The sequence below is a fragment of the Kribbella turkmenica genome (genome assembly GCF_004348725.1).
Lineage (GTDB): Bacteria > Actinomycetota > Actinomycetes > Propionibacteriales > Kribbellaceae > Kribbella > Kribbella turkmenica.
The window spans coordinates 1-56,934 of the sequence record NZ_SMKR01000019.1; the positions used below are offsets into that span (position 1 = coordinate 1).

The following is a 56,934-nucleotide window of genomic DNA, read 5'->3' on the forward strand; positions in this document are numbered from 1 at the left end:
GCGCCAGGCGCTGCATCCCGCGGATGCGGAGGCGGCACAGGAGGGCGGGGCGGACCGGCTGGAGCTGTGTGCGTCGATGGAGGCCGACGGACTGTCGCCGTCGGTGTCGACGGTCAGCGCGATCCGGCGCTCGACCGACCTGCCGCTGCGGGTGATGCTGCGGCTGTCCGACTCCTTCACCACCAACGGTGCCGAGCTCAACCGGCTGACCGCGATGGCGCAGTCCTACCTGTCCGCGGGCGCCGACGGGTTCGTGTTCGGGTTCCTGACGCCGGACAACGAGATCGACGTCGAGTCGACGGCTGCCCTGGCCAGCACGTTCGCCAGTACGCCGTGGACGTTCCACCGGGCGATCGACGCCGTCCTGGAGCAGCGGGCGGCGTGGCGGGCGTTGCGGACGCTGCCGGGGCTGGACTGCGTGCTGACGGCCGGGTCGGCGCTCGGCGTCGGGCACGGGCTGGACGACCTGTGCAGGCTGGCGAAGGAGGAGCCGGCGGTGGCGAAGGTGATGATGGCGGGCGGTTCGCTGCAGCCGGAGCACGTGCCGTGGCTGTACCAGGTCGGCGTACGGCGGTTCCACGTCGGCTCGTCGGTCCGCCAGGACGGCTCGTGGACGAAGGCGTACGTCAACTCGCGCTTCGTCCGGGCGTGGCGCAACCTGCTCGACGCCCAGGACGACCGGGGTTCCACCGCGTGATCCTCATCGACCCACCGGCCTGGCCCGCCTGGGACAGAGTCTGGTCCCACCTGGTCAGCGACGAGTCGTACGACGAGCTGCACGCCTTCGCCCGCGCGGCCGGCGTCCCCGCCCGCGGCTTCGACCGCGACCACTACGACGTGCCCAGCGACCGGTACGACGACCTGATCGCCGCCGGCGCCGTGCCGGTCTCCAGCCGCGAGCTCGTCCGCCGCCTGATCGCCGCCGGCCTCCGCCACCGCAAGGGCACCTGAGAACGGCCCCCAGTTGCCTGAGGCAACTGAGGGCCGTCGGTCAGTCGAGCAGCTCGGTGACCGTGCCGGCGGCGACGGTGTGGCCGCCCTCGCGGACGGCGAAGCCGAGGCCGGTGTTCATGGCGATCGGCTTCGACAGCTCCACCGTCAGGTCGACGGTGTCACCCGGCAGCACGAGCTCGACGTCGCCGAGGTCGATGCCGCCGTCGACGTCCGTCGTCCGGAAGTAGAACTGCGGGCGGTAGTCCGAACCGAAGGGGCTGTGCCGGCCGCCCTCGGCGGTGGACAGCGCGTGCAGTCGCGCCCGGAACCTCCGGTGCGGCCGCACACTGCCCGGCAACGCCAACACCTGGCCGCGGCGGACCTCGTCGCGCTTCACGCCACGCAGCAGCACCGCCGCGTTGTCGCCCGCCTCCGCGGACTCCAGCGACTTCCCGAACGTCTCCATCCCGATCGCCGTACTGGTGACCGTCGGACCGAGCCCGACCACCTCGACCGCGTCGCCGAGCTTCAGCGAACCGCGCTCGACCGCGCCGGTGACGACGGTGCCGCGGCCGCTGATGGTGAGCACGTTCTCGATCGGCATCAGGAACGGCTCACCCAGCTCGCGGTCCGGGGCCGGTACGTAGCTGTCGACCGCGTCCAGCAGCTCCCCGACCGCGGCGGTCCACCGTGGGTCGCCCTCGAGCGCCCGCAGTCCGGAGACGCGCACGACCGGTACGTCGTCGCCGGGGAAGCCGTACTCCGAGAGGAGTTCACGGACCTCCAGCTCGACCAGGTCGAGCAGCTCGGGGTCGTCGACGGCGTCAGCCTTGTTCAGCGCGACCACCAGGTACGGAACGCCGACCCGGCGCGCGAGCAGCACGTGCTCCCGCGTCTGCGGCATGGCGCCGTCCTGCGCGGAGACGACCAGGATCGCGGCGTCCACCTGGGCGGCGCCGGTGATCATGTTCTTCACGTAGTCGGCATGCCCGGGCATGTCGACGTGCGCGTAGTGCCGGGTCGCGGTCTCGTACTCGACGTGCGAGATGTTGATGGTGATCCCGCGCGCGACCTCCTCCGGCGCACGGTCGATGCCGTCGAACGCGACGAACCGGTTGGTGTCCGGGGCGCGCTCGGCGAGCACCTTGGTGATGGCGGCGGTCAGAGTGGTCTTGCCGTGGTCGACGTGACCCATCGTGCCGATGTTGAGGTGCGGCTTGGTCCGCACGAACTGGCTCTTGGCCATGAGGATTCCTTTGGGTGTCAGAAGATTCCGGTGAGCCAGGACCCTCCGGCAAGCCTCCGCGGCTGTCACCCGGACGGAGGGGGCCGGTGAGCGACCACCCTCCTCCGCGGGTCCTGCTCAGCAGGAGGAGGGTCGCCTTCGCTCGTCGGCAACGCAGTGCGCGCCGGTGAGCAGGGCTGAATCGGATGACGCGGCCCACGTGGGAGCGCCCGTCAGGCCGGTGCCTGACAGGCCGTGCTCGACAACCACGCGGAACATGTGCATCACGCTAGAGAGGAACGCTGCCATCAGCAACGGAATTCCCGCGCTGCGCGCGGGTCAGAGGAGAGGGGGACCGGGCTCAGTTCAGGGCGAAGAGGCGGGTGCCGTCGGAGAAGACGGGGCGGGCGCCGGCGACTGTGACGGCGGGTTTGTTGCAGGTGACCTCCTCCGACCGGGCGACCGACTCGGCGGTCGGGCCGGCCAGGATGGGACGCGGCCGGATGCCGGTGGTGCCGATCATCACCGGCGAGCAATTGCCGTTGGCCTGCGGCATCAGCGTGACGACCCGGCCGTCCGGCAGCAGGCCGAACCCGTCGCGGGGGTACGTCGGCTGCTGCAACTTCGGCGGCACTTCGAGCAGGTGGTGCCACTGCGGTGTCCCGTCCGCCGGGCTCACCGCGGAGACGTCGTACGTCTGCGGCTGGCCGGGGTCGGTGGCGTTCCGGCAGGTGACCAGCACCAGGGAGGCGTTCGTGGCGGCGAGTTGCGCGTCACAGGACGCGGACCCGAGTCGCGGCCGAGGTGTGCCCGGCACCGGCGTCGTCCAGATGATGCGGCCCTCGCCGGCGTCCACCGCCCACTGGTACAGCGTGCCGCCGGCGGCACCGGTCCAGATCAGGCCGGAGACCTCACGGGTTGCCGGTACGGCGACGAGGTCGCCGACCCACGCGGCCGGGTCCAGTTCGGCGCTCAGGTCGAACCGGTCGCCCAGGTCGACCTCCCACCGCTGGTCGCCGTTCTTGAGATCCAAGGCACGCGCGGCGGCGCCGTTGCCGCCACACGCATCGACGACGACAGCCTGCTCGCCCATCAGCTCGCCCTGTGTCACGTTGCACCGCAGCTGCGTACGCCAGTGCGTCGGACCGCTCACGCCGTGCGCCACGACGTAGTTGTCCTCCGCGACGAGCAGGTGGTTCGCGTCGACCGCGAGCGCCTTGCCGTCGGTGTGCACCTCGGTGAGCACCTGCCCGCTGACCGCGTCGAGTACGGCGTACGTCGGGAGGTCGATGCCGCTCGGTGCCCGGGTCCCGCCGTACGGGAGGTGGGCGGCCAGGGTGCGCCCGTCGCTGGAGACCAGGAGACCCTCGGACCCGCTGTCGGCCGCGTCGTCGACGTCGGCGCGGGAGTACCGCCACCGGATCTGGCCGGTGTTCGCGTCGGACATGACGACGCCGTCCGGCCGCAGTTCGGCGACGCCGCCCGCCGTACCGGCGATGGCGCCGCTGGCCGGCACCTCGCGGCTCCAGGCGAGTGCTCCGTCGAGCTGCACCGGCTGCTGCTCAGGTGTGGTCGTGGTCGTGGTGCTGACCGTGTTGGCGGTCTCGAGCCGGGCCTGGACGAACGGCTCGCCGGCGGACACGGTGATCCAGGCGAGCAGGGTCGCGCACACCACGGTCATGCTCAGGCTCAGCAGTCGCGGCGGAGCTTGTGCGTACGCCGGTGCCAGCCGCAGACGTCTGGCCAAAGCCAGGAACGCACCCGCGAGCACCAGTGCGACAGAGGCGAGCAGGAGGTACGGCCACCGCTCGGACATCGCGGCACCGGGCTGGGCGGCCGGCCAACGCCACCAGCACAGCCCGACCGCGACCAGTCCGATCACGGCGAACGCCAGAGCGGGTATGGCCACCAGACGCGGCCGGCCCCGGCGGAACCAGGCGCAGGCCAGCCCGGTGGACAGCGCCGTACCGGCGATCGGGGCCCAGACCGGGAAGCCGGTGACCTGGTCCGGGTCGGCCGGCCACTTCGGCGCGGCACCGAGGCCGCGGCCGAGCAGGACCGACGCGGCGACCACCGCGCCGAGGGCCGCGCCGAGGTACACGATCGGGATCAGCCCGCCGATCGGCCGGGCCGCCCTAGGGCCCCAGGACTCGATCTCCCGGGCGACATTGTCCCGGGCCGCCTGTTCCCACTGGTCGTGGCCGCGCGCGGTCGCGTACAACCGGGTCTCGGCCAGGCCCCGCAGGAACGACATCCGGCCGCGGGCGAACTCGCGGTCGCCGATGTGCGCGTACTCCTGCCGGATGCCCTCGGCGTACTCGTCGTACCGCTCGGCGGGCATTCCGAGGATGCGCAGGTCGGCGTCGCAGAGCACCGCGCCGTTCGCGTCGTCCGGCTCGCAGTCGTGCTTCGCGGTCAGCCGGACCAGCCGGCCCACCTCGGCGACCCGGTCCCCGTCCACGCCGTACGCCGCCAGCTCGAGCTCGGCGAGCTGTGCCGAGACCTCCTCGTTCTCGCCGGGGTCGGCCTGCGGGTCGTAGATCGCGTCGTGGAACCACGCGGCCAGCCGGACGGTGTCGGCGTCGTCGGCCGCGTCCGCCAGCTCGTCGATGGTCGTCAGCACCTCGGCGAGGTGTCGCTGGTCGTGATAGTGGCGGTGTTGCTCTGCGTAACGAGCCAGCAGATCCTCGCCGAGAGGCTGCGCGTGCGGCAGCAGGCGATTCCACTGGTCGCGCAGGTCCATGGCTGGGAGTCTCGCACCCGGCGGGAGTCTGGGCCGACCGATCCGGGGCCGACGGATAGTCTCGTGGCCAAAGCGATATCGGCTCGTCACCTGACCGGGGCGATCGGTGCGTCCGGCATCGAGTCCCTCTCGGCTGATTGCGGCCCAGATCACATCGATCGGGCAGCCGGCGATGATCTGGAGGATCCATGCGATTCGGCCTGGTAGGCACCGGCCCGTGGGCGAGGATGACGCACGGACCGGGGCTGCGCGCCGCGAAGGACGCGGAGCTCGCCGGGGTCTGGGGCCGGGACGCCGCCCGGACGGCGGCGCTCGCGGCCGACCTCGAGGTGCCCGCGTACGCCGACTACGCGGAGTTACTGGAGTCGGTGGACGCGGTCGCCTTCGCCGTACCGCCGAAGGTGCAGGCCTCGATGGCGCTCGAGGCGGCCGCGATCGGCAAGCACCTGCTGCTGGACAAGCCGGTCGCCGACTCGCTCGACGACGCCCGGGCGCTGGCCGACGAGGTCGCGAACGAGGGGATCGCGTCGGTGGTGTTCTTCACCCACCGGTTCGAGGCGCCGAGCCGGAAGTTCTTCCGCGACGTTCAGGCCGGGACGGGATGGAGGGGCGGTTGGTCGCGGATGCTGGCCGCGCTCGACGAGCCGGGCAATCCGTTCACCGACTCGCCCTGGCGGCGGGAGCGCGGTGCGCTCTGGGACGTCGGGCCGCACGCGCTGTCGAACCTGACCGCGATGCTCGGGCCGATCACGGACCTGACAGCCGTCGGCGGTGAGGGTGATCTGGTCCATCTGGTGGTCCGGCACGAGTCGGGCGCGACCAGTACGGCGAGCCTGTCGCTGTTCGTCCCGCCCGCAGGCAGCAGCTTCGAGACCGGCGTCTGGGGAGAATCCGGTACGGCGATCCTGCCGCAGGACGACCCGCCCCCGCCGGAGGAGTCGTTCGAGCTGGCCGTCCACGAGCTGGTCGCCGCCGCCGAGTCCGGTGAGTCGCACCCGGTCGATGTCGCCTTCGGGACCCGGGTGGTCGAGTTGCTCGCGTCCGCCGAGGAGCAGCTCAACGCAGCGCGATGACGGTGTCCGGGCCAGAGGTGAGGACGAGGTTGCCGATGGCTCGCGCGTCGCGGCTGCAGGAGATGCCGGTGGGCAGGCGGACCTGACGGAACCCGGTCCGGCTGATCACGTTGGCCCAGCACGCGTTGTCGCCGAGGCTGAGGGAGATCACCCGGCCGTCGGCGGTGACCGTGACCTTCATCCGCGGGCTGACCGGCGCGGCCGTCTGCCAGGCGGTCCGGCCGGTGGTCGCGTCGATCGCGGTGACCAGCGTCCGGCCGTTCTCGAACTTCCGGGCGGTTGGGCAGTCCACCACGATCAGGTAGCGGCCGGCGGCGTTCAGCAGGGTCCGGCAGGCCCAGTCCCGCGGCACCGGCCAGCGCCACCTGATCTCGCCGGTCCGCGGCTCGATGGCGGTCAGGGCTGCCGGTACGTCGCTGTCGCCACCGGACTCGGCCACGACAACCACACCGGCGACGACGACGGGCCGGCGGTAGTTGTCGCCGGTGTCCTTCGACCAGAGCTTCTTGCCGGACTCCAGGTCCAGGCCGGCCATCTCGTCGGAGTCCTCGCCGCAGCTGCGGCCGAGGAAGGTGACCACGGTATCGGTGGTCGCGACCGCACCGATGCCCGTGCAGCGGCCGGGCTCGAACGTCCACCGCTCGTCGCCGTCCGGGTCGACCCCGCGCAGCTTGTCGGATCCCCGGGCGACGCGTTCGCCGGTGAGCAGCGGGTCGGCCTGGTGCAGGACGTAGTCGCGGGTGCGGCCCGGCCAGGCCGCCTTTCGCTCGCCGGTGTCGGCGTCGAGCAGCAGGTAGCCGATGTCGTCGAACTCGGCGAGCACGTGGTCGCCGTTCCCGGTCGCGACGATGGTGGGCTTCTCGTCGGAGTCGGACCGGCTGTAGCGCCAGCGCAGGTCGCCGGTCGCCGCGTCGAGCATCTCGATCACACCGGTCTGACGTGGGATGGCGATGCCGTACCTGGTGCCGATCGCTTCCTCGGCGCCCGAGCCGCGAACCGACTTGCTGACCCACGCGACCGTGCCGTCCACGGTCGAGGGTGCTGCCTTGCCGGCTGGGCGACCCGAGTCCTCCACGCGCTCGTTGGTGCTCAGTACGTAGTTGCGTGCGAGCGGCTGAATGATCAGGAGGAGGGCGAGCGCCACGGCCGCGGGCACCACCAGCCAGGCGAGTTGCTGGCCGAGGTTCCTGGACGGCAGGTAGCGGGCGGCCCGGGTGCGCAGGAGCGACGCAACCAGAGCCGCTGCGCCGGCCAGGACGAAGAGGAGGAGCGCCGAGATGAGTAGTGGGACTCGGAGCCCTACGCCGACGGCCTGGTTGGTCCTGGGGAGTTGAGCCCAGGCGATGAGCAGTCCGGTCACCGCTGTCGCCAGTACGGTGCCTGCGATCAGCCGGGAACGCTGGCCGGCGCTGCGGGCACAGCGGAAGAGCACCGGCGCGCTGAAGAGCGCGGCGGCCGCCAGAACGACAGGAGGCCAGCCGACCTCGTCCTCCAAGGCAGGAACCTGCCAGGAGGCTCCGGACGCGGCGATCGCGACTATGGCGGCAGCGATCGCGTTGAAGGTGGCTGTCGCGGTCAGTGCGGCCTGCTGCCAACCACGCCACGGTGCCGGCAGCTCGCTGTCGAGCAGAGCGAGCTCCGACTCGAGGTTGATGCGTGCGACCGGGCTGAGGCGTTGCCGCGCGAGCTGGGTGCGGTACAAATGGCCGTCGAGCAGTTCGCGGACTTCGTCGTACCTGCGCTCGAGAGCGGTCCTGCGCTCGCCGGCGTCACGTCGTACCTCGGCCGTGTGGACGGCGTACCGGCTGGGGTCGGCGGCGAGGATGGCGTTGACCGCGTCGAGCAGCACGTCGCCGTTCGCATCGCGGCGGGGTGGTGCGTACGAGTCGGGCGGCGGTGCCGCCAGGTCGCCGGTGAGGCGAATCAGGCGGGCGACCTCGGCGATGCGGATCGGCGGCACGCCGTACTGCGGGAGCAGCTCCTCGGCGAGCCGGGCGGAGGACTCGGCGTCCCCGGCCGCGGTGCCGCCGGGCTCGTGGACGGCCCGGTGGAACCAGGCGGCGAGGCGTACGGAGGCCGGATCGGTGGCGAGCTGGATGAGCGAGTCGAGCGCGGTCAGCACGACGTCGAGGTAGTAGTCGCGGTACGCCCGGCGGTTGCGGTCGACGTACCGGGCGACCAGCTCGTCCGCGAGTCGCGCCGAGCCTGGCACCAGACCGTCCCACCGCGCCCGAAGCTCCACCACCGCCACAGTCTGCCAGCCCACCCCCACGACAACCGCTCGATCACCCCACCGCGACCTTGCAAGCCCCGCACAGTTCTCCGTGCGGGGTGGACTACTGGCGGGCGGTGAGAATGCCGGTCAGCAGGCCGGGATAGAGCGTGTCGAGGTCCTCGCGGCGCAGCGAACTGATCCGCCGGGTGCCTTCGGTGTGGGTGGTCAGAACGCCGGCCTCGCGGAGGATGCGGAGGTGGTGGGCGCGGGTCGACGGGGTGACCGGGAGCTCGATCTCGCCGCACGCGATGCCGTCGGGCGCGCCGGCCAGCGCCCGGATGATCTGCAGCCGGACCGGCTCGCCGAGAGCCTGCAGCACCGCTTCGACGCGGATCTCCTCGCGCGCCGGCTGCGGTAACGCCTTCCTGCTCATGTCCACATCATACGACGCCGGTCGAAGTTCGATGACCTTCGTAGTACGATCCCCATCGAAGTTCTTTCCCATGTCGTCACCACGTCTTCCGGAAGGTCCTTGATGTCCGCACGGATCTACCTGCTCGGCGCCGGCGCGTTCGCGGTCGGCACCAGCGCCTACGTCGTCTCCGGCGTACTCCCCGACGTCAGCTCGGAGTTGCACGTCTCACTGACGGCCGCCGGCCAGCTCGCCACCGCGTTCTCCCTGTCGTACGCGATCGGTGCACCGATCCTGTCCACGCTGACCGGCCGGTGGGAGCGCCGTACGCTTCTCATCGCCGCGCTCGTCCTGGCCGCGCTGGGCAACCTGATCGCCGCGCTGGCCACCAACTACCCGGTGCTGATCGTCGGCCGGGTCGTGGCCGCGCTCGGCGCCGCCGTGTACACCCCGGCCGCCACGCTGTTCGCCACCGGCCTGCTGCCACCGGAGGAGCGCGGCCGAGCGGTCGCGGTCGTGTTCGGCGGTCTGACCTTCGCACTGGTGCTCGGCGTGCCTGCGGGCACTTTGCTCGGCCCCACACTGGGCTACAAGGGCGTGTTCGCTCTGATCACAGCGGTCGCCGTGCTGGTCGCGATCGCCGAGCGCGCCGCGCTGCCGAAGGTGGACGCACCGCCGGTGGTCGGTCTGCGGCAGCGGTTCGCCGGTGTGACCGACCGCCGCGTGCAGACCGTGCTGGCGATGTCGGTCCTCGGAGTCCTCGCCGCGTTCAGCGTCTACATCTACATCGTCCCGCTGCTGAAGGAGACCGTGCACCTCGGCGGCACTGCGGTCAGCATCCTGCTGCTCGTCTACGGGCTCGGCGCGGTCGTCGGCAACCTGCTCGGTGGCCGGGCGACGGACCGCTTCGGCAGTCTCCGAACCCTGTACGGCGTACTGCTCGGAAGCATCGTGATGGTCGCGACCCTGGACCTGTCGGCGACGACCGTGGCCGGCGCCGGTGCCGCCCTCTTCCTGTGGGGCATGTTCACCTGGGCCTTCAACCCGCCCATCCAGAACCTGCTGCTCGAGCTCGGCGGCGGCCTGCTGATCTCGCTGAACGCGTCCGCGATCTACCTGGGCGCCGGGCTGTCCGCGGTGGTCGGCGGCCTGGTCATCCAGTGGGCCGGCATCACCGTCCTGCCGCTCGTCGCCGCCGCGCTCGATCTCGCGGTACTCGGACTGCTCGTCACCTTGCGGCGCGACCCGGCACTGCAGCGGGTCGAGCACCTCGACGAGGAGGAGCAGGTCCTCGCGGCGGCTGTGGAAAGGTGAGACGTGCGACCGTGGCCGCCTACTGACTCGGACCCTGCTTGAGGCAGGCTACGGCCATGCGTTTTCTGGCCGCGCTGCTGCTGCTCACGTCCACGTTGACCGGCTCCAGTGATCCCAACTCGGTCGTCGAGGGCTGGAAGACCTCACCGGTGTACGTCGACCCGACCCAGAGCTCGCTGGTCCCGGCCGAGGAGGCTGCGGAACTCGTCGAGCGCATCCAGGACCACCGGCCGGCCATCCGGATCGCCGTGGTCCCGACCGAGGCGCTCGACGACGGCCGGCGGGACAAGCAGATGTCCGCGAAGGCGTTCGTGGAGACGGCCGCCTACAAGCACAGGTCGGACGGGATCTACCTGGTCGTCTTCGGCGACCGGATGACGTGGGGCAGCGCGGTCGGCGTGAACGACTCGATCGGCCCGATCCTGAGCGACGAACTGGCCAAGCACAGCCGCTCCGACGCTGTCGGCACACTGAACGGCGTGCTCGACCAGCTCAACGTGCCCGAGGCGCCGAGCCGGCTTCCGGTCTGGCTGCTGGTCTTCCTGATCGTGGTTGCGGTGCTGCTGGCCGGCGGCGTGGGGTTCTGGTGGTGGCAGTCGCGCCGGCAGCAGGACGAGGTCTCCACGACGGAGGACGTGGTGCCGGAGCAGCCGGGCACGCTCGAGGAGCAGCGCGCACTGGCCCGCGAGGACGTCGCCCGGTTCGGTGCGGAGCTGGACGCCGCGGACCTGCCCCTGGAGCGTGTCGCGAAGGCGTCCGACGTGGCCGCGGACGTGCAGGCGGCCAAGGCCGCGTACGCCACCGCCGGCCGGGTGCTCGACGGTGGGGCCGGCCAGGAACAGTTGCAGGGCGTCCGGGCGACGGTCGGGTACGGACGCTGGCGGCTGGCCTGTGCGCGGGCGCGGATCGCGGGCGAACCCCTTCCGGCGTGGCGTGGACTCGGCGACACCGCAAGGGCGCGGCACCCGTCAGGCGGCTAGGACCTCCGGCAGGTCCTCGCTGTGCAGGACGGCCAGCGAGGTGACCGCACGGGTGAGGCAGACATACAGGCGGCGAAGGCCGGTGCGCTCGTCGGCCTCACCGGCGACGATGCCGGCCGGCTCGACCAGGACCACATGGTCGAACTCGAGCCCCTTCGCCAGTGACGCCGGTACGACGTCCAGGTGGGCGTCCACGTCGTCCTCGTCACCCAGCACCGAGAACGCGATGCCCTTGTCCTGCAGGGCCTTCCGGGTCGCGGCCACCAGCGCGTCCGGAGCGATCAGGCCGATCGAGCCGAGTCGCGCGGACACCTCCTCGACCGTGGACACGGCGGCGGTCAGGCTGTCCGGTACGCGGGTGATCGTGAGCTCACCGCGCGCACGCCGTACTGCTGTCGGGGGTGTGAGGTGCGGTGCGATCGAGGGGAGCAGGCGGGCGGCGTACTCGATCACCTGACCGGGAACGCGGAAGCCTGCGGTCAACTCCTCGGTGTGGGCGCCGGTCTTGCCCAGGTGCTCGAGCGCCTCGTCCCACGACGGCGTCGCCCAGGGTGTGGTGCCTTGTGCGATGTCGCCGAGGATTGTCATCGAGCCGGTCGAGCACCGGCGCCCGACGGCCCGCAGTTGCATCGCCGACAGGTCCTGCGCCTCGTCCAGGACGACGTGTCCGAGGGACGGCGTACGGTCCACCAGGTCGGCGACCTCGTCGATCAGGGTGGCATCAGCCGCGGACCACTTCGCGGCGCCGGCCGACCGGGGTGCCTTGTCCCAGAGCAGCAGCGCCTGCTCCTCGGGTGTGAGGATGCCGTCGGCGTGCTCGGCCAGCAGCTCCGGGTCGGTGAACAGCCGGAACACCAGCTTCGCCGGGTCCACCGCGGGCCAGAGTGCTTCGGCGTACTGCTTGACCGGACGGCTCCGCGCGACCGCGTCCTGCACCCGGTCGTCGGGTGAGTCGCCGGCCGCTTCCATCCGGAGCAGGACGGCGTGCGCCAGCCGCTGCGGCAGCATCGACCGGCCGGCGCCGTACCGGACGCCACGCGTGCGAAGCTCGTTGACCAGCTCCTCCGCCTGGTACGCCGGGACGCGCCAGCGGTGCGATCCGCGCGGGACGACGAGGGCCTCCTTCGGCAGCCGCACCTGGGACCACACGGCCCGGTGCAGCACCTCGGCCATCCGGGCGTCACCCTTCAGTACGTCGACCTCCGCGGCACCCGGCCCGGCGATGCGCACCCGCGCGACCAGGTCCTCGACCGTCGTCTGCTTCGCCTCGATCTCACCGAGCGCCGGCAGAACGTCACCGATGTAGCGCAGGAAGCTCGCGTTCGGCCCGACGACCAGCACCCCGGCCCGGCTGAGCTGGTCCCGGTAGGCGTAGAGCAGGTACGCCGCCCGGTGCAGCCCGACCGCGGTCTTCCCGGTCCCGGGCGCTCCCTGGACGCAGATGGTGTCCTCCACGCCGGCGCGGACGATCACGTCCTGCTCGGGCTGGATGGTCGCCACGATGTCGCGCATCGGGCCGGAGCGCGGGCGCTCGATCTCGCCCTCGAGAATCGAGCTGGTGAGGGTGTCGCCGTGCCGGTCGCCCGGCGAAGCCGGGGACGTCAGGTCCTCGTCCTCGAAGGCGGTCATCTCGCCGTGGGTGTAACCGAACCGCCGCCGGACGCCGACACCCATCGGCTCGGTCCGGCTGGCGCGGTAGAACGGCACCGAGATGTCCGCCCGCCAGTCCACCACCAGCGGCTCGCCCAGCTCGTCGTTCACGTGCCGGCGGCCGATGTGGAACGTCTCGGGGACCGGCGAGACGTAGTCCAGCCGGCCGAAGAACAGCGGCACCTCGGGGTCGTCCTCGAGCTCCTTCATCCGGCGCCAGATCGCGGCCTTCAGGAACTCCTGGTTCACCCGGTCCGCGCTGTGGATCTCGAGTGCGCCGGTCTTCTCCCGCATCACCGCGAGCGCCGCCCGCGAGGTCTTCAGGTAGTCCTTCTCGGCCTGGAGGATGTCGGTCGTATCAGGGGGCACAGCGAACCTCCGGCAAGGGGTGTGGGAAGCCCAGCCACGTTACTTGAGCACCCGGCGGGGGGAAACCGAATTACGCGCTCGGAGGTCCTCGTGCAGGCCGGGGCGGAGCAGCAGCGGCAGGCTGACCGCGACCAGAACCAGCGCGACGACGCCGTCCAGCCAGTAGTGGTTCGCCGTCATCAGGACCACCGCGAAGGTGATGGTCGGGTGCAGCAGCCACAGCCACCGCCACCTCGACCGGGTGATCAGGATCATCGACAGCGCGATCAAGGCGGCCCAGCCGACGTGCAGGCTGGGCATCGCGGCGAACTGGTTCGCCACCCCGCCGAACCGCTCCGGGCCGTACACCGACTGACCGAAGTGCAGGCCGGTGTCGACGAAGCCGGGCATCATCCGCGGCGGCGCGAGCGGGAACACGATGTGCCCGATCATCGCCAGCCCGGTCACCGCCACGATCGTCCAGCGGACGTGTGGGTAGGCCCGCGGCCGCCAGATGCTCAACCAGAGCAGGACCGCCGCGGTCAGCGGCGCGTGCACGCCCGCGTAGTAGAGATTCGCACCCTCGACCAGTTGCGGCACCTTCAGCGCGGCCTGCTGAATCGAGGCCTCGTCGGGCAGGTGCAGCCGGTTCTGGAAGGCGAGGATCTCGTGAGCGTGGTCGAACGCGGAGCCGGTGTGCTTCGCGGCGAACTGGCGGCCGGCGCTGTAGACCAGGAACAAGGTCGCCAGCAGGACCGCTTCCCGGACCACCCGCCAGACGACCGGCGCGGGCCTCCCGTCCCGTCGCCCCTCGCCTTCCCCACGGATCCCCACCCGCTCGAGCGCCTGCGTCCCCATAGCTTTCGACGGTACCTGGCGTTCGGTCGGGATTTGCCCAGGCGCAACCCTGGCGTTGCCCTGGGCAACCCCTGGGGACGCTCGGCGCGACCGTTCGTGACCTGCCCGTCACGCCGTTGCGATCATCCCTTGACGGCGCCGGTGAGCACGCCCTTGGCGAAGTGCCGCTGCAGGAACGGGTAGATGATCAGGATCGGCACGATCGAGACGACCAAAATCGCCATCTGGATGGACGACTGCGGCGGGAGCAGCTCGGTCCCGAGCTCGGCGCTGCCCAGCTGGGTGTCGTTGATGACGTACGTGCGCAGGACGAGTTGGAGCGGCCACAGCTTGCTGTCGTTCAGGTACAGCAGTGCGCTGAAGAACGCGTTCCAGTACGCCACCGCATAGAACAGCCCGATCACCGAGAGCACCGCCTTGGACAGCGGCAGTACGACGTAGCCGAAGATCTTCAGTTCGCCCGCACCGTCGATCCGGGCGCTCTCGGTGAGCTCGTTCGGCAGGTTCATGAAGAACGCCCGCAGCACGATCACGTTGAACGCACTGACCATCGTCGGCACGATCAGCGCCCAGATGCTGTCCAGCAGGCCGACGCCCTTGACCACCAGGTACGTCGGGATGATGCCGGGGGAGAAGAGCATGCTGAACAGGAGCACCAGCAGGATCGGCCGTCCGGCCGCGAACGACGGCCTCGACAACGCGTAGGCGAGCAGGCACGAGGCCGTCAGACTGAGCGCCGTACCGACGACCGTGACGAACACGCTGACGAACAGCGCCTGGGTGACCACGCCGCCGGCGAACAACGACTCGTACGCCGCGAGACTGATCGACTCGGGGAAGAGCACCAGCCCGCCGGCCTCGTTGATCTGCTTGTTCGGTGCCACGCTGGTCGAGATCACCCCGACGAACGGGATGATCACGGCCACGCAGAACACCAGCAGGACCAGGCCTTTGAACATCCGCATCGGCCAGGACGGCATCGGCACGCCGTTCACGATCTTCCGGGTCATCGCTGGTACACCCCCTGCTCGCCGAAGATGTGCGCCACCTTGTTCGCGGCCAGCACCAGGGCGACGCCGACGAGGCCCTTCACCAGGCCGACAGCGGCCGCCACGCCCCAGGCGCCGCCGATCACGCCGTTGTTGTAGACATACGTGTCCAGCACTTCGCTGACGTCCCGGCCAACCGCCTGTTGCTGCAGGATGATCTGCTCGAAGCCGACGGTCAGCGAGTCGCCCAGCCGCAGGATGAACAGCAGGATGATGATGCCGCGCAACCCCGGCAGGGTGACGTGCCACAGCTGCCGCGTCCGGCTCGCGCCGTCCACGCTGGACGCCTCGTAGAGCTGCGAGTCGATCTGCGACAGCGCGGCCAGGAACAGGATCGTCGCCCAGCCGGTGTCCTTCCAGATGATCTGCGACGTCAGCAGGACGTGGAACAGCTCGGAGTTGCCGATGATGTCGATCGTGGCCAGGTCGTGCGAGCGCAGGTAGTTGTTCAGCAGCCCGCTGCCGCCCAGCATCTGCTGGAACAGCGCGACCACGATCACCCACGACATGAAGTGCGGCAGGTAGAGGATGCTCTGCGCGATCCGTTTGATCCGCTCGGAGAACAGCGAGTTCAGCAGCAGGGCGAGCAGGATCGGTGCCGGGAACACGAAGACCGACTGCAGGCTGGTCAGGATCAGGGTGTTCTTCAGCGCCCGCAGGAACGCCGGGTCGCCGTTGAAGATCACCGCGAAGTTCGCCCAGCCGGACCAGTCGCTGCCGCTGATGCCGAGGAACGGCTGGTAGTCCTTGAACGCGATCACGTTCCCCAGCAACGGCACGTAGTGGAACGCGATGATCAGCGCGGTCCCGGGCAGCGCGAACAGCAGCAGCGCCTTGTCCCGGAGCAGTCGCTGCCCCAGGCTCAGCTGCTGCTGCGGTCGCGTCTTGGAACGCTGGAGCATGTACCTACTTCCCTGCCGCGTCGGAGAAGGCCTTCTCGAGCTCGGACCGCATCGCGTCGCCACCCGAGGACTTCCAGGTCTGCACCGCCGCCGTCCAGTCCGACACCGGCTTCTTGCCCTGCACGATCTGGTTCTCCAGGTCGAGCATCGTCTTGGCCAGCTGGGTCTGCTTCTTCGACTGCGTATCGGAGTAGAGGCCGTACGACGCGTCGTACACGAGCCGCTTGGCCACCTTCTGCTGAATGGCGTGCTGCTTCTGCGGTACGTCGGGCTTGCCGGCCCAGTACAGCGCCGTTGCCGGGTCGCAGATGTACTGCAGGCCGATGCCGGTCTCCAGCCCACCGGTCTTGCTCGGCACCGGGTCCGTGCCCTGCAACGTGTAGTGGCGGCCCGCGACGCCGTACTTGCGGAACAGATACTCCTCGGTGCCGAACGGCGCGGCCATCCAGTTGGCCACCTTGAGCAGCGTCTCCACGGAGTGCTTGCTGTCCTTGTTGAACGCGGTGACGTTGTTCAGTGCAGAACCCATCCACGGTTTGCCCTGGCCGCCGGTAAAGCCGGGGACGTCGAGCATGTTCACCGAGAACGCTTCCCCGGCGGTGTTGTCGGAGTAGTACTGGTTCCAGGCGATGAAGCTGTCGTAGTCGAACGACGCGATCCCGCCGTTGAACCACTGCTTGCGGGCGCTGGCCTTGTCGTTGAACGCGTCCGGGTTGATCACGCCGGCGGCGACCATCTTGCGGCCCGCCTCGAGGGCCTCGAGCTGCGCCTCGTGCTCGTACATCGAGGTGAACTTGCCGCCCTCCTCCTTCCAGACGTTCGGGATCTCCAGCATCTGGCGGATCGTCGACATCGGCACCCGGGTCCAGGCCCACCTGTTCTGCTTGGCGGCGGTCATCTCCTTGGCCAGGTCGAAGAACTCCTGGAAGCTCTTCGGCGCCGGGTCCTTGATGCCCTTCGCGGCCAGCAGGTCCGCACGGTACAGCGGCAGCGACGTCCGGGACATCCCGCGCGGCACCGGTACGCCGTAGATGGCGCCGTTGAACACGCAGCCCTTCCAGTACTCGGTCGGGATGTTCGCCAGGAACGGGTACTTCTTGGCGGCGTCACCGGACAGGTGCTCGGTCAGGTCCATGCACTTGGCCTTCACCAGGCCCGGGATCTGCACGGTGTCGGGCGGGATGTTGAGGATGTCGGGCAGGTCGCCGCCGGCGATCCGGGTGGCGAGCTTGTCCTTGTACTCGTCGTTCGACGCCATGCTGATCTGCAGCTCGGATCCGAGCCGCTCGTTCACGGCCTGCCAGAACTGGTTCTTGTCCATCGCCGGCGGGATCGCACCGGGGATGTTGGTCATGAACGAGATCGGCTTGCCGTCGCCAGGCACCTCGGTGATCGCCCGGGCCGGGTTCGCCGGGTACTTCAGGAAGCCGTCCAGGACGACGTCGGTCCCGGGCAGGTCCGGCTTGATGTCCCCGTACTTGGTGTACGTCGGCAGTTTCACGGCCAGGTTCGCGGCGGCCGAGTTCTTCTTGTCCGAAGCACACCCCGCCAGCAGTGGCGTACCGGTGACCGCGACAGCGGCGGCGGCCAGACCGCCGCCGAGGAATGTTCTTCTGCTGACTGGCATGTGGCCTCACTTCCATCGGAGGGCCACACCATGACATAGTACGTCCTATGTCTTCAAGAGTCGGTGCCGCGGAAATCACCGCCGACGTCGTCTTCGACCCCGACCGGAGCGGGTACCACACCTTCCGGATCCCGTCCGTCCTGGCGCGGGACGAAGTGGTGCTCGCCTTCTGCGAGGGCCGCCTGCACGGGTCCGGGGACGCCGGCGAGATCGAGGTCGTACTGCGCCGATCGCTCGACGGCGGGCGAACCTGGCTGCCGTTGCAGGTGGTCTCCGCGGTGCCCGGCAAGACCTGCGGGAACCCGGTGCCGGTGATCGACCCGGCCAGTGGCGACATCGTGCTGGTCACGGTCGAGAACGGCGCGCACGCGGTCGAGATGTCGCTGGCCCGCGGCACCGATCCGGTCGACGGCCGGCGGATCTTCGTCCAGCGCTCGGCCGACGACGGCGCGACCTGGAGCGACACGGTCGAGATCACCGCGCAGGTGAAGCCGTCCGACTGGGGGTGGTACGCGACCGGGCCGTGCCACGGGATCGCGCTGACGACGGGGCGGCTCGTCGTACCCGCCAACCACTCGTTCGTGCCATCGGAGCCGGTCGACGACCTGATCCGGCTGAACGGCGGCCACTGCATCTACAGCGACGACGGCGGGCACACGTGGTCGGTCGGCTTCGTCGATCGCAACGACGGCGCCGAGATCAACGCCAACGAGACGACCGTCGCCGAGTTGCCGGACGGGCGGCTGTACTTCAACGCCCGCAACCACCAGGGCACCGGGCCGGCCCGCGTGCACGCCTGGTCCTCGGACGGCGGTACGACGCTCGACGCGCCGTACGCCGGGATCCCGGAGGTCTCCGCACCGGGGATCCAGGGGAGTGTGCTCGCCCTGCCTGACGGCCGGTTGCTGTTGTCGACCCCGATCGATCCGACGAGTCGCCGGGAGCTGACCGTGTTCGTCAGCGAGGACTCGGGACAGTCCTGGCGACCCGCGCTCGTCGTGCACGAGAGCATGGCCGGCTATTCCGATCTGGTTCTGCTTCCCGACGGCCGCGTCGGGATCTTCTACGAGGCCGGCGAGACGTCCTCGTTCGCGACTCTTCGCTTCGCCACATTCGCCCTTTGAGGTTGGGAGACCCCTTGACCGACTCCGCCCAGTTGACCGGCGTCGTACCGCCGCTCGTCACCCCGCTCACCCCCGAGTACGACGTCGATACCGCCTCGCTCGCCCGGCTGATCGAGTATCAGCTGACCGGTGGGGTGGGCGGCGTGTTCGTGCTCGGCACCTCCGGTGAAGGCACCTTCCTGACCGACGAACAGCGGCAGGTCGTGCTGGAGACCACCATGGCGGAGGTGTCAGGCCAGGTGCCGGTGCTGGCCGGTGTCATCGACACGTCGACCGCCCGGGCCGGTGCGCACCTGTCGGCCGCGCTGAAGGCCGGGGTGGACGGTCTGGTCGCGACCGCGCCGTTCTACGCCGCCACCCATCCGGCCGAGATCGAGCGGCACTTCGTGCGGCTCGCCTCGCTGGCCGAGGACACGCCGCTGTACGCGTACGACATCCCGTCGCGGGCGGGAGTGAAACTGCCGGCCTGGCTGATGATCTCGCTGGGCGAGCGTGGGGTCATCGCGGGGGTGAAGGACTCCAGCGGACAGGAGACGAGCCTGCGCCGGCTCGTGCTGGATCGGCGCGACGCCGGACTGTCCGGGTTCGCGATCATGACCGGGTCGGAGGTGACCGTCGACTCCTCACTGGCCTTCGGAGTCGACGGCGTCGTACCCGGGTTGGGGAACGTGGATCCGGCCGGGTACGTGCGGTTGTACGGCGCGGCGGCGTCCGGTGATGCGGCTGCCGCCCGGGCGGAGCAGGACCGGTTGATCAGGCTGTTCGAGATCATCGACGTGCCGGACCGGAGCCGGATGGGGGCGAGTTCGGCCGCATTGGGTGCGTTCAAGGCCGGGCTGTACCTGCTCGGGGTGATCGCCTGTCCGGTGACGGCGTACCCGTCGATCCCGCTCGACGACGCCGAGATCGAGGCGATCCGCCCGCTACTGGACCGAGCCGGATTACACTGAACGGTCCTAGACGAGGAGGCCGGCGGTGACAACGGGTGGGCTCAGCCGGGCACGAGGTGCGGCGGGGAATCAGTCCTTCATCCGCGACCAGATGAAGTCGTACATCCTGGAGCGCGGGCTGAAGGCGGGTGACCCGCTGCCCAACGAGCAGGAGCTGATGGCGCAGCTCGGGGTCGGGCGGCACCCGCTGCGCGAGGCGATGAAAGCGCTGCAGGCCGTCGGCATCATCGAGATCCGGCACGGCTACGGTACCTACGTCGGCGAGGTCTCGCTGCAGTCGCTCGAGGACGGGCTCGCGTTCCGGATGTCTCAGTCGATGGCCGGCGACCTCCGGGACGTGCAGAACGTCCTGGAGGTCCGGCAGGCGATCGAGGTCGGTCTCGCGGCGGACGTGGTCGCGTTCTTCAGCTCGCACGGGTACGACACGCTCGAGCCGATCGTCGAGCGGATGGAGGCCAAGGCCGACGCCGGCGAGTACTTCCCCGTCGAGGACTGGGCCTTCCACCAGGCCCTCTACGAGCCGCTCGGCAACGCACTGGTGATCGACCTGCTCAGCGTTTTCTGGCGGACCTTCTCCCAGGTCGACGCACGCTTGCCGGGTGCGCGGTATTCACCCGCCGACGCCGCCGCCTGGCACCGTGATCTTCTGGTGGCACTGGAATCCGGTGACCCTGACTCCTTCGCCCGTTCCATGAAGAAGCACTTCCACGGCATCCACACCCGGTTGGGCGAATGACGCCGCCTGCACATCGACAGGACGTATACCTCCACTGAGACGGTGACGGACAGCGCCTGAGCGTGGGGCGCCTGGAAGGACCGGGACACCTCCTGTCGATCTGCACCCTGTGGATAAGGCAGGCCGCGAATCGACCGCGTCGGGCACCATCCTTGGATGGAATCGGTCGGTGAGGTCCTCGTGCGCATGGGTGGGTGGGCCTGCTACGCCGAGCTTGTCGCGGCGGCTTCCCGCCATGCCGTCGCGGCTGCGCTCGCACGGGGAGAGGTGCAGCGGATCGGGCGAGGCATCTACGCGGTGCCAGGACTCCCGGCCGACGCGGTGGCGACCCTGGCCTACGACGGTGTCCTCTCGCATCTGAGTGCTGCGGCGGCGTTGGATCTTCCGCTCCTGGTGGCAGCGGAGAAGCCGCATGTCACGGTCCCGCCCAAGCGCCGCCCACGTCCGGGGCCACCCGCCGTGCTGCACTGGGCCGCCACCGGTTCCGGGGAACGACGGAACCGGATCACATCCCCGCTGCGGACCGTCGTCGACTGTTCCCGCATCCTCCCGTTCGCCGAGGCCCTGGCCGTCGCGGACGCAGCCCTCGCCACCGGACGCTTCAGCCACGAGGAGCTCCTTGCCGCCACTGCCGCGATGCGCGGTCCCGGCTGCCCGAACGCTCGCGCAGTGGCGGCGGCCGCGACCCGCCACTCCGGCAGCTTCCTCGAGTCCATGCTCCGGGCTCTCCTCATCAGCGAGGGCATCGATGGCTTCGAGCCACAGGTCCTGGTGACCAACGGCTGGTTCCGCGCCCGGGTGGATCTGGGCCATCGGCGCGCCAGGCTGGCGCTGGAGGCCGACGGATTCGAGTTCCACGGATCCCGGCGGGACTTCGCCGCCGACTGTCACCGATATGACGAACTGGTGGCAGCAGGGTGGCTGGTGCTCCGGCTCACGTACGAGCAGGTGATCGGCGATCCGGCCTGGGTCGTCGCCATGGTCCGTGCGACTCTGGCTCAGCGACTCGCGGGGTGACGAAGTGCAGATCGACAGGACGTGTCCTCATCAGGAACAACGGAGCCTCGATAGTCGAGCGTGGCGATGACGCGCCGACCCCGATACCTCCTGTCGATCTGCAGGTCTGTCTAGGCAAACAGGTTCTCCGCGTCCACGATCGTGTACGCATAGCCCTGCTCGGCCAGGAAGCGCTGGCGGTGGGCGGCGAACTCGGCGTCGACGGTGTCCCGCGCGACGATCGAGTAGAACCTCGCCGTCCGGCCGTCGCCCTTCGGGCGCAGGACGCGGCCGAGACGCTGGGCTTCCTCCTGCCGGGAGCCGAAGGTGCCGGAGACCTGGATGGCGACCGACGCCTCGGGCAGGTCGATGGAGAAGTTGGCGACCTTGCTGACCACCAGGCGGGTGACCTCGCCGGCGCGGAACGCGTCGAACAGCCGCTGACGTTCGCGGACCGTCGTCTCACCCTTGATCACCGGGCACTCCAGCCGTTCGCCGAGCTCGTCCAGCTGGTCGATGTACTGACCGATCACCAGCAGCGGCTCACCCGCGTGGTGCTCGGCGATCCGCCGTACCAGCCGGGACTTCGCCGGGGTGGACGCGGCCAGCCGGTACCGGTCCTCGGGTTCCGCGGTCGCGTACACGAACCGCTCGGTCTGCTCCAGGTCCACCCGGACCTCGACACAGTCGGCCGGCGCGATCCAGCCTTGCGCCTCGATGTCCTTCCAGGGCGCGTCGTACCGCTTCGGCCCGATCAGCGAGAACACGTCGCCCTCGCGGCCGTCCTCGCGGACCAGGGTCGCGGTCAGGCCGATCCGCCGCCGGGTCTGCAGGTCGGCGGTCATCCGGAAGATCGGCGCCGGCAGCAGGTGCACCTCGTCGTACACGATCAGGCCCCAGTCGCGGGCATCGAACAGTTCCAGGTGCGAGTAGACGCCCTTGCGGCGCGTGGTCATCACCTGGTACGTCGCGATCGTCACCGGGCGGATCTCCTTGCGGGCACCGGAGTACTCGCCGATCTCGTCCTCGGTCAGGCTGGTCCGGCGGACCAGCTCGTCCTTCCACTGCCGCGCGGACACCGTGTTCGTGACCAGGATCAGTGTGGTCGCGGACGCCTGCGCCATCGCGGCCGCGCCGACGATCGTCTTTCCGGCGCCACACGGCAGCACGACCACACCGGAGCCGCCGTGCCAGAACGAGTCCACCGCCTGCTGCTGGTAGGGGCGCATGTCCCAGCCTTCGCGGACCAGGTCGATCTTGTGCGTCTCGCCGTCGACGTACCCGGCCAGGTCCTCGGCGGGCCAGCCGAGCTTCAGCAAGGTCTGCTTGAGGTGACCGCGCTCCGACGGGTGCACGAGGACGGTGTCGTCGTCGATGCGGGCACCGAGCATCGGCTTGACCTTGGCGCTGCGCAGCACCTCCTCGAGCACCGGCCGGTCGGTGGTGACGAGCACGAGACCGTGCTGCGGGTGCTTCTCCAGGCGGAGGCGGCCGTAGCGGTCCAGGGTCTCGGCGATGTCGACCAGGAGCGAGTGGGGGACCGGATACCGGCTGTAGCGCAGCAGTACGTCGATGACCTGCTCGGCGTCGTGTCCGGCGGCCCGGGCGTTCCACAGGCCCAGCGGCGTCAGCCGGTACGTGTGCACGTGCTCAGGAGCACGCTCCAGCTCAGCGAACGGTGCGATCGCCTTGCGGCAGTCGTTGGCGTCCGGATGTGCGGTCTCCAGCAGAAGCGTCTTGTCCGACTGCACGATCAATGGACCGTCTGTCACTGCGTCTCCCATTCACCGATGTCCGACCTTCCATTGTGCCTCAGCGGTCAACTGACGGGCCGGGCGGTGGAGATGCGGTGCAGGGCGTAGGTCCGGGGCTGGTCGGCGCCATCGTCGTAGGCCGTCAGCCAGCCGTCGGCCACCCGGACCGGCTCGACGATGCGTTCGGAGGCGGTGCCGTTGTGGTCGACGTACGAGATCCAGGCGCGGGTGTGCGCCTCGGCGGCGTTCGCCAGCACGCTCATGATCTCGGCCGGAGCGGTGGGCTCGACCAGATTCTCGTCGGCCGGTCGCTCGGCCGCGATCCGGTCGCCCGCCCGGACCTTCTCGATCACGGCCTTCACCTGCTCGTCGGTGAGGTCGAGCGGGCTGTCCACGAAGTCACGGCTGGTACGGCGTCGTGGCGTCTCACCTCGGCGCGTCGCCGCGGTCGTCACGTGCACGACGCCGTCGAACGTCTCCGCGAGCGGGGCCAGACCGGCCTCGCGCAGCCGGCTCAGCACCGTGTCCGGCGGCGACGGCGAGACCACGACCGTCGGAGCGAGCCGCCGGAACCGGATGCCCGGCAGATTCGAGCTGAGCAGGTGGGTGAGCACGTCCTCGTCGTCACAGCGCAGGTACGTCGACGCCGTACCGAGCCGCAGTACACCGTGCCGCCGGGCAACGTCGTCGATCAGGTACATCAGCGGCTGGGGAACCGGTGTCCGCGAGTGCTCGGCCAGCCACTTGTGCAACTGGTCCGCGGTCCGGCCGAGGTCGAAGGCTCGCCGTACCGAGCTCTCGCTGAACCTGTAGACGCCGGCGCCGCCGTGGGACTCCACATCGGCCATGGCGGTCAGTTCGTCCTGGACCGCACGGACCAGCGGGCCCGGCGCGATCGCGGTGAGGTCAGCCTGGAGAAGCACTTCGGACACCGGCTCGGGGACCAGGGCGCTGATCGCCGCGGCCAGGTCATCGGCTGTCGGCTCCGTCTCCATGAGCGGTCGAGCGTGCGCTGCCAGCGCGCCCAGCCCGGTCAGACCGAGTAGGGCTGCCTCGGTGATCGTCCACTCGACCAGCTCGTCGCGGAACTGCCCACCGCGTCGCGGCCGGTGCCAGGCGACCCAGGTGACCACGGACTCCGTGGCGGCTGCCGTCCCGGCTCCTGCCTCGGCCAGGGCTTGCAGCGTCAGCACTCGGACCTCTGGGGCCAGCAGCCGCTCCAGGTCCGGGGCGAGCGCGTTGACGAGTCGCTCGCGGGCTGTAGCCGTCGCGCCACCGCTGTCGCGCCGGCCGATCAGGCCGATCGCCCGCAGACCGGTGAACCAGGCCATCACGAGCTGCGCCCATCGGTGTGCGAGATCCTGCTCGAGCCAGTCGTCGTACGAGCTCGTGGGCAACCAGAACTCGCTCGTGCCGACCTCGACGGCCGCGACGAGTCCGGCGGCGTACGCGATCTCCAGGACCGCGGCGGCCGTCGGCTCTTCCACACCGATCTTCCCGGCCAGGCTGCGCAGGTCGCGCACACCGATGCCGCCAGTACGCAGTACCGGAGGCGGCTCGGTGCCCAGTTGCTCCAGCGCACGGTCGACCTGACGGACGAGGTCGAGCGCCGCGCCGGCCGCTGCCCGGTCGGCGATCGCCGCCGATACCTTCTTGCCGTCCAACGGCGGCGGAACCGGCCGGGTCGACGCGAGCACCCGGCCACCCCGCAGGTGCAGCCCGATCTGCCGCGGCAGCACGACGGTGTTCGCGTCCTTCGGTACGACGAGGCCGCGAGCGAGCAGCCGCTCGACCGGCGTCCGCGCGGTCGCTATCGTCACCGGTCGCTCCGCCTTCTCGACCGAACCGGTCGGCGGACCCCAGGTCAGCTTGTCGAGCACCGCACGCGCGTCCGGACCGGCCTCCTCGATCAGCTTGTCCAGGTCGCCGAAGTGCCTGGTGGTGACCGGACCGAGCCCGGCGGGTGTCGGGCCGAGCAGCTCGTGGACCGCGCGGATCGGCCGGAGATCGTCCTCGGTGCCCCAGACGAGAGCCAGTTCGAGCAGCTCGGCAACACGCGGCCGGACCACCTCGACCGACTGGTCGACGCCGGCCGCCAGCGCCGACAGCTCGACCGGCTCCGGCAGTGCCGACAGCGACTCCAGCAGGTCGACACCGAACTCGTCCAACCGGTTGATCGCCCGCGCGGCCGAAGCGTTGGTCGTCGCCCGGGCCGCCAACTGGCTGGTGTCCGCCGGAATCGGCACCGCCAGATCCGGCCGCCGCTGGAGCAGCCGACCGAGCGCGGCGTCGTCCCACGTACGCAGCGCCTCAGCGAGGGTCCGCGGGCGACTCGACTCGGTTGTGCTCATCCCTCCAACGGTACCTACTCCGCGGCGCCGGCAGTGGCGATGCGGCGGAAGCCGAGACGCTCGTAGACGGCGGCGACGGGTTTGGACTCGGCGGAGAGGAGGATGAGGTCGACCCCGTTGGCGAAGGCGTGCTCGGCCAGGACGCTGGTGACCGCGGCGGCCAGGCCGCGACGGCGCATCGACGGCAGAGTGCCGACGCCGACGATCTCGGTGGTCGCGCCGACGGGCTGGTGCGCACCGCTGGCGACCATGGCGTGGTCGGTGAACGCGCCGGCTGACACGGTGACGCCGCGGCGGGCACGATCCACGAGCCCGTCGACCAGGTCGTCGGAGATCTCGGCCGCCTTAGCGTCGCGGTCCTCCGGGCCCGCCTCGCCGACCGCCGTCCCCAGGTCGGCGAACGCGAGCGACGCGACCGCCCGGGCCTGGCGCAGTACGGCGCCGTCCGGCGGCAGGATCTCGCACCGGGCCGCGGCCGACGCCGGGCGGAAGTCGTCCCGCTCGAGGACCAGCAGCGGATGCTCGACCACCGACAGACGAGCCGCGGCCGCCGCGGGACCGAGCGACGGGCAGGTCTCGACCACCCACTCGAAGCTCAGTGGGATCTCCAGCTCCTGGCAGCGTGCCCGGACCGCCTCGATGTCGACCGGGTCGATCGTCGCCCCGGAGCCCGGCACCGGACGGGCGTAGTACGGCCAGACTGTCGTACTACGGAACAGGGTGAATGGACCGACCTGCTCGGCCACCGCCCCGGAGAGCGGAACCGCGTGGAGGTAGTCGTCGACTCTGGTGATCATCGCGGGCAGTGAATCACCCCTGGCGGAGGCGGCGCCATGGATTATGTCGAGGACCGCCGGCCGGCTCCGACGTTCCGATCGTCAGCAACGACGTGAAAGGAACACACATGCACAAGGTGACTTCGGAGGACGGTACGACGATCGCGTACGAACGCCTCGGCAGCGGACCACGGCTCATCCTGGTCGCGGGCGCGCTCTGCGACCGCGGTGCGCTGCGGCCGCTGGCCGACGAACTGGCCGCCGACTTCGACGTGGTCACGTACGACCGACGTGGCCGTGGCGACAGCGGCGACAGTACGACGTACTCCGTCCAGCGCGAGGTGGACGACATCGGCGCGCTGCTCACGGCCGTCGGCGGTACGGCGGCGGTGTACGGCCACTCGTCCGGCGCGGCCCTGGCCGCGGCCGCCGCCGGTACGGGTCTGCCGGTCACGCAGGTCGTGCTGCACGAACCGCCGTACGGACCGGACGACGCCGACACCGAGGACGAGGGCGCCGAGGTGATCAGGCTGATCGGTGCGGGTCGGCGGCGTGAGGCCGTCGAGTTGTTCCTGATGCTCGCAGGGATGCCGAAGGAGGCAGCACTGGAGACGGCGGCCGACCCCGCCGTCGTCCGGCTCGCGCACACCCTCGCCTACGACTTCGCCGTGATGGACCACGCGTCGCCGGGTGGCCGGGTCCCGGTCGACCTGCTCGCGCGGATCACCCAGCAGACCCTCGTCGTCGCCGGGACCGCCTCGCCGCCGTTCATGGTCGACTCGGCCCACCGGATCGCGAAGGAGCTGCCGGCCGCGGTCCTGGCGGAGCTGCCCGACCAGGATCACGTCGTCCCGCCGGGGATCCTCGCGCCGGTCCTGCGGGAGTTCCTGCTCAGTCGGCGATGATCTCGATCGACACCTTGTCCGGGTAGAAGGCGACGTGCTCCCGGATGTCGGCGACCGCGTCGTACGGCTGCTCGTACGTCCAGACCGCGTTCACTCCGGGCGGGCCGGCGGGCAGGACGCTGTAGTACGACGCGTCGCCCTTGTAGGGGCAGTAGGTGTGGTGGTCGGTGCGCTCGAGCAGCGTCAGGTCGACGTCGGCGCGCGGGATGTACTGGACCGCGGGGTAGCTCGCCTCCTGCAGCGACAGTGCGTCCCGGGTGTCCGCGATCACCTGGTCACCGGCCCTCACCACCACCCGGTCGGGATTCTTCGCCACCGTGATCGGGTGGTCCGGGCCAGGAATCTTCTGCTCCGCCATCAACGTCTCCCAAGGGCGTGGTTCACCGTCGACTTTTCAACAACCCGGGAGCGGACGGCGGCATTCCCGTCAGAGCGGTACGAGCTCCACCACCAGGCAGGGGCCGCCGTCGAAGGCGCCGCCGTCGATGCCGAGGGCGAGGTCGTCTGCGTACAGGTGCGGTCCGGTCAGGTTCTCCGGGAGGATGCCGAGTTGGTCGGCGACGATGCTGTGGCCGTGCACGATCCGGTGACCGCCGAGGTGCCGCAGCATGATCCGGGCGATCTCGGGGCCGCTCGGGCCGCGGAACGCGTACCGCGACGTCATCCGCCGCCAGACCTCCCACCAGACCACGATGTCGTCACTGTGCAGCTCGGCGTGCGCCGCGGCGTTGATCTGGTCGATCGAGTCCCCCCACTCGACGTACTCCGCGGTGTCGGAGTGCATCAGCAGGTGTCCCGCGTCCAGCCCGAGCACCGGCTGGTCGAGCAGCCACCGGACCTCCTCGTCGGTGAGCAACTCCTGGTCGCGGTCCTGGCCGCCGTTCAGCACCCAGGACCGCTCGAAGCTGCGGGTGGTGATGCCGTCGTGCGGGACGAAGGTGTCGCCGAACTTGTGCATCCCGAGCGCGAGGATCTCGTGGTTGCCGAGCAGCACCCGGATGTCCCCGTCCGGTGCCTGGCCGATCAGCTCGCGGACCATCCGCAGGGCACCGATCCCGTCCGGGCCGCGGTCGAAGAAGTCGCCGAGGAACCACAACCGGGTGTCCTGGCCGGCCCAGTTGCCGGCGGCATCGGCCAGCCCGGCCTGCTGTAGGGACGCCCGGAGCTTCTCCGGATGCCCGTGGACGTCGCTCACCGCGTAGACCGTGGTCACGTCATCCCCGCACGGTGAGGACGATCAGGACGACGGTGAGCACCGAGACCGCGGTCACTACCAGGCATGCGGCGAGGGTAGTCGCCCAGAGGTCGGTGAAGTCACCCATGACGCGCCGCGACCCGGTTGATCGGACCAGTCTGTGCGGCGCCGCCGGCGGTGCAACCCTTAGGCGCCGGTCGTCGAGGTGCCCAGCACCTTGCTCGCCTTCGCGTAGGCGTCCAGGACCGGCTCCTCGATGTCCGAGGTGTCGAAGTCCATCGTCAGCAGCACGTCACCCAGCGCGGCGAAGGCGAACGTCACCTCGAGTCCTGCCAGCGGCCCGCTCGCGGCGGAGAACCGGACCGCGACCGGCGTGGTGCCCGCCTCCGGCGCGCGGACCTCGGTGACCGCGACCGTCGAACTCCCGGCGCCCTCGATCGTCAGCTTCGCCTTGGGACAGGCCTTCACCGCCGCCTTGACCGCGGCGAGGTACGCCGTCGTCGCCCGCGCCGACGGCATCGCCTCGAGGGTCTCGCCGACGAACGGCCCGTCCTGGCCGCCGGAGAAGCCCCGGCTGACACCGAGCTTGGACCCCGGAGTCGAGTCGGCGTTGAAGTACCGGACGAGCTTGGCGCACTTGGCGTCCGGCGACGACAACGCCGTCCCGTCGTCGTCACCTTGGGCCTCGGAATCGATCGCGAACCCGGCCGGCAGGTCCTCCAGTGCCAGCAACGCCTTCGTCAGCGTCGCTTCGGTCCGCGGCACCGGCGCCGGTGCCGCCGGAGTCGTCGGGACGACGGACGGCGTACTGCTGCTCGCGGTCGGCGCTGGGGTCGGTGTGGCCGACGGCGTCGGCGCGGCGCCGCCGGACGAGTCGCCGCACGCGGTCAGGCAGATGGCCAGGCCGACGGACAGGACAGCAGCGGTCAGAGGTCGGTGCGGCATCAGAAACCCCCCAGAATCCGGACGATAAGGGAGAGTACCTCACTAGACCGCAATCACGCCCAGGAGAAATGGACCTCGAGGGAAACGTGAACATTCTGATCGCCAGGCGTGATCTCGAGCTGTGAGTCGAAGGCCCCCTTCGCCAGCGGGACCGCCTGCTCACGGATCGGGAAGTGGCCGTGCGACTCGGAGATCGAGGTGACCGAGCCGAGGGAGTAGCCGGCCAGACCGGCCAGTTCCTCCGCCTTCGCGCGGGCCTGGCGGAACGCGAGCTCGCGGGCCCGGCTGAGCAGTTCGGTCTTGTCCGCGATGTCGAACTCGAGCGCCTGCAGGTTGAGGCTGTTACCCCCGGCATCCACTGCCGCGTTCAGCAGGCGCCCGAACCCGGTCAGGTCCTTCGTGGTCGCGGTCAGCTGGTGGGAGCCGCGGTAGCCCGGCGACCGCCCGTGCTCGCGGTACTCCTGGTAGACGCTCACGGTGCTGGTCGCGATCGCCCCGGCGTCGATGCCCTGGCCGCGCAGCGCGGCGACCACGGCGTCGGTTCGTTCGCCCACCTGCGCGACCGCGGCCGCCACGTCCGGCGCGACATGCTCGACGCTGAACGACACCCGCAGTACGTCCGGCGGCGCACTCACCTGTCCCGACCCGACAACGCTCACCCCGGTGTCCATACCTGGAGTCTGACACTTCCTCCGGCCAACCGGGACCGATCAGCCGGCGTCGGGCGGTTCGTCAGCTGGCCGCCGCAGGCCGCACCGCAGAGGAGCTGCTGAACCACTCCACCGAACTCGGGCTGTCCACCCCTGCCGGCGAGACCCCGCCGGCACCGAGATCCAGACCTGCGAGGCTCGCTCGGCTAGCTGGCACGGCGAGGGTGAATTCGGGCTGGGATGTCGTGGTGGTGGCAGAGGGACAGGAGGACGGTGCCGTCGATGAGTTGGAGGGGTTTGCCGGTGGCGAACTGGTAGCTGGACGGGCCGAAGCCGCTGGTGGTGATGAGGATGCCTTTGGTGGCACCGGCGTCGACGACGGTGCCGAAGAGGTCGCGGACGGCGGACGGCGGGACGGTGCGGGTCCAGAGCTTGGCCTGGACGACGAACTTCCCGCCGGTGATCGGCCGCGGGTCGTACGCGACGCAGTCGATCCCGCCGTCGTGGCTGCGGCGGAAGACCCGGGTCTCCAGGCCCATCCGGGTGAGCAGGTTCTGCACCAGGTGCTCGAAGGACTCCGGGCTCAGGTCGAGCAGGTTCGGCCGGCGGTCGATCTCACTGAGTACGTCGACCGGCTCGATCGTCCGCGGATCCGTGAGGTCGAACTCCAGCACAGGCTCCACCGGCTGCAACTCGTCCGGGTGCCGGGACACCTCGGCGGAGAAGTAGTGCCGCACACACGCGACCGGGTCGAGCTGGTCGAGGACGAGCGTCTGGAACTGCTCGCGGGTCGCCCGCAACGTGATCAGGCACGGCCGTACGGTCCGCCCGGTCGGGAGATCCACCGCCTCGACCATCCCGTTGAACACCACCGTGTCCACCACGCCGTACCGGTCACTGCCGAACACCAGGTGCAACGCCCGCAACGCCAACTGGGCCACGAGTTGCTGGTACATCAGCCGCACCTCTTGCGACGGTCGCGGCACCGCGGTCACCACGTCCTGCGAACGGTCGTAGACGTACGACGCCTCCCGCGGTACGACGTCCACACCTGGCAGCTCCCATTCGACGGCCAGCAGGGTCGACTCCGGTACGTACCCGACCCGGCGCCGGCGCGGGAAGTCGAGCGGCTCGGCCACCCGGTCGAGCGACTTCTGGAAGTACTTGCTGACCGCGGCCCGGTCGCGTCCCTCGACGGCCCTTTGATACGCGTCGATCCGGGCGTGCTGTTGCGCGGTCGCCTCGTCGAGCCGGCGCTGCTGCTCGGCCTGGTCGCGGAGTGCCCGGGCGACGCGTTCGCGGCGGTTCTCCTCGAACGCCCGGTGCCGCTCGATCGCCTCCGCGAACCGGTCCTCGGCCGCGGCCAGCCGGCGGGCGTACCGCCGTTCGGCGCCCCACCAGCGGAAGCGACCCGGCGGGTGCGGCACGAACGCCGCCCAGACCGGGCCGGGATGCGGCTCGAGATCGGCCGGTGACACCGTCGGCGGCGCCCGCCGGCCGGCCCGTTTGAGGGTCTGCAGATCGGTGCCGCAGACCTCGACCGCGAGCGCGTCGGCGAGCACGTTGCCCAGGGCCCGGACACGCTCCACCACCGCAGCGGTTCGCTGGGCGGCCTCCGCGGAACGCCTCGGCGGCTGATCGCTGCGGGCCTGATCTTCGGGGGAACGGGCCATCGCCTCACACCTCTCCCGTTCACTGTAACCGACCCACCACGCTCAGCGACGAAAATGACGGAGAGTTGGTAAGGACATTGCTTGCCGTCCACCGCCTGTTTCCTGCCTCGCGTGCGGTTGCCGTGGGGCGGTGGCGAGGTGACGATGGCCGGTATGAGCCTGCCTTGCTACGCGTCCGGGATGTCCGAGGTTCCGTTGCTGGGCGAGACCATCGGGGCCAATCTCAGCCGCACGGTCGGCCGGTTCGGCGATCGGGACGCGCTCGTGGAGGTCCAGACCGGGCGGCGCTGGACGTACGACGAGTTCGGCGCGGACGTCGACGTGGTCGCGCGCGGCCTGCTGGCGCGCGGGATCGGGAAAGGCGACCGGGTCGGCATCTGGGCCCCCGACTGCGCCGAGTGGACGATCACGCAGTACGCGGCCGCGACGATCGGCGCGATCCTGGTGAATCAACCCCTACTCGGCCTGTGACCTCAGGTGGGCGGCGAAGGCCTGCAGGGACGGGGTGTCCTCGCCGCGGCGCCAGACCAGGCCGAGGGCTGAGTCGGGGAGGCCGGTGACGGGGATGGTGACGATGTCGGTGCGGCGGTGGTTCTCGGCGGTGGGACGGCAGACCAGCATGCCGCCGCGCCCGGCGACGATCAGGGACAGGCCTTCCTGCAGGGTGTGGACCTCGGGACCGCGGTGGATCAGTGCCCCGGCCGGGGTCTGCGTGGGCGCCTGCGCCTGGCGCCAGTAACTGGGCGCGGGCCCGGCGACCGCGATCAGGACCTCGCCGGCGAGATCCTCGGCGTCGATGGCGGCCCGTCCGGCGAGCCGGTGGCTGGTGCAAACCGTCAAGGTCTGCTGCTGACGCGAGAACACCGGCCCCAGGACGAGGTCGTCCTCGGCCACCGGCAGCAGGACGACGGCAGCGTCGACGTGACCGCGCCGCAGTGCGCCGAACGGGTCGTTCAGCGGCAACTCGGCGACGTCGATCAAGCAGTTCGGGTTGTGCGACTGGAAGACCGCCACCGCGTTCAGAACGTCGTCGTTCGCCGAGCCCTGGAAGCCGATCCGGAGCTTGCCCCGCACGCAGTTCGCGTAGTCGCGCGCGTTCTCCACCACACGTTCCAGTGCGGCGTACGCCGGGCGCAGCGACGTCAGGAACTCCTTGCCGAGCGGCGTGAGCGCGACCCGGCGGCTGGTCCGGTCGAACAACGGCCCGCCGATCCGCCGTTCCAGCGACTGCAGCAACTGGCTGACGCGACTCTGCGACAGGTAGAGGCGTTCCGCCGTACGGCCGAAGTGCAACTCGTCGGCGAGTACGAGGAAGCACTCCAGTTCGCGGATCTCGACACCCACCCAACGACCTCCCGATCGATTAGCTCAGCTAATACAAGCATGACCACATCGCCGTTGTTCCGCACCCCCACGCTGCCGAAGCCTTGACGTATGACGACGATCTGCGCCGACCAGGTGGCGCCCAGGACTCAGGGCTGGGCCGCCCCCGTGGCGATGGCGGCGACCGTGTTCACCGTGGTGACCGCCGAACTGATGCCGGTCGGCCTGCTGACGCCGATCGGTTCCGCGTTGCACGTCAGCGAGGGAACGGCAGGCCTTACCCTGACGGTGACCGGCGTGGTCTCGGCGCTCGCGGCTCCTGTCCTCCCGCTCGTACTCGGCAAGCTCGACCGCCGCACGGTCCTGGTCGGTCTGATGGCGCTCCTGGGTGCGGCCGGGCTGCTCGCGGCCGTCGCTCCCGGCTTCGGCGTGCTGGCCGTCGCCAGGATGCTGATGGGGATCTCACTCGGTGGCGTCTGGCTGCTCACCGTCGGCCTGGCGCCGCGGATCGTCCCGCCGCACGCCGTCGGTCCGGCGACCTCACTCATCTTCAGCGGGATCGGAATCGCTTCTGTGCTGGGGATTCCGGCCGGTGCCTACGCCGGCGAGCTGATCGGCTGGCGCTGGGCTTTCGCAGCCGTCGGCGTGCTCTCCCTGGCACTGGCCGTCGCCTTGGCCTTCCTGCTTCCGGCACTCCCCGCGGCGCAGGCCGTCCGGATCGGAGACGTTCTCGCCGTCCTGCGCATCAAGCAGGTCCGCGTCGGCCTGGTCCTGGTCGCCTTGGTTGTCACCGGCCACTTCTCGGCGTACACCTACGTCCGTCCGTTGCTGGAAAAGCTCGCCGGGATCAGCCCCGCGCTGATCGGCAGTCTGCTCCTCGCGTACGGCGTGGCCGGCGTCCTCGGCAACTTTCTCACCGGGTCGATGCGTCCGGCCCGCGCCATGACCTTGATCGCGGGCGGGATCGCGACCGCGAGCCTGGTGATGCCGTTCCTGGGCACGACGCTGACCGGAGCGCTCGTCCTGTTGCTGGTCTGGGGTCTCGCCTACGGCGGTACGAGCGTGAGCACGCAGGCCTGGGGACACGCAGCGGCACCCACAGCGCCGGAAGCATCGTCCGCTGTGCTCGTCGGCGTGTACAACGGCTCGATCGCACTGGGCGCCTTCACCGGCGGCCAGGTCGCCGACCACCTCGGTACGACGACGGTCACCTGGCTTCCGGCTGTGCTGGCGACGACCGCACTGGTCGTCGTACTAGCGAACCGCCGCCAGCGCGGCTGAATCCTCGTCGCCGAAGTCGTCCTCGAGCTTCTCCGGCGAGTAGTCGAGGTCGATCCCGGCCACGTCCGCGCCGACCGCCGACTCGATCGCGCCGAGGCGCCGGGTCGCCCGGTCACCGGCGTACGTCATCAGTACGGTCGGGTTGATCTCCGGCGGAAGTTCGGGGGAGTTGTCCATCGCCCACTGGATCTGGGTCAGCGCGTGCGGGAGGAGTTCCTCCATCGTGTCCGTGACGACCTTCCAGTTCGACGCGTCGGCGGCGACGTGGCGGCGGCAGGTGAAGGTGCCCCAGGCCATGTGCCGGCGTTCGTCGTCACCGATGCGGCGGATGAGCTCCTGCATACCGGGGAGGACGCCGCGCGACGTGCACAGCAGGTTCCAGGCGTGGTAGCCGGTCAGGGCCAGAGTCCCTTCCACCACGTGGTTGTAGGTGACACTCGCGCGGACCTGGTTGGCCGGCGACGGGTCGTCGGCGAGCGACCTGAGCGCGACCGGCAGGGCCTCGTAGAAGATCGCGCGGTAGCCCGGGTTGTCCTCGACGTAGCGGTGCAGGTCCTCGGTGACGCCGATCGCGTCCAGCCAGAGGCGGAAGACCGCGGTGTGCTTGGCCTCCTCGAAGCAGAACTGGGTCAGGTACATCTCGTCGCCGAACCGGCCCTCGGCCGCCATCGCCTGCAGGAACGGCTGCAGGTCCTCGGTCACGGCTTCCTCGCCGGCGATGAACTGGGAGCAGAGCATCAACGCGTTGTCCTTGTCGTTGTCGCTGAGCTCCTGCCAGTCCTTCGCGTCCTGGCTGAAGTCGATGTCGCGCGGATTCCAGAACTTCCGGTTGCCCTTGTCGAACAACCGCAGCGGCAACGACTCCCAGTTGAGGCCGCCGGACCGCAGCGAGCTGAAACCTTGCCTGTGCAGTTGGTTCATCGGTGCTGCCTCCTGGACTGGGACAGAAACGGGTTGAGGACGCGAGCCAGCTGCGCCGCCACCGTCGCCGGGGGAGGACCCGGGGTGACGATGTGGCTGAGGACGACGCGCAAGGCGACGTCGACGCAACTGGTCGCGTCCTCCGGTGGAACCTCCGGCCAGTGCTCCCTGACGTGCTCACCCAGCCGCAGGTGGGCCACCTCCAGCACCTGCTGCCCCCGCGTGGTCAGCAGCTGGCTGGCCTGGTCCGATCCCGGCTGGCCGAGCGCCGCCTTCACCAGCGGGTTGTCCCCGGCCAGTGCGAGCGCCCGCTCGACCGCGGCCCGCAGGCCGTCGATCGGGTCGGCGTGCTCGGCGAGCGCCGCGTTCACGTCCAGCAGGAACCGTTCGGTCTCGCGGTTCGCGACCGCCTGCAGCACCCCCCACTTGTCGCCGAACTCGTTGTAGACGGTCTGCCGGGAGACGCCGGTCCGGCGGGCCACGTCGTTCATCCGCAGGCCGTCGTACCCGCCCGCCACGATCGCGTCGTAGGCGTTGTCCAGCAGTTCGTCGCGCAGTCGGCGCTTGGTCCGGTCAGCGAACGAGTCCATGGTCGAGAGTTTTACATATTGCGTTTGATTGTCAAGTAGTCGGACAGAAACCACAAAAGTGTCAAGTGAACCGGGCGGTTTCGGGATACCAGCAGAACCGCCGAGCGGGAGCACGTAGGGTTGGGACGTGTCAACCGCCGAGATCCAGCCCGCTGCCGCCACCTTCGACGTGCCGGAACTCGTGGTCGGCTTCGACCTGGACATGACGCTCATCGACTCCCGGCCGGGGATCCAGGCCGTCTGGGACCTGCTCGCCGCCGAGACCGGCGTGCCGATCGACACCGACCTGGTCGTCAGCCGGCTCGGGCCGCCGCTGACCTGGGAGATGGCGAACTGGTTCCCGCCGGAGCAGGTCGACGCGATGGTCTTCCGCTACCGCGAGCACTACCCGTCGCACGCGATCACCGGAAGCCAGCCGCTGCCCGGTGTGGCCGAGTCGCTGGCCGCCGTCCGGGCGTTGCGCGGCCGGACGATGGTGGTGTCGGCGAAGTACACCCCTTCGGTGATGCTGCACCTGGAGCACCTCGGCCTGGACGTCGACGAGCCGGTCGGTGACCTGCACGGTGCCGAGAAGGGCATCGCCCTGCGCGAGCACCAGGCCACGATCTACGTCGGCGACCACACCGCCGACATCGACGGCGCCCGGGCCGCCGGGGCGGTCGCGGTGTCGGTCGCCACCGGTCCGTTCACCGCCGACGAACTGCGTGCGTACGGAGCCGACGTCGTACTGAACGACCTGACCGAGTTCCCGGCCTGGCTGGACGCCTACGTGCTCGAGCAGCGGCTGGAAGCGTTGGTGCGGCGGCTGTCGAGCTACCAGAACATGGTCGTCGCGTTCAGCGGCGGCGCCGACTCGGCGTTCCTGCTGGCGGCCGCGGCGCGGGCGATCGGCCCGGCCAACGTGATCGCGGCGACCGCCGTCTCGCCGAGCCTCCCGGTGGCCGAGCTGGAGCCGGCCGCGCGGTTCGCCGACGGCATCGGCGTACGGCACGTCACTCCGCACACACACGAGATGGACCGCGAGGGGTACCAGGCCAACGCCGGCGACCGGTGCTACTTCTGCAAGGCCGAGCTGGTCGAGACGCTGCAGCCGATCGCGGACGAGTTCGGGATCACCGCGATCGCGACCGGGACGAACGCCGACGACGCGGTCGCCGGCTTCCGGCCGGGGATCCGGGCCGCGTTCGAGCGCGGCGCGATCACGCCGCTGAAGGACGCCCGGCTGACCAAGGCCCAGATCCGCGAAGCCTCCCGGAGCTGGGGCCTCGAGACCTCGGACAAGCCGGCGGCCGCCTGCCTGTCCAGCCGGATCGCCTACGGCATCCGGATCACGCCGAACCTGCTCGCCCGCGTCGACCGGGCCGAACAGGCGGTTCGCGCACTGCTCACGCCGTACGGCGTCGAGAACGTCCGGGTCCGCGACGTCGGTGACACCGCGAGCATCGAGATCGACGCCCGGCTCGTGGGTCAGGTCGACCACCAGCCGCTCGTCGACGCGGTCCTGGCCGAGGGCTTCCCGGCCGCACAGGTCGATCCGCGCGGCTTCCGTTCCGGGTCGATGAACGAACGGTTGAAGGACCCGGAGAAGTACCGGTAGGGCTGCGCAGTCCTTGCCCGGTCAGATAGTTTTCCTGAGGCGCCGCGGCGCCGGTTCACGTACGCTGGGTAGCCGATCGAGCAGTCGGGCCGCCCGTGCTGTTCCGACGATTGACATCGCTGTTCCTGATTGACACAGAGGGGTTCCCGTGCCCGTTGGCAAGGTCAAGTGGTATGACTCCGAGAAGGGGTTCGGCTTCCTCAGCAAGGAGGAGGGCGGGGACGTCTACGTCCGCAACGACGCCCTGCCGGCGGGTGTGACCAACCTCAAGCCCGGCCAGAAGGTCGAGTTCGGTGTCGTCGAGGGACGCCGGGGCGAACAGGCCCTCCAGGTCCGGCTGATCGACCCGCCGCCGTCGGTGGCGAAGGCGATGCGGCCGAAGCCGGAGGAGATGCAGCTCGTCATCGAGGATCTGATCAAGCTTCTCGACAACCTCGGCGAGGGGTACCGCCGCGGCCGCCACCCCGACCACAAGGCCGCCCGCCAGGTCGCCACCGTGCTGCGCGGCGTCGCCGACAAGCTCGACATCTGACCCGTACGGCGCTCGCCCGGTACGGCGCTCGTCGTGCCGGGGGCGCGTCCTGGACTATTGGGGCGGGTGGCCGCCTCGGCGGCGGGGATTGAAGACGCCGCCGCGGTCGCGTTCGACGGTCGGATCCTCGGCCCACGGTGCGTGGTCCTCGACGGTGTCCTCGTCGTCCTCGTCCGGCTGCCCGCTCCACCATCGCCCGACCGCCTGCTCGGACCGTGGCTGCTGAGAGCTCGCGGGCCGGGGCGGGCGGTGGTCGTCCGAGGCCCACTCGACGGTCGGCTCGTCGTGCTGGCGCTGGGAGTTCTCCCGGTTGGCCCGCTGCTCGGCGACGCTCGTGGTCAGGATCGTCCGGCTCGTACTCGTGGGCGGCTCGGACTCCACGTCGCCCGCCCGGGTCTCCGGCCGACGATCTGCACTTCCGGCACCAGGACCAGATGTGCCCGATGCTCCCGGGCCGGCCTTGGCCAGACCGGATCCAACGGACCCGGATCCCCCCGTGCCGGTGGGCCGGACGCCGCCGACGCCGGCGATCGAGGACGGCTTCATCCGGACGACGAGGAAGACGACGACCAGGAGCACACCGGCGAGGAAGCCGAAGCCGAGCCGGGGGATGAGCGGCAGCACGATGCCGCAGCCGCCGCCGATCACCCAGGACAGCTGCAGCACCGTCTCCGAGCGGGCGAACACCGACGTCCGCACGGTCTCCGGGACGTCCCGCTGGATCATCGCGTCCAGCGACAGCTTCCCAAGCGAGCTGCACAACCCGGCGACCAGGCCGAGCGCGATCAGGATCGGGAACCCGTAGAACACCGCGACCAGGATCGCGACGGTCGCGTCCGCCAGCAGCACCACCAGCACGACGGCCTCGGGTTTTCGGGCCTTGAGCAACGATCCGATCAGGGTTCCGAGACTGTTGCCGAGCCCGGCCGCCGCGATCACCGCTCCGGCCGCCAGCGCGCCGTCGATCCCGCTGAGCGGCTTGTCCCGCAACAGGAACGCCAGGTACATGGTCAGGAACCCGGACACGAACCGCAGCCCGAGATTGCACCGGATCCCGCGCGCGACCGCCGCCGTGATCGCCCGCCGCCGGGCTTCGCGTCCCGCCGTACCGGTGATCTCCTCGCCGGCCGGCGAGTCGACTCTGCTCGGCAGCCGGATCGCCAGCACCAGACCGACGGTGTAGACGAGCGCGGCCCACCGCAGCGACCACTCCGGCCCGATCGCCGCGAAGGCACCGGCGATGCCCGCGCCGATGGTCGCACCCGCGACCCCGGCCAGTGAGATCCGCGAGTTCGCGGTGACGAGGGTGATCTCCTTCGGGAGCAGCCGCGGTACGGCGGACGCCCGGGTCACGCCGTACGCCTTGGACGCGACCAGGCAACCGAGCGCGGCCGGGTACAGCCACGGCGAAGTGCTGCCCGTCATCGACGCGGCGAGGCTCCAGACGAGGAACCCCCGCAGGCCGAGCGTCGCACCGATCGCCCAGCGGCGACCATGGCGGAACCGGTCCAGGATCGGGCCGATCAGCGGCGCCATCAACGCGAACGGCGCCATCGTCAGCAAGAGGAACAGCGCCACCCGGTCACGAGCCTGCTCACTGGGTACGGCGAAGAACACCGTGCCGGCCAGCGACACGGCGAACGCGGTGTCACCGGCCGCGTTGACCGCGCCGAGCTCGATCAGCCGGGAGAGCCCGGACTCACGGGCACCCTGGGCGCCGGTCAGTCCACTGATCCGCCGGCCGGTGGCCCGACCGACCTTTCCACCGACGAGGGCGGTCTTCCGCGACGCGGAGGCGAACCCGCTGACACCGACCCTGGACGCTTGCCCGACCTTCCTGCTCGCCGTGCCGAGCTTCTCCTTCGCACCGCTGATCCGCTCGTCGGCCCGCTTGCCGGCAGGCTTCCCCGTGGACCCGTCAGCCGGCTGTCCGCCGGACTTGGCACCAGGCGTCGCGCCGGCCGGGGGCGCGCCGGCAGAACCGGGCGATGCCTTCCGGTCCGAAGGGTCTGGGCTCTGCATGGAACCATCCTGCCTCCTGCGGGGGACAGACCGTAGTCACGGCGCGGTCGCCGGTGGACAACGGGCGCCGACGGCGCGTTCGGATCACGGCCGCGGGCGTGCGAGAATGGGCGATTGTGACTCCCGTCAGAGCTCCGGAACCGGTCCGCGCCAAGGCCGACGCCGTCTGCGTCGCGGCGATCGAACCCGCGCGCGAGGCCGCGATCGCCGAGGCCGGCGCCGCGCAGGTCGGGGAGCACCTCGGTCACCTGGTCGAGGGCGAGCGCCTGGTCACGCACTACTTCGCCTCGACCCACCCCGGGTACCGCGGCTGGCGGTGGGCGGTCACGCTCACCCGCGCCTCCCGTGCGAAGACGGTCACCGTCAACGAGGTCGTCATGCTTCCCGGCGACGAGGCGATCGTCGCGCCCGAGTGGGTCCCGTGGTCCGACCGCGTCCAGCCCGGCGACCTCCGCCCGGGCGACCTGTTCCCGACGCACCCGGACGACCCGCGCCTCGAGCCCGGCTTCACCGACACCGGCGCTCAGGACGACGTACTGAGCGTCGTCGAGGAGCTCGGCCTCGGCCGTGAGCGCGTCCTGTCGCAGTACGGCCGTGCGGACGCGGCAGACCGCTGGTACGCCGGAGACTTCGGCCCGTCGTCCGCGATCGCGCAGGCCGTCCCGTACAAGTGCAACGCGTGCGGCTACTGGATCCGTCTGGCCGACAGCCTCGGTCAGGCGTTCGGGGTGTGCACCAACGAGATGGCTCCCGGTGAGGGACGCGTCGTCTCCTACGACTACGGCTGCGGGGCCCACTCCGACGCCGTCATCGACCTGCCCGAGCAGCCGGCCACCGAGCACGCCTTCGACACCACCGGCTACGACAACCTGGAGCTGGCCGGCCAGGCGAAGGCCGACGCCCTCGAGGCGGACGCCGTCGAGTCCGAGGTCGGCGTCACCGACACCGCGGCCGGCAAGATCGCCCAGGCCCCGGACGAGCCCCAGCCCGCGGACACGGCGGAGTCCGGCCCGGCCACGGACGCCGACTGAGGCGAGAGCTCCCAGACTCGAGCACCTGCTGGCACCTCGTCGCGGCTGTAGGACGATCGGCAGACAGCGGAGGGAGTATTCCTTCGCGGCCGCGTCGCCATCACGGCGCTGGCTCCGGGGTCCGGCACGGATCGCCGCCGCCGGTCTGACCAACGTCGAGATCGGTACACAAATGTTCCTCAGCCGGCACACCGTCGAATGGCGCTGCCGCAAGCTCTCATCGAGCCGGGGCATGACTCCCCGGAGACGACTCCGCAAATGTCCTCACCGAAACGGAGATCCGTCATGCCTGGCGTTACTCGCCGACCTGGCCGTCGATCGACTCGCGGATGAGGTCGGCGTGGCCGTTGTGGCGTGCGTACTCCTCGATCATGTGGAACACGATCCACCGCACGCTGGCGGTGCGACCGTTGACCAATTGGCGTCCCGCCGGCTGGTCCAGGCCGCCGTCAGCCAGCGCCTCGGCGAGCAGTTCGCGTGATCGCGACACCGAGTCCTGCCAGAGCGCACGTAGTTCCTCGGGGGCGTCCTGGGCGGCCGAGTTCCACTCCCAGTCGGGATCGGCGTCCCAGTTCTCGTCGGCCCAGATCGCCTGCCGCTCGTTCCCCCGCAGGCGGTACGAGAACCAGTTGTCCTCGTAGTACGCCAGGTGCTTGAGCATCCCGCCCAACGTCATGGTCGAGGCCCCCACGCTCACACCGAGCCCGGCCGCATCCAGCCCCGAGCATCTCCACGCGAACGTCGCGCGCTGGTACTCCAAGAACCCGACCAGAGTCTCAACCTCCCCAGCCGACAAGGGAGTCTCCGGCCGACCATGCTCATCGAGCGCCATGCTCAGGAGTCTAAGACCGCCTACGGCCGCGCTCAGCCAGTCGGCGACGCAGCCCGAGCCGCTTCCTCGACCTTGGCACGATGTGCTGCCCAGTAGACCGAGTCGCCTCCGTGCAGCACGGCACCGTCCGCACCCGCACCGACAGTCCCGTCGAGCTGCTCGCGAAGGATGTCGAGGTGACCGGCGTGCCGACTGGTTTCGGTCAGCACGTGAACCACGACGTTGAACAGCTTCACCTCAGGCCGCGGCCACCACGGCACATGGCCGGCCGCGTCGATTGCGAGCGCCTCGATCGTGGCGTCGCCGAAGTCGCAGGCAAGCCGGTAGCGATCGAGATCTCCTCCCGGGTCTCGTGCGCGGCCCCCCACATGTCGTCCTCACTCCGGGCGGCGTCGCTGTCCCACGGCGGGAGCGCCCAGGGCGAGGGGCGGTCGAAGACCTGGCTGAAGTACCGCGCCTCCGACACCGACAGGTGCTTCACCAGCCCGAGCAGGTTGGTCCCGGTGGCGGTCAGCGGCCGACGGACGTCGTACTCCGACAACCCGTCGAGCTTCGAGAGCACCACCCCTCGGATCCACTTCAGATCATCATGCAGGTAATGCTTCGCGAAGTCGTCGATCACAGGTGCAGCGTGCCACGCCTCGGGAGCGCTTGGGCGCACCGCAGCTGAGTTCCGCGACGCAGACCGTCAGAAGGTGGCGATCGGGTTGACCGGGCTGCCGGAGGTGCCGGCGAAGCGGACTGGTGCGACTGCGAGGTGGAAGTCCCACTGGCCGAGCCCGGTGGCTGTCGTCGCGCACTGCTCCAGGTCGCAGTTGTCGAGCATCCACAGACCCATCGCGACCAGACTCACCGCGTGGACCGGCATCAACACGTCGTCGTACCCCGACGGTTGAACGTCCTGAGGGGTGTCAGCGCCGATCAGCGCGACCTCCCGTTCGTGCAGCCACGGCAGGCAGGACGCGTGCCAGCCGGCCTGCGTGATACCGCCGGCGTCACCGGCCTCGTGCCGGAAACGGCCGTAGCCGGTCCGCAGGAGTACTGCGTCGCCCGATCGCACCCGGACGCCCTGGCGACGCTCGGCCTCCTCGAGATCGTCGGGAAACACGCCCTGTCCTGGTTCGAGCCACGGCACGTCGCGGACCGCCGCAATGTCGAGCAGGACACCGCGCGTGGTGATCCCGTTCGCCGCCGCCGTGACGGCCGCCCAACCCGATCCGGTGTCGGCGTCGACCAACGAGTGCGACCGCCCGTTGTACATCCGGCCGTCCCAGTACAGATGGCACGGCGAGTCGACGTGGGTGATCGTGTTGCCGTGGAACATGATGCCGAGCCGCTCGTTCGAGAACCCCCAGCGCCGGTCGTTGTGGAACGGCGCCGGCATGTGCTCGGCCCCCGGCATGTCGGCGGCGCACGGGCAGGTCGTCGTCGACCGTTCCATGTCGCCCGGTGCGGCAACCTCCCAGGCGCACGACACGCTCCTGCCGTGGCGCACGGCCCGCGCCGCTGCCAGCCGGACGTCGTCGGTGATGTGGTTCAGCGTGCCGAGCTCGTCGTCCTCGCCCCACCGCCCCCAGTTCGACAACGTGTCGAAGTACCCGAGCACGTCGTCCTGCGTCGGCATCGTCCGCTCCGCCGTCATCCCAGCACCGACTCCTCCGTCACGCGGTTCGAGCACAAGCCCGCTGACTCGCATGACACCACACCACCGGTCCAGCAGCAGGCGCGGACGGCTCCAGGCGAGAACGCGCGCCTCGGCTCCGGGCAACGGCCCGCCGGAGGCGGTGTGCGTCAGTCTTCGGTGGGGCTGCGGTGGCCGGCTTGGATGGCGGACCAGCGGCGGCGGCAGTACCAGAGGCCGATGAAGCCGAGGCCGGCACCGGCGACGGTGACCCAGAGCCACCAGTCGAGGCCGTCCTTCTTGAGCTCGTCGCGGAAGATCAGGACGACGACGAACGCGACCGCCCAGGCGACGATGCCGGTGATGACGCTGGGGATGCCGGACAGGTCGAGTGGCTTGACCTCGGCGTGCACCAGTTCGCCGCGGGCCAGTTGGCTGGTCGGGTCGGTGCGCTTGCTGGGCTTCTCGGCTGCCACGGTCCCACCTTAGCCGCCGAGTTGGACGATTTGCCGTTGGTGCTCGCAACTTGCGGGTGGGACCTGGCACGATTCCGCCATGAGCTCGCCCCAAGCCGCCACCGCCCGGGACCGGTCCAACTTCGTGGACTCGTACTTCAAGATCAGTCAGCGTGGTTCCACGGTCAGCCGGGAGATCCGCGGCGGCCTGGTCACCTTCTTCACGATGGCCTACATCGTCGTGCTGAACCCGCTGATCATCGGCACGGTCAAGGACGGCGCCGGCCAGTACGTCGGCGGCGGCACGGACCCGGCGGCGTCGATCGCGAAGATCGCGGTCGCGACGGCGCTGGTGGCGGGCGTGGTCACGATCCTGATGGGCGTGGTCGCGAACTTCCCGCTCGCGCTGGCGACCGGTCTGGGGCTGAACGCGTTCATCGCGTTCTCGGTGGCGACCAAGATGACCTGGGCGGACGCGATGGGTCTGGTGGTGCTGGAGGGCATCATCATCCTGATCCTGGTGCTGACCGGGTTCCGCAGGGCGGTGTTCGAGGCGGTCCCGGTGCAGTTGAAGGTGGCGATCAGTGTCGGGATCGGCCTGTTCATCGCGTTCATCGGAGTGGTCGACGCGGGCTTCGTCCGTCGTCCGGCCGCGCTGACCGGCCCTCCGGTCGAGCTCGGAGTCGGCGGCAACCTCCGCGGCTGGCCGGTGCTGGTGTTCGTGATCGGCCTGTTGCTGATCATCACGCTGTATGCACGCAAGGTGAAGGGCGCCATCCTGATCGGCATCCTGACGGCCACCGTGCTGGCGATCGTGATCGAGTCGATCATCAGCGTGGGCGCCCGGACCACCGAGAACCCGGGCGGCTGGGGCCTGAGCGTGCCGAAGCTGCCGGACGACTGGTTCACCAAGCCGAACCTGGACACCCTCGGCGAGTTCAGCCTGTTCGGTTCGTTCGAGAAGGTCGGCCTGGTGTCGGCGCTGCTGCTGATCTTCACGCTGATGCTGGCGGACTTCTTCGACACGATGGGCACGATGACCGCGATCGGTGCCGAGGCCGGCCTGCTCGACGAGGACGGGAACCCGCCGAACACGCAGCGGATCCTGATCGTCGACTCGGTGGCGGCGGCCGCCGGTGGTGCCGCGTCGGTGTCGAGCAACACGTCGTACATCGAGTCGGCGTCGGGTGTCGGCGAGGGGGCGCGAACCGGGCTGGCGAGTGTGGTGACCGGGATCTGCTTCCTGATCTCGATGGTGATCGCGCCGCTGGTCACGCTGGTGCCGTACGAGGCGGCGACGCCGGCGCTGATCCTGGTCGGGTTCCTGATGATGACGCAGGTGAAGGGGATCGACTTCGACGATCTCGAGGTCGCGTTCCCGGCGTTCCTGACGATCATCCTGATGCCGTTCACGTTCTCGATCACGGCGGGTATCGGTGCCGGCTTCGTCTCCTACGTGATCCTGAAGCTGGTCCGCGGCAAGGCCCGCCAGATCCACCCGCTGATGTGGGTGGTCTCCGCACTCTTCGTCGTCTACTTCGCCATCGGCCCCCTCGGCGACTGGCTCACCTGACCGGCCGCCGCCGTCCGGCGGAGTTCGAGGTACTCCGCCCGTGCGATGAACAGGGTGCGGAGCTCGGCGGTGAGGTTGTCGAGAAACTCGGTTCGGTACGACGCGTCGGTCAGCAGCGCGATCGCGTAGTACAACCCGGTGACGTTCGCGATGCCGGTCGCGACCTTCACCAGGGACGCGCTGAGGAGCACCGGGTGGCCGAGCAGGTCGACCTCGTACGACCACGCGCCGGGGCTGATGCCCCAGTTCTCGTAGATCTGCCCGCTGATCCCGAGCATGCCGAAGGCAACGAAGAACAGGCCGACGCCGGTGCTGACGACGAGCACCTGCAGCCACTGCCGGACGACCAGGCCGATGCTCAGGTTCACCCGCTGGATCCGGCGCAGCGGCGGTCCGGAGCCCGCGTCGCGCTCGATCTCGTCGAGCTCCTTCGGCAGCCGGATCAGCAGGAAGAGGATGCTGAGCAGCGTGAACGCGATCACCGAGAACACGATGAACTCGACCGGCATCCCGGCGAACACCTGCCACATCTCGGTGTTGACGAACAGCACCAGGGAGAACACGAGCAGCAACGGCAGCGCCCGGACCAGGCTGGCGATCGAGTTGGCGAGCTCGCCGACGAGCCGGCGCAGTCCCCAGTACGTCGTCGCGATCAGGCCGTAGCCGATCACGACGTACACCACCCCGACGAACACCAGGTTGCCGATGGCAACGCCGAGGAACTGCCGGACCTGTCCCTGGACCAGCGGCAGCAACGCCGGGAGCAGCACGAAGACGGCCAATTCCGGAATACCGAAGCGGGTCGGCAGCGACCAGAACGGGCGCCCGCGGAGACCGTTCAGCAGGCCGAAGCCGCCGATCAGGACGGCCAGCCCGACGATTGCGGCCAGGATGTTCTGCCAGACCGGCCAGTTCAGTTCGGTGGCGCCGAGCATCTCGGCCAGGAACACCAGCACCAGCACCGGCGTGGCCCGGGTGAAGATGTCGTGCGTCGGTGAGAAGTCCTCGATGAACAGCGGCAGCCCGGCCCGTCGGAACCGCTGCTCGTACCGCTCGAGCTCAGCAGGTGTCCCCATGCCCGGGAACCCTAGCGGGTGGTCGGCGACTGCCCGGGAATACCACGGACCGGCCCACCGTTTTCTTTAGCAAAGGTAATAAGTTAAGCTAACGAACATGCCCGAAGTCGTAGCCCAGCAGGTGAAGAGTGACGTCGGGCTGGCAAGTGCCCTGAGGTCGTCGATGCTGCGGTTGTCCCGGCAGCTGCGGCGGCAGCGCGAGCCCGGCCACGACCTCACCGCCAACCAGCTCAGCGTGCTCGGCGCGCTGGCCAAGCACGACGCGATGACGATCGGCGAGCTGGCCGCGCACGAGCAGGTCAAGCCGCCGTCGATGACGCGGATCGTGTCGAACATGGAGGAGGCGGGCCTGGTCGCCCGCCGGCCCCACCCGACCGACAAGCGCCAGATCGTGGTCGAGCTGACCAGTCGCGCGGACGAGCTCATCCTCGCCAACCGCCGGCGCCGCGACGAGTGGCTGCAGACCAAACTGAAGCAACTGACTCCCGAGGAGCGCGACATCCTGCGCAAGGCAGCACCTGTTCTCGAACGCCTGGCGGCTACATGAGTCCGACCTTCCGCGCGTTCAAGGTCCGCAACTTCCGTCTCTACGCCTCCGGCGCGATCGTCTCGAACGTCGGCACCTGGATGCAGCGTGTCGCCCAGGACTGGCTGGTCCTGGAGCTGACCCACTCCGGTACGGCGCTCGGCATCGTCACCGGACTGCAGTTCCTGCCCGCCCTCCTGCTCGGTCCGTACGCCGGGCTCGTCGCCGACCGCTTCCCGAAGCGACAGGTGCTCACCTGCACCCAGATCGCGATGGCCACGGTCGCTCTCGTGCTCGGCGGACTGACCGTGTCCGGATTGGTGGCGCCCTGGCACGTGTATCTGCTGGCCCTGCTGTTCGGGATCGGTACGGCGTTCGACGCGCCGGCCCGGCAGGCGTTCGTGGTCGAGATGGTCGGCCGGGACGAGCTGGCCAACGCGGTCGGGCTGAACTCGGCCTCCTTCAACGCCGCCCGGCTGCTCGGCCCGGCGCTGGCCGGCTTGCTGATCCACTGGATCGGCACCGGACCGGTCATCATGATCAACGGTCTCACCTACGCCGCGGTGATCGTGTCGCTGCGGCTGATGCGGGTGAGCGAGCTGCACACCCCGATGGTCGCGGCCCGCGACAAGGGCATGATCCGCGATGGCATGCGCTACCTGTGGCGCCGTCCCGATCTGATGATGGTGCTGGTGACCGTGTTCTTCGCCGGCACGTTCGGGCTGAACTTCCAGCTGACGTCCGCCCTGATGGCGACCGAGGTGTTCCAGAAGGGCGCGGGGGAGTACGGCGTCCTCGGCTCGATCCTCGCGATCGGGTCGCTGTCGGGTGCGCTGCTGGCGGCCCGCCGGGTCCGGATCCGCGCTCGCCTGGTGATCGGCTCGGCGCTGGCGTTCGGTGTGATGGCGCTGGTCAGCGGCCTGATGCCGACGTACCTGACGTACGCGCTGGTGCTCCCGCTGGTCGGGCTCACCTCGCTGACCATGCTGACCGCGGCGAACGCGACCATGCAGCTCAGCATCGAGCCGACCATGCGCGGCCGGGTGATGGCGCTGTACATGACGGTCCTGATGGGCGGTACGCCGATCGGGTCGCCGCTGATCGGGTGGGTCGGCCAGACGTTCGGCGCCCGCTGGTCGCTGATCGTCGGCGGTGGGCTCACGGTCCTCGGCACGATCGCGTCGGTGCTGTACTTCTCCCGCCGCCGTGGCCTGTCGATCCGTCCCAGGCTGCTGCCGCGCCCGCGCCTGGACGTGCTCCCGCAGACCGAGCTCCTGGGCGAGAAGGCGGTCGTCGGACCGCCGGAGCCGGCGCTGTCACCGGCGAAGGATCCGGGACCCAGGGTGGCCTGAGTCCCGCCGACCCCACAATGGGGTGTGACTCATTACGACCTGGTGATCATCGGGACCGGCTCCGGGAACACGATCGTGAACCGGCGGTTCGCGGACTGGAAGGTGGCGATCGTCGAGCGCGGAACGTTCGGCGGCACCTGCCTGAACGTCGGCTGCATCCCGACCAAGATGTTCGTGCACACCGCCGACCTGGCCGCGACCCCGTCGATCAGTTCGCGGTACGGCGTCGACGAGACGCTGGACAGGGTCCGCTGGCCGGCGATCCGGGACCGGATCTTCGGCCGGATCGACCCGATCGCCGCGAAGAGCTCGGAGTACCGGCACCACCACGCGGACAACGCGAACGTGACCGTGTACGACGGCACCGGCCGGTTCACCGGCGCCAGGGAGCTGACCGTCGACGGCAACGACGGCACGACCAGCGTGCTGACCGGTGAGCAGTTCGTGCTGGCGACCGGCAGCCGGCCGATCGTCCCGTTCGTGCCGGGGCTCGAGGAGGCCGGCCACCACACCTCGAACACGATCATGCGGCTCGAGGAACTGCCGCGCCGGCTCGGCATCATCGGCAGCGGGTTCGTCGCGGCCGAGTTCGCGCACGTGTTCGCGTCGTACGGCGTCGAGGTCACGATGATCGCCCGTTCCGGGCAGCTGATGCGGCACGAGGACGGCGACATCGGCCAGCGGTTCACCGAGATCGCCCGGGCGAAGTACGACGTCCGCCTGAACCACGACACGGTGAGCGCGAAGCGGCGGCAGGACGGCGCGATCGCGCTCGAGATGCTCAGCCCGGAGGGGGTGGACGAGCTCGTGGTCGACGAGGTCCTGGTCGCCGTCGGCCGGACGCCGAACTCGGACACGCTGAACCTGGACGCCGCCGGGGTCGCGGTGGACGACGAGGGCCGCGTGGTCGTGGACGAGTTCCAGCAGACCAACGTCGACGGCATCTACGCGCTCGGTGACGTCACCTCGCCCCACCAGTTGAAGCACGTCGCGAACCACGAGGCCCGCGTGGTGAAGCACAACCTGCTCAACCCGGCCGACCGGATCACCTCCGACCACCGTTTCGTCCCGCACGCGGTCTTCAGCTCACCACAGATCGCGGCCGTCGGCCTCACCGAGGAGCAGGCACGGCAGCGCGGGATCCCGTACGTCGTCGGCCGTCAGCAGTACGCCGACATCGCCTACGGCTGGGCGATGGAGGACACCACCGGGTTCGCCAAGATCCTGGCCGACCCGCAGACCCGGCAGATCATCGGCTGCCACATCATCGGCCCGCAGGCGTCGTCGGTGATCCAGCCGGTCATCCAGGCGATGAGCTTCGGCCTGGACGCCTACTCGATGGCCCGCGACCAGTACTGGATCCACCCGGCCATGTCCGAGCTGATCGAGAACGCCCTGCTCAAGCTCCGGCTACCGGCGAAAGGCTGAGATCACCTCGCCGGCGTTCTCCAGCGTGTCGAGCGACGGCAGGCTGATCATCACCTCGGCGACGCCGGCCTCGGAGAGTTCGCGGAAGCGGCCGATCTGGTCGGCGACCGTGCCGGCGTTCACGGTCGCGGCGTACCGGGCCGGGTCCTGGTTGCGTGGACGCAGTTGCGCCACCAGTTCGTCCACATCCCGACGATCCTTGCCCACAAGGGTTGTGGACAGGTGCGAGACCTCCACGGAGGTGCTGAACTCACGCAGATAGCCGACGCGCTTGCGCACTTGCGCGACATCGCCGAACACGTTCACCGCATCAGCATGGCGGGCTGCCAGCCGCAGGGTCCGGGGTCCGCTTCCCCCGACCAGCAGGGGCAACCGCTCCTGCAACGGTCGCGGGTAGCACGTCGTATCCGGTACGTCGAGCACCGCGCCGTGGAACGGTTTGTTGCCCGGTCCCCACAGAACCGGGAGCAGCTGCAGCGCGTCCTCGAGCAACGCGTACCGTTCGCCCACCGGGGGGAACGCCCATCCGTAGGCCTTGTGCTCCGCCTCGAACCACGCCAGCCCGACCCCGCAGACAGCACGTCCACCACTCAGTACGTCGAGCGTCGCCGCGATCTTCCCCAAGTGCGCGACGTTCCGGTAGGTGATCCCGGAGACCAGCGTCCCCAGCCGCGCCCGCGACGTACACGCCGCCAGGTACCCGAGGGTCGTCCAGCTCTCCAGGAAGTCGTCCCACGCCCGGCCGACCTGCGGGATCTGCCGGAAGTGGTCCATCACGTAGATCGCGTCGAACCCGGCCGCCTCCGCCCGGGTGGCCACCTCGCGGATCCACGACGCCGTCCCCGCCCGCCCGGCCTTGTGGGTGTAGCTGCTCAGCTGCAGCCCGAACCGCAACCCGGTCGGCGACTCCTCCTGCCGCTGCGCTGCCGCACCGGCCTCCACGAACGCCGACGGTACGACGCGCACCACGGCCGGCTGGAGGACGTCGTCGTACCCCTCGGCCGGCAACGCCTTCTTCACCGCGGTCCACGACCGCAGTTGCGAGGTCAGCGCGTCCGCCGGGATCCGCTGCAGCCGGGAACGGTTCCGCCGGCGGCACTCGTCGGCCGGGGTGTCGAAACCGACCGCGACACACGGCATCCCGGCCGCCCGGGCCAGCCCGAGCCAGCGCAACCGCCGTTCGCGGTCGAGTCCGAGCGTGTCGATCACCGTCGTCAGCTGCCGCCCGATCCGCTGCGCGACCACCTCCTCCAGCAGCGCGAACGCGTCCGCACTCGCCGCGAGGTCGTCCTCCCCGGCACCGACCAGCGCGCGCAACCGATCACTCGACACGATCAGGTCCGCCGCGAACCGCTCCGCCGCCCATGTCGACTTCCCCGAGGCACCGGGCCCGACCAGGATCACCACACACGGCGACGGCAGCTTCAGTTCCTCCACAAAAGCAGTTTCCCGCACGGTTACGATTTCTGGATGCGATTGTTCGTGGCCGTGGTGCCGCCGATTGACGTAGTGGAGGATCTCAGCGACTTCGTGCAGCCGCGGCGGGAGCACCGGGACGACGACATCCGGTGGGCCGCGGACGAGCACTGGCACATCACCCTGGCGTTCCTCGGCGAGGTTTCGGAGTGGAAGACCGACGAGCTGGGGGAGCGGCTCGAGCGGGCCGCCAAGCGGCAGCAGCCGTTCGAGCTGCAACTCCGGGGAGCGGGCGCCTTCCCAGGGGTGCCGGACGCCCGGGTGCTGTACGCCGGGGTGCGCGACGACACCGAGTCGCTCAAGCACCTGGCGATGACCACGAGGGCGGCGGCGAACCGCGCCGGCGTGACCGTGGAGGGCCGGAAGTTCACCCCCCACGTGACCCTGGCCCGCCTGCGCCGGCAGATGGACGTCACCAAGTGGGTCCGGATCTTCGACACCTACGACGGCCCGTCATGGACCGCGGGCAGCCTGCACCTGATCGAGTCCCGGCTCGGCGAGGGCCCGGGCCACAGTGCGGCGTACGCCACAGTGGGCGAATGGGAGTTCCTAGGCTGACTCGTTTCCAGAGGGTTCACGGGCTGGGAGGTCCGCCTGAGCCGCCCACTCCTTGCCTATCCCGTTGAGCAGCGGCGGATAGACGAAGAGGTGGCGGAACGGGAGGATCGCGGCCATGTAGAGCCGGCCGAGCCGGCCGTTGGGTCTGACCAGCACGGCCAGCTGGCCGCGATACCGGCCGCGGTGTCGGCAGCGCTCAGACGTCATCGACGGTGAAGTCGGCGGCGATCTCGTGCATCCGCCACGGCGGATCCGTGTAGGCGGATTTCGGCAGTTTCATCGTTCCCCTTCCAGTCCGAGCACTCCGGCGACCGCCCGAACGGCGAATCGCTCGTCCTGCGGCACCTGCCCGGCCAGCGCGGTCACGGTGCCTTCGAGCGCCCCGACGTACGCGCTCGCGACCACCCCGGCCGGAGCTCCGGCCGGCAGCCCCCCGGTACGGCGGCCGGCCCTGACCAACCTGGTCACCATGGCGACCAGTTGGGCGTAGTTCTCCTCGACTTGGAGGCCGACCGGATGGTCCTGGCCGGCGAACTCCATCCGGAGCGCGACCGCCACCCGGGCGATGTCGCGCCGGCAGTACACCGCGTGCCGGCGAGCCAGGGTGAGCAGCGCCGTTACCGGGTCGGACTCCTGCCGGACCGCCTCACCGACCTCCTCGTCCCAGGTCGCGATCACCCATTCACGGACGGCCAGCGCGAGCTCTTCCTTGTTCTTGAACAGGTGGTAGAGCGCGCCGCGGGTATAGCCGGCGTCGGCGGCCACCTGCTCGAGCTTCAGGTTGCCGTAGCCGTACCGGGACAGGCCGCGCGCGGCCGACTTGAGGATGGCTGCCCGGGTCCGCGCCCGTCGCTCGGCCTGCGTCGTCCGCATGCGTCCTCCTGAGAAACCTACGTACATGAATGTATGTAAGTTGCGCGCGGCCGCAACGTGACGACGGCACCACAAGAGGGGCTCTCCGGCCGGAGAGCCCCTCTCGTGGTGGTGGAGTTACTTGACGGCGCCCGCGGTGACGCCCGCGACGAAGTGGCGCTGGGCGAGCAGGAAGCCGATGACCACCGGAATGCTGACGACCAGTGCGGCCGCCATGATCTGGTTCCAGTAGACGTTGGTCTGGGTCGAGTACTGCCGCAGGCCCACCGACAACGTCCGGTTCGCCTCGGTGGTCATCACCGACGCGAACAGGACTTCACCCCACGCGGTCATGAACGAGTAGATCGCGACCGCGATCACGCCGGGACGCGCGGCCGGCAGCACCACTCGGCCGAGGGCGCCCATCGGTCCACAGCCGTCCACCAGCGCCGCCTCGTCCAGCTCCCGCGGGATGCTGTCGAAGTACCCGGCCAGCATCCAGATCGAGAACGGCAGGCTGAAGGTCAGGTAGGTGATGATCAACCCCAACCGCGTCCCGACCAACTGGACGCCCACCGAGTTGTTGATGTTCACGAAGATCAGGAACAACGGCAGCAGGAACAGCACACCCGGGAACATCTGCGTCGACAGCACCGTGGTGGTGAACACCGTCCGGCCGCGGAACCGGAACCGCGACACCGCGAACGCGGCCAGGATCGCGATCGCCACCGAGAACACCGTCGCGGCCACCGAGACGATCGTGCTGTTCACGAAGTACCGGGCCAGCGGCACCGTCTTCCACATCTCGACGAACGGTTCGACGGTCAGGTTCGACGGCCACCAGGTGAACGCGCCCTGGACGTCGGCCAGCGGCTTGAGCGACGAGGTGATCATCACGTACAGCGGGATCAGCACGAACAGGCCGAGGACGGCCAGCATGACGCCCCGGTAGATCTTGAAACCCTTCGTCTCACGCACGACGCGACCTCCTTCCGGTGACGAACAGGTAGATGCCGGTGACGATCATCAGGAAGATCAGCAGCAGCACGGACATGGCCGCGCCGGAGCCGAAGTTCCAGGTCAGGAACGACGCGTTGTAGATGTGGAAGGTGATCAGGTCGCCCGCCGGCGGCTGCGCCGTACCGAACAGCACGTACGGCGTGTTGAAATCGCTGAACGTCCACAGGAACAGGACGAGCACGAGCACGAGGTTGACCGGCCGCAGCGACGGCAGGGTGATGTTGCGCCACTGCCGCAGGTTGCCGGCCCCGTCCACCGCCGCGGCCTCGTAGACGTCGCGCGGGATGCTCTGCAATCCGGCCATCAGGGTGAGGAACGCGAACGTCCACAGCTTCCACACCGCGACCGTGATCAGCGACACCAGCGCGTTCCCGCCGAGCAGCCAGAACGGCCGGTCGCTCGCCAGTCCCAGGTTGTCGACCAGGATGTGGTTCACGATGCCGGTGTCGCGCTGGAGCATGAAGTTCCAGGTCAGGATCCCGGCGTACGCCGGCAACGCGTACGGCACCAGGAACAGCGTCCGGACCCAGCTCCGGCCGCGGAACGGCGGCTGCAGCGCGACCGCCGCGGCCATGCCGAGCGTCCAGGAGAGCGCGACGGTGATCAGCGAGAAGGCGATGGTGACGCCGAAGGACTTCAGCAGCCCCTCACCGACGGCGTTGTCGAAGTCGACCGCCACCTTGTAGTTGCCGAGCCCGGCCCAGGGCGCGGCGGACCAGTTCGCGATGTAGAACTTGGTCAGTTTCACGAAGCTCATCCAGATCCCGACCAGCATCGGGATGATGTGGATGAGCAGTTCCAGCAGCACGGCCGGAGCCAGCAGCAGGTAGGGCAGCCACCGGCTCAGACCGGGCCGGCGTTCCGGGCCGGCGCGCCGGGACCTGGCCGGCTTCGCGGCGTCCGCGGGGGCATCTGTTGTGGCGACGGACATGCGCGGGGTCGCCTCCTGTCTTCGGGTCGGTGGTCGGCTGACGTGGACCGGTGGCCCGGGCGCGTCGCCGCGCCCGGGCCACCGCGGTCGCGTCAGCTACTCGCGGCCACTTGGTCCTCGGCGGTCTTCAGGGCCGCCTTCACCTCGTCCGCGGTCACCGTGCCGCCGGTGGCGATCTTGGCGAACATCGCGTTCATCGCCTTGCCGACGGTGCTCTCGTACTGGTCCTCGGCCGGCACCAGGGGCAGCGGCTTGGACTTGGTGTTGTAGATGTCCTGGAAGGTCGCGGCCTCCTCGGCGTTGTCGGTGAAGACCGGCTTCGCGTCCTTCAGCACCGGCAGCGAGGCGAACGGCTTGCCCAGCGTCGCCTGGGTGCCCGGGTCCGTCATGAACTTCACGAACTTGAGCGCCGCGTCCTTGTTCTTCGTGTTCTTGAAGATCGACAGGTTGATCCCGGCCACGTGGCTCGCGGTCTGGTTGGCCGCGTCCGCCGGTGCCGGGAAGGGCACCACGCCGTACTCGCTGCTCTTCATGCCGTTGGCGGCGATCGAGGAGTTGGCGTTGTTCTGGTTGATGATCATCGCGACCTTCTTGGTGGCGAAGTCGTTCACCGACTTGGTGCCGTTGTCGTACTGCGCGTTCGACGGGTTGGCGACCTTGTCCTTCTGCATCAGGTCGAGGTACCGCAGGACGCCCTGGACCTGGCCGTCACCGGTGAAGGTCGGCTTGCCGTCCTTGTCGAACCAGTCGGCCCCGTTCTGCGCGGCGTTGATGAACGCGAAGTGCACGTTCTCGGTGTAGCTGCCGGCCGCGAGCGCCATGCCGTACTGGTTCTTTGCCGGGTTGGTCAGCTTCTTGGCCGCGGCGACCATCTCTTCCCAGGTCTTCGGTGGCTGCAGACCGGCCGCGGCGAACATCGCCTTGTTGTAGTACATGCCGTACGCCAGGCCGTAGAGCGGGACCGATGTCGGGTCGGTGCCTTCCTTGCCGCCGGTCGCCAGCGCCGTCGGCACGAACTTGTCCTTCCCGCCGATCGCGTCCATCGCCTCGCCGTCGAACGGCAGGAACGCGTCGGTCGCCTGCAGCGACGCGGCCCAGGTGTTGCCGATGTTGACCACGTCCGGCGCCTGGCCGGAGGTGATCGCGGTCTGGATCCGGGTCTGCAGGTCGTTCCAGCCGATCACCTCGAGGTTGACCTTGATGCCGGTCTCCTGGGTGAACTTCTGCAGGACCGGGGTCAGCACCTCCTTGTCGTTGTCCAGGCTGGTGCCCTGGTTGCTGGCCCAGTAGGTCAGCGTCTGGTCTCCACCCGAACTGCCGCCGGAGGAATCGCCCGAGTCGCTGCCACCGCAGGCGGCCAGGCTGATTCCCAGGGCGGTCACCGCTGCTGCGGCTACAAGCGAACGCAGTCTCACGTCGGACTCCCTCGTCCCGTCGAGCCCCCGCGGTGCTGCGGAGGCGGATCGGCCCCATAGTGGCCTAACCGGTTAAGTTTCGAAACCCTAACCGGTTCAGTAGAGGCATCTTCGTTACTACCTCGTGACATCGACCAACCTTCATCCGTCAGGGGACACGCGCAATCCGACACACTCCGGAATCGCCCGAATTCACAGAGTCTTGAAGGATCAGGCGCGAGCGGGACCGGACGACTCCCGCGCCCGCAGTTCCCCGGCGGGGGCCTGTTCATGCAGGGCGGTCTCACCCGAGGCCACCCGGAGAAGGAGATCGGCGGCCGCCCGGCCGCGTTCCATCGTCTTCTGGTCGATCGCGGTGATCCCCGGCCGCGCGAGCTCGCACAACGGCGAGTCGTCCCAGGCAAGGATCGACACCTCACCGGGTACGTCGGTGCCGTGGTCCATCGCCACCCGCAGTGCGGCGACCGCCATCAGGTCGTTGCCCAGCACGATCGCGGTCGGCGGGTCCGGGGCCGTCAGCAGCAGGCGGGTCAGCTCGGCGCCGTCGTCGTAACGGTACCTGCCCTCGATGTGCCGGACCGTCATGCCGCGGCGCTCGGCCTCCTCGTGCAGCATCCGCACCCGGAGCTGCTCGTGCACGAACGTGAACGGCCCGCTGATGTGCGCTATGTCGCGGTGGCCGAGCTCGGCCAGGTGGTCCAGCAGCAGCGTGACGGTCTCGACCGGCGAGCTGATCAGCCGGCCGACCTGGTCGTCGGGATCGTTGGAGCTGACCACGACGCACGGCAGCCCGAGCTCCCGGAGCAGCGGGATCCGCGGGTCGTCGTCGTGCTCGTCGAACAGGATGAACCCGTCGACCCGCCCCTGCCGCGACCATCGCCGCAGGACGTCGAGGTCCTCGCCGTGCTCACCGGTCAGCCGCAGCAGCAGCGACGAGTCGACCTCGTTCAGGTACTGCTCGATGCCGACCAGCGTGCGCATGTAGAACGCCTCGGTCGAGATCAGCGCCGGGTCGCGGGCGATGACGATGCCGATGGTGCGGGTCCGGCTGGCCGAGAGCGCGACGGCCGCCGAGTTCGGGTGGAAGCCGAGCTCCTCGGCCAGGTCGAGCACCCGCTGCCGGGTCTCCTCGCTGACC

At 69.8% G+C, this 56,934-nt stretch carries 52 protein-coding genes and 1 pseudogene (1 of these 53 only partly in view); 20 read left to right on the plus strand and 33 right to left on the minus strand.

Annotated elements, in window-relative coordinates:
* Positions 1–10: 10 nt before the first annotated feature.
* Both E1218_RS06500 and E1218_RS06505 read left to right on the plus strand, forming a co-directional pair.
* Positions 11–697 carry a copper homeostasis protein CutC gene (locus E1218_RS06500; protein ID WP_132317372.1) on the plus strand — a complete coding sequence of 229 codons (687 nt, stop codon included), beginning with the start codon at positions 11–13 and terminating at the stop codon, positions 695–697.
* Positions 694–951, plus strand: a complete 258-nt coding sequence (locus tag E1218_RS06505) for a DUF4031 domain-containing protein (protein WP_132317278.1) — start codon at positions 694–696, stop codon at positions 949–951. Before E1218_RS06500 ends, E1218_RS06505 begins: the two co-directional genes overlap by 4 nt.
* 40 nt (positions 952–991) lie before the next feature.
* Here the strand turns inward: E1218_RS06505 and tuf are convergent, their stop codons facing one another.
* Both tuf and E1218_RS06515 read right to left on the minus strand, forming a co-directional pair.
* A complete protein-coding gene (gene tuf, locus E1218_RS06510; protein WP_132317280.1) occupies positions 992–2,179 on the minus strand; it encodes an elongation factor Tu in 1,188 nt (395 codons plus the stop codon).
* Between the two features lie 340 nt (positions 2,180–2,519).
* Positions 2,520–4,901 (minus strand): PQQ-binding-like beta-propeller repeat protein, encoded by a 2,382-nt coding sequence (locus E1218_RS06515; RefSeq protein WP_132317282.1) that lies wholly within the window; start codon positions 4,899–4,901, stop codon positions 2,520–2,522.
* Positions 4,902–5,089: 188 nt separating this feature from the next.
* Between E1218_RS06515 and E1218_RS06520 the strand changes: the two genes are divergently transcribed.
* Positions 5,090–5,974 (plus strand): Gfo/Idh/MocA family protein, encoded by an 885-nt coding sequence (locus E1218_RS06520; protein WP_132317284.1) that lies wholly within the window; start codon positions 5,090–5,092, stop codon positions 5,972–5,974.
* On the opposite strand, the gene E1218_RS06525 is transcribed toward E1218_RS06520, so the two are convergent.
* Together E1218_RS06525 and E1218_RS06530 are read right to left on the minus strand one after the other, a co-directional pair.
* Complete coding sequence (locus E1218_RS06525; protein ID WP_233712058.1) at positions 5,958–8,219, minus strand: outer membrane protein assembly factor BamB family protein; 2,262 nt, start codon at positions 8,217–8,219, stop codon at positions 5,958–5,960. The two genes, E1218_RS06520 and E1218_RS06525, sit on opposite strands and share 17 nt — an antisense overlap.
* A 91-nt stretch (positions 8,220–8,310) precedes the next feature.
* Positions 8,311–8,622, minus strand: a complete 312-nt coding sequence (locus tag E1218_RS06530) for an ArsR/SmtB family transcription factor (RefSeq protein WP_132317286.1) — start codon at positions 8,620–8,622, stop codon at positions 8,311–8,313.
* 102 nt (positions 8,623–8,724) lie between these two features.
* Between E1218_RS06530 and E1218_RS06535 the strand changes: the two genes are divergently transcribed.
* The gene (locus tag E1218_RS06535) at positions 8,725–9,915 is read left to right on the plus strand and encodes an MFS transporter (protein ID WP_132317288.1); all 1,191 of its coding nucleotides are present in this window, start codon (positions 8,725–8,727) and stop codon (positions 9,913–9,915) included.
* Between the two features lie 56 nt (positions 9,916–9,971).
* On the plus strand, positions 9,972–10,895 hold the full coding sequence (locus tag E1218_RS06540) for a flagellar basal body-associated FliL family protein (RefSeq protein ID WP_132317290.1): 924 nt from the start codon (positions 9,972–9,974) through the stop codon (positions 10,893–10,895).
* Here the strand turns inward: E1218_RS06540 and E1218_RS06545 are convergent.
* The 5 genes from E1218_RS06545 to E1218_RS06565 all read right to left on the minus strand — a co-directional run bounded on the left by E1218_RS06545 (position 10,884) and on the right by E1218_RS06565 (position 17,329).
* The gene (locus E1218_RS06545; protein ID WP_132317292.1) at positions 10,884–12,914 is read right to left on the minus strand and encodes a HelD family protein; all 2,031 of its coding nucleotides are present in this window, start codon (positions 12,912–12,914) and stop codon (positions 10,884–10,886) included. The two genes, E1218_RS06540 and E1218_RS06545, sit on opposite strands and share 12 nt — an antisense overlap.
* Positions 12,915–12,953: 39 nt before the next feature.
* The gene (locus E1218_RS06550) at positions 12,954–13,751 is read right to left on the minus strand and encodes a phosphatase PAP2 family protein (RefSeq protein ID WP_132317294.1); all 798 of its coding nucleotides are present in this window, start codon (positions 13,749–13,751) and stop codon (positions 12,954–12,956) included.
* Between the two features lie 122 nt (positions 13,752–13,873).
* A complete protein-coding gene (locus E1218_RS06555) occupies positions 13,874–14,761 on the minus strand; it encodes a carbohydrate ABC transporter permease (RefSeq protein ID WP_132317296.1) in 888 nt (295 codons plus the stop codon).
* Positions 14,758–15,702 carry an ABC transporter permease gene (locus E1218_RS06560; RefSeq protein WP_132317298.1) on the minus strand — a complete coding sequence of 315 codons (945 nt, stop codon included), beginning with the start codon at positions 15,700–15,702 and terminating at the stop codon, positions 14,758–14,760. The genes E1218_RS06555 and E1218_RS06560 overlap by 4 nt, the downstream gene beginning before the upstream one ends.
* Before the next feature lie 4 nt (positions 15,703–15,706).
* Positions 15,707–17,329, minus strand: coding sequence for a type 2 periplasmic-binding domain-containing protein (locus tag E1218_RS06565; RefSeq protein WP_132317300.1), 1,623 nt, complete (start codon positions 17,327–17,329; stop codon positions 15,707–15,709).
* A gap of 47 nt (positions 17,330–17,376) precedes the next feature.
* Here E1218_RS06565 and E1218_RS06570 point away from each other — a divergent pair, with 47 nt between their 5' ends.
* The 4 genes from E1218_RS06570 to E1218_RS06585 all read left to right on the plus strand — a co-directional run bounded on the left by E1218_RS06570 (position 17,377) and on the right by E1218_RS06585 (position 21,156).
* The gene (locus tag E1218_RS06570) at positions 17,377–18,453 is read left to right on the plus strand and encodes a sialidase family protein (RefSeq protein WP_132317302.1); all 1,077 of its coding nucleotides are present in this window, start codon (positions 17,377–17,379) and stop codon (positions 18,451–18,453) included.
* A 14-nt stretch (positions 18,454–18,467) separates the two neighbouring features.
* Positions 18,468–19,403 carry a dihydrodipicolinate synthase family protein gene (locus E1218_RS06575; protein ID WP_132317304.1) on the plus strand — a complete coding sequence of 312 codons (936 nt, stop codon included), beginning with the start codon at positions 18,468–18,470 and terminating at the stop codon, positions 19,401–19,403.
* Positions 19,404–19,428: 25 nt separating this feature from the next.
* The gene (locus E1218_RS06580) at positions 19,429–20,139 is read left to right on the plus strand and encodes a FadR/GntR family transcriptional regulator (protein ID WP_132317306.1); all 711 of its coding nucleotides are present in this window, start codon (positions 19,429–19,431) and stop codon (positions 20,137–20,139) included.
* Positions 20,140–20,295: 156 nt separating this feature from the next.
* Positions 20,296–21,156 carry an endonuclease domain-containing protein gene (locus E1218_RS06585; protein ID WP_132317308.1) on the plus strand — a complete coding sequence of 287 codons (861 nt, stop codon included), beginning with the start codon at positions 20,296–20,298 and terminating at the stop codon, positions 21,154–21,156.
* 110 nt (positions 21,157–21,266) lie between these two features.
* On the opposite strand, the gene E1218_RS06590 is transcribed toward E1218_RS06585, so the two are convergent.
* The 3 genes from E1218_RS06590 to E1218_RS06600 are packed head-to-tail and all read right to left on the minus strand — an operon-like array spanning position 21,267 to position 26,037.
* Positions 21,267–22,919: a DNA repair helicase XPB gene (locus E1218_RS06590; RefSeq protein ID WP_407657582.1), complete on the minus strand. Its 1,653-nt coding sequence runs from the start codon at positions 22,917–22,919 to the stop codon at positions 21,267–21,269.
* Between the two features lie 35 nt (positions 22,920–22,954).
* On the minus strand, positions 22,955–25,240 hold the full coding sequence (locus E1218_RS06595; protein WP_132317312.1) for a helicase C-terminal domain-containing protein: 2,286 nt from the start codon (positions 25,238–25,240) through the stop codon (positions 22,955–22,957).
* Positions 25,241–25,254: 14 nt separating this feature from the next.
* Complete coding sequence (locus tag E1218_RS06600) at positions 25,255–26,037, minus strand: GNAT family N-acetyltransferase (RefSeq protein WP_132317314.1); 783 nt, start codon at positions 26,035–26,037, stop codon at positions 25,255–25,257.
* A gap of 107 nt (positions 26,038–26,144) precedes the next feature.
* On the opposite strand from E1218_RS06600, the gene E1218_RS06605 reads away from it, so the two are divergent.
* Positions 26,145–26,921, plus strand: coding sequence for an alpha/beta fold hydrolase (locus E1218_RS06605; protein WP_132317316.1), 777 nt, complete (start codon positions 26,145–26,147; stop codon positions 26,919–26,921).
* Here the strand turns inward: E1218_RS06605 and E1218_RS06610 are convergent.
* From E1218_RS06610 to E1218_RS06630, 5 genes are all read right to left on the minus strand, one after another.
* A complete protein-coding gene (locus E1218_RS06610) occupies positions 26,908–27,279 on the minus strand; it encodes a DUF427 domain-containing protein (protein ID WP_132317318.1) in 372 nt (123 codons plus the stop codon). The genes E1218_RS06605 and E1218_RS06610 overlap by 14 nt on opposite strands.
* A gap of 69 nt (positions 27,280–27,348) precedes the next feature.
* The gene (locus tag E1218_RS06615) at positions 27,349–28,134 is read right to left on the minus strand and encodes a metallophosphoesterase (RefSeq protein ID WP_132317320.1); all 786 of its coding nucleotides are present in this window, start codon (positions 28,132–28,134) and stop codon (positions 27,349–27,351) included.
* A gap of 168 nt (positions 28,135–28,302) precedes the next feature.
* On the minus strand, positions 28,303–29,061 hold the full coding sequence (locus E1218_RS06620) for a RodZ family helix-turn-helix domain-containing protein (RefSeq protein WP_132317322.1): 759 nt from the start codon (positions 29,059–29,061) through the stop codon (positions 28,303–28,305).
* 53 nt (positions 29,062–29,114) lie between these two features.
* The gene (locus E1218_RS06625) at positions 29,115–29,732 is read right to left on the minus strand and encodes an SIMPL domain-containing protein (protein ID WP_132317324.1); all 618 of its coding nucleotides are present in this window, start codon (positions 29,730–29,732) and stop codon (positions 29,115–29,117) included.
* A 185-nt stretch (positions 29,733–29,917) separates the two neighbouring features.
* Entirely contained in the window at positions 29,918–31,384 is a 1,467-nt protein-coding gene (locus tag E1218_RS06630) for a restriction endonuclease (RefSeq protein ID WP_132317326.1), read from the minus strand.
* 153 nt (positions 31,385–31,537) lie between these two features.
* On the opposite strand from E1218_RS06630, the gene E1218_RS06635 reads away from it, so the two are divergent.
* Complete coding sequence (locus E1218_RS06635) at positions 31,538–31,855, plus strand: AMP-binding protein (RefSeq protein WP_233712059.1); 318 nt, start codon at positions 31,538–31,540, stop codon at positions 31,853–31,855.
* On the opposite strand, the gene E1218_RS06640 is transcribed toward E1218_RS06635, so the two are convergent.
* A complete protein-coding gene (locus E1218_RS06640) occupies positions 31,841–32,728 on the minus strand; it encodes a LysR family transcriptional regulator (RefSeq protein ID WP_132317328.1) in 888 nt (295 codons plus the stop codon). The two genes, E1218_RS06635 and E1218_RS06640, sit on opposite strands and share 15 nt — an antisense overlap.
* 90 nt (positions 32,729–32,818) lie before the next feature.
* On the opposite strand from E1218_RS06640, the gene E1218_RS06645 reads away from it, so the two are divergent.
* The gene (locus E1218_RS06645) at positions 32,819–33,988 is read left to right on the plus strand and encodes an MFS transporter (protein WP_132317330.1); all 1,170 of its coding nucleotides are present in this window, start codon (positions 32,819–32,821) and stop codon (positions 33,986–33,988) included.
* On the opposite strand, the gene E1218_RS06650 is transcribed toward E1218_RS06645, so the two are convergent.
* On the minus strand, positions 33,962–34,909 hold the full coding sequence (locus E1218_RS06650) for a R2-like ligand-binding oxidase (protein ID WP_132317332.1): 948 nt from the start codon (positions 34,907–34,909) through the stop codon (positions 33,962–33,964). The genes E1218_RS06645 and E1218_RS06650 overlap by 27 nt on opposite strands.
* The gene (locus E1218_RS06655) at positions 34,906–35,499 is read right to left on the minus strand and encodes a TetR family transcriptional regulator (RefSeq protein ID WP_132317334.1); all 594 of its coding nucleotides are present in this window, start codon (positions 35,497–35,499) and stop codon (positions 34,906–34,908) included. The genes E1218_RS06650 and E1218_RS06655 overlap by 4 nt, the downstream gene beginning before the upstream one ends.
* Before the next feature lie 127 nt (positions 35,500–35,626).
* Between E1218_RS06655 and larE the strand changes: the two genes are divergently transcribed.
* Positions 35,627–37,096, plus strand: a complete 1,470-nt coding sequence (larE, locus tag E1218_RS06660) for an ATP-dependent sacrificial sulfur transferase LarE (RefSeq protein WP_132317336.1) — start codon at positions 35,627–35,629, stop codon at positions 37,094–37,096.
* Positions 37,097–37,244: 148 nt separating this feature from the next.
* The gene (locus E1218_RS06665; RefSeq protein ID WP_132317338.1) at positions 37,245–37,628 is read left to right on the plus strand and encodes a cold-shock protein; all 384 of its coding nucleotides are present in this window, start codon (positions 37,245–37,247) and stop codon (positions 37,626–37,628) included.
* 54 nt (positions 37,629–37,682) lie between these two features.
* Here E1218_RS06665 and E1218_RS06670 read toward each other — a convergent pair whose 3' ends face one another.
* Positions 37,683–39,650 carry an MFS transporter gene (locus E1218_RS06670; RefSeq protein WP_132317340.1) on the minus strand — a complete coding sequence of 656 codons (1,968 nt, stop codon included), beginning with the start codon at positions 39,648–39,650 and terminating at the stop codon, positions 37,683–37,685.
* Positions 39,651–39,766: 116 nt separating this feature from the next.
* On the opposite strand from E1218_RS06670, the gene E1218_RS06675 reads away from it, so the two are divergent.
* Positions 39,767–40,681: a DUF3027 domain-containing protein gene (locus E1218_RS06675; RefSeq protein WP_202865810.1), complete on the plus strand. Its 915-nt coding sequence runs from the start codon at positions 39,767–39,769 to the stop codon at positions 40,679–40,681.
* A 295-nt stretch (positions 40,682–40,976) separates the two neighbouring features.
* On the opposite strand, the gene E1218_RS06680 is transcribed toward E1218_RS06675, so the two are convergent.
* From E1218_RS06680 to E1218_RS06695, 4 genes and pseudogenes are all read right to left on the minus strand, one after another.
* Positions 40,977–41,513, minus strand: a complete 537-nt coding sequence (locus tag E1218_RS06680) for a DinB family protein (protein WP_132317342.1) — start codon at positions 41,511–41,513, stop codon at positions 40,977–40,979.
* Positions 41,514–41,545: 32 nt separating this feature from the next.
* Positions 41,546–42,174, minus strand: a pseudogene (locus E1218_RS38110) (DinB family protein).
* A 27-nt stretch (positions 42,175–42,201) separates the two neighbouring features.
* Positions 42,202–43,155, minus strand: coding sequence for a cyclase family protein (locus E1218_RS06690; RefSeq protein ID WP_202865811.1), 954 nt, complete (start codon positions 43,153–43,155; stop codon positions 42,202–42,204).
* 149 nt (positions 43,156–43,304) lie between these two features.
* Entirely contained in the window at positions 43,305–43,610 is a 306-nt protein-coding gene (locus tag E1218_RS06695; protein WP_132317344.1) for a DUF2530 domain-containing protein, read from the minus strand.
* A 79-nt stretch (positions 43,611–43,689) separates the two neighbouring features.
* Between E1218_RS06695 and E1218_RS06700 the strand changes: the two genes are divergently transcribed.
* On the plus strand, positions 43,690–45,162 hold the full coding sequence (locus E1218_RS06700) for an NCS2 family permease (protein ID WP_132317346.1): 1,473 nt from the start codon (positions 43,690–43,692) through the stop codon (positions 45,160–45,162).
* Here the strand turns inward: E1218_RS06700 and E1218_RS06705 are convergent.
* Entirely contained in the window at positions 45,123–46,238 is a 1,116-nt protein-coding gene (locus E1218_RS06705) for a hypothetical protein (RefSeq protein ID WP_132317348.1), read from the minus strand. The genes E1218_RS06700 and E1218_RS06705 overlap by 40 nt on opposite strands.
* Positions 46,239–46,335: 97 nt before the next feature.
* On the opposite strand from E1218_RS06705, the gene E1218_RS06710 reads away from it, so the two are divergent.
* From E1218_RS06710 to E1218_RS06720, 3 genes are read left to right on the plus strand one after another with little or no spacing between them, the layout of a single operon-like run.
* The gene (locus E1218_RS06710) at positions 46,336–46,785 is read left to right on the plus strand and encodes a MarR family winged helix-turn-helix transcriptional regulator (RefSeq protein ID WP_132317350.1); all 450 of its coding nucleotides are present in this window, start codon (positions 46,336–46,338) and stop codon (positions 46,783–46,785) included.
* The gene (locus E1218_RS06715) at positions 46,782–48,116 is read left to right on the plus strand and encodes an MFS transporter (RefSeq protein ID WP_132317352.1); all 1,335 of its coding nucleotides are present in this window, start codon (positions 46,782–46,784) and stop codon (positions 48,114–48,116) included. The genes E1218_RS06710 and E1218_RS06715 overlap by 4 nt, the downstream gene beginning before the upstream one ends.
* 24 nt (positions 48,117–48,140) lie before the next feature.
* A complete protein-coding gene (locus E1218_RS06720) occupies positions 48,141–49,544 on the plus strand; it encodes a mycothione reductase (protein WP_132317354.1) in 1,404 nt (467 codons plus the stop codon).
* On the opposite strand, the gene E1218_RS06725 is transcribed toward E1218_RS06720, so the two are convergent.
* A complete protein-coding gene (locus E1218_RS06725) occupies positions 49,527–50,981 on the minus strand; it encodes an LLM class flavin-dependent oxidoreductase (RefSeq protein WP_233712061.1) in 1,455 nt (484 codons plus the stop codon). The genes E1218_RS06720 and E1218_RS06725 overlap by 18 nt on opposite strands.
* Before the next feature lie 33 nt (positions 50,982–51,014).
* On the opposite strand from E1218_RS06725, the gene thpR reads away from it, so the two are divergent.
* Positions 51,015–51,578 (plus strand): RNA 2',3'-cyclic phosphodiesterase, encoded by a 564-nt coding sequence (gene thpR, locus E1218_RS06730; protein WP_132317356.1) that lies wholly within the window; start codon positions 51,015–51,017, stop codon positions 51,576–51,578.
* On the opposite strand, the gene E1218_RS06735 is transcribed toward thpR, so the two are convergent.
* The 6 genes from E1218_RS06735 to E1218_RS06760 all read right to left on the minus strand — a co-directional run.
* Positions 51,570–51,785, minus strand: coding sequence for a DUF2867 domain-containing protein (locus E1218_RS06735; protein WP_132317358.1), 216 nt, complete (start codon positions 51,783–51,785; stop codon positions 51,570–51,572). The two genes, thpR and E1218_RS06735, sit on opposite strands and share 9 nt — an antisense overlap.
* A gap of 69 nt (positions 51,786–51,854) precedes the next feature.
* Complete coding sequence (locus E1218_RS06740; RefSeq protein ID WP_132317360.1) at positions 51,855–52,451, minus strand: TetR/AcrR family transcriptional regulator; 597 nt, start codon at positions 52,449–52,451, stop codon at positions 51,855–51,857.
* Positions 52,452–52,568: 117 nt separating this feature from the next.
* Positions 52,569–53,408, minus strand: coding sequence for a carbohydrate ABC transporter permease (locus E1218_RS06745; protein ID WP_132317362.1), 840 nt, complete (start codon positions 53,406–53,408; stop codon positions 52,569–52,571).
* Positions 53,401–54,381 (minus strand): carbohydrate ABC transporter permease, encoded by a 981-nt coding sequence (locus tag E1218_RS06750; RefSeq protein ID WP_132317364.1) that lies wholly within the window; start codon positions 54,379–54,381, stop codon positions 53,401–53,403. Before E1218_RS06750 ends, E1218_RS06745 begins: the two co-directional genes overlap by 8 nt.
* Before the next feature lie 92 nt (positions 54,382–54,473).
* Positions 54,474–55,796, minus strand: coding sequence for an ABC transporter substrate-binding protein (locus E1218_RS06755; RefSeq protein WP_132317366.1), 1,323 nt, complete (start codon positions 55,794–55,796; stop codon positions 54,474–54,476).
* 210 nt (positions 55,797–56,006) lie between these two features.
* Positions 56,007–56,934: the 3' portion of a LacI family DNA-binding transcriptional regulator gene (locus tag E1218_RS06760; protein WP_132317368.1), read on the minus strand. It continues 152 nt past the right edge of the window; only the last 928 of its 1,080 coding nucleotides appear in the window; its start codon lies beyond the right edge, outside the window; its stop codon occupies positions 56,007–56,009.

Bases quoted from the DNA above. Each gene is read 5' to 3' on its own strand.
- E1218_RS06605 (WP_132317316.1), top strand. From the start codon at position 26,145: ATGCACAAGGTGACTTCGGAGGACGGTACGACGATCGCGTACGAACGC.
- E1218_RS06690 (WP_202865811.1), bottom strand. From the start codon at position 43,155: ATGACGGCGGAGCGGACGATGCCGACGCAGGACGACGTGCTCGGGTAC.
- E1218_RS06515 (WP_132317282.1), bottom strand. From the start codon at position 4,901: ATGGACCTGCGCGACCAGTGGAATCGCCTGCTGCCGCACGCGCAGCCT.
- thpR (WP_132317356.1), top strand. From the start codon at position 51,015: ATGCGATTGTTCGTGGCCGTGGTGCCGCCGATTGACGTAGTGGAGGAT.
- E1218_RS06565 (WP_132317300.1), bottom strand. From the start codon at position 17,329: ATGCCAGTCAGCAGAAGAACATTCCTCGGCGGCGGTCTGGCCGCCGCC.
- E1218_RS06705 (WP_132317348.1), bottom strand. From the start codon at position 46,238: ATGGGGACACCTGCTGAGCTCGAGCGGTACGAGCAGCGGTTCCGACGG.
- E1218_RS06610 (WP_132317318.1), bottom strand. From the start codon at position 27,279: ATGGCGGAGCAGAAGATTCCTGGCCCGGACCACCCGATCACGGTGGCG.
- E1218_RS06560 (WP_132317298.1), bottom strand. From the start codon at position 15,702: ATGCTCCAGCGTTCCAAGACGCGACCGCAGCAGCAGCTGAGCCTGGGG.
- E1218_RS06740 (WP_132317360.1), bottom strand. From the start codon at position 52,451: ATGCGGACGACGCAGGCCGAGCGACGGGCGCGGACCCGGGCAGCCATC.
- E1218_RS06570 (WP_132317302.1), top strand. From the start codon at position 17,377: ATGTCTTCAAGAGTCGGTGCCGCGGAAATCACCGCCGACGTCGTCTTC.
- E1218_RS06555 (WP_132317296.1), bottom strand. From the start codon at position 14,761: ATGACCCGGAAGATCGTGAACGGCGTGCCGATGCCGTCCTGGCCGATG.
- E1218_RS06655 (WP_132317334.1), bottom strand. From the start codon at position 35,499: ATGGACTCGTTCGCTGACCGGACCAAGCGCCGACTGCGCGACGAACTG.
- E1218_RS06750 (WP_132317364.1), bottom strand. From the start codon at position 54,381: ATGTCCGTCGCCACAACAGATGCCCCCGCGGACGCCGCGAAGCCGGCC.
- E1218_RS06585 (WP_132317308.1), top strand. From the start codon at position 20,296: ATGGAATCGGTCGGTGAGGTCCTCGTGCGCATGGGTGGGTGGGCCTGC.
- E1218_RS06635 (WP_233712059.1), top strand. From the start codon at position 31,538: ATGAGCCTGCCTTGCTACGCGTCCGGGATGTCCGAGGTTCCGTTGCTG.
- E1218_RS06630 (WP_132317326.1), bottom strand. From the start codon at position 31,384: ATGGCCCGTTCCCCCGAAGATCAGGCCCGCAGCGATCAGCCGCCGAGG.
- E1218_RS06530 (WP_132317286.1), bottom strand. From the start codon at position 8,622: ATGAGCAGGAAGGCGTTACCGCAGCCGGCGCGCGAGGAGATCCGCGTC.
- E1218_RS06540 (WP_132317290.1), top strand. From the start codon at position 9,972: ATGCGTTTTCTGGCCGCGCTGCTGCTGCTCACGTCCACGTTGACCGGC.
- E1218_RS06600 (WP_132317314.1), bottom strand. From the start codon at position 26,037: ATGATCACCAGAGTCGACGACTACCTCCACGCGGTTCCGCTCTCCGGG.
- E1218_RS06625 (WP_132317324.1), bottom strand. From the start codon at position 29,732: ATGGACACCGGGGTGAGCGTTGTCGGGTCGGGACAGGTGAGTGCGCCG.
- E1218_RS06645 (WP_132317330.1), top strand. From the start codon at position 32,819: ATGACGACGATCTGCGCCGACCAGGTGGCGCCCAGGACTCAGGGCTGG.
- E1218_RS06735 (WP_132317358.1), bottom strand. From the start codon at position 51,785: ATGACGTCTGAGCGCTGCCGACACCGCGGCCGGTATCGCGGCCAGCTG.
- E1218_RS06670 (WP_132317340.1), bottom strand. From the start codon at position 39,650: ATGCAGAGCCCAGACCCTTCGGACCGGAAGGCATCGCCCGGTTCTGCC.
- E1218_RS06700 (WP_132317346.1), top strand. From the start codon at position 43,690: ATGAGCTCGCCCCAAGCCGCCACCGCCCGGGACCGGTCCAACTTCGTG.
- tuf (WP_132317280.1), bottom strand. From the start codon at position 2,179: ATGGCCAAGAGCCAGTTCGTGCGGACCAAGCCGCACCTCAACATCGGC.
- E1218_RS06590 (WP_407657582.1), bottom strand. From the start codon at position 22,919: ATGGGAGACGCAGTGACAGACGGTCCATTGATCGTGCAGTCGGACAAG.
- E1218_RS06595 (WP_132317312.1), bottom strand. From the start codon at position 25,240: ATGAGCACAACCGAGTCGAGTCGCCCGCGGACCCTCGCTGAGGCGCTG.
- E1218_RS06620 (WP_132317322.1), bottom strand. From the start codon at position 29,061: ATGCCGCACCGACCTCTGACCGCTGCTGTCCTGTCCGTCGGCCTGGCC.
- E1218_RS06520 (WP_132317284.1), top strand. From the start codon at position 5,090: ATGCGATTCGGCCTGGTAGGCACCGGCCCGTGGGCGAGGATGACGCAC.
- E1218_RS06535 (WP_132317288.1), top strand. From the start codon at position 8,725: ATGTCCGCACGGATCTACCTGCTCGGCGCCGGCGCGTTCGCGGTCGGC.
- E1218_RS06715 (WP_132317352.1), top strand. From the start codon at position 46,782: ATGAGTCCGACCTTCCGCGCGTTCAAGGTCCGCAACTTCCGTCTCTAC.
- E1218_RS06680 (WP_132317342.1), bottom strand. From the start codon at position 41,513: ATGGCGCTCGATGAGCATGGTCGGCCGGAGACTCCCTTGTCGGCTGGG.
- E1218_RS06650 (WP_132317332.1), bottom strand. From the start codon at position 34,909: ATGAACCAACTGCACAGGCAAGGTTTCAGCTCGCTGCGGTCCGGCGGC.
- E1218_RS06710 (WP_132317350.1), top strand. From the start codon at position 46,336: ATGCCCGAAGTCGTAGCCCAGCAGGTGAAGAGTGACGTCGGGCTGGCA.
- E1218_RS06550 (WP_132317294.1), bottom strand. From the start codon at position 13,751: ATGGGGACGCAGGCGCTCGAGCGGGTGGGGATCCGTGGGGAAGGCGAG.